The 57,671-nt window shown below is 66.4% G+C and carries 45 protein-coding genes (1 of these 45 running past the window's edge); 19 read left to right on the forward strand and 26 right to left on the reverse strand.

Features of this window, described 5'->3' with window-relative positions; genetic code table 11:
- Positions 1-1,410, forward strand: a 1,410-nt coding sequence (locus KVT32_RS07440; protein ID WP_217617934.1) for an autotransporter outer membrane beta-barrel domain-containing protein, incomplete at its 5' end; no start/stop codon positions are given.
- A 26-nt stretch (positions 1,411-1,436) separates the two neighbouring features.
- Here the strand turns inward: KVT32_RS07440 and KVT32_RS07445 are convergent.
- On the reverse strand, positions 1,437-2,003 hold the full coding sequence (locus tag KVT32_RS07445) for a hypothetical protein (protein WP_152384541.1): 567 nt from the start codon (positions 2,001-2,003) through the stop codon (positions 1,437-1,439).
- 361 nt (positions 2,004-2,364) lie between these two features.
- Between KVT32_RS07445 and KVT32_RS07450 the strand changes: the two genes are divergently transcribed.
- Positions 2,365-3,132 (forward strand): DUF4189 domain-containing protein, encoded by a 768-nt coding sequence (locus tag KVT32_RS07450; RefSeq protein WP_217617935.1) that lies wholly within the window; start codon positions 2,365-2,367, stop codon positions 3,130-3,132.
- A gap of 96 nt (positions 3,133-3,228) precedes the next feature.
- On the opposite strand, the gene KVT32_RS07455 is transcribed toward KVT32_RS07450, so the two are convergent.
- From KVT32_RS07455 to KVT32_RS07470, 4 genes are all read right to left on the reverse strand, one after another.
- Complete coding sequence (locus KVT32_RS07455; protein ID WP_056318536.1) at positions 3,229-4,065, reverse strand: alpha/beta fold hydrolase; 837 nt, start codon at positions 4,063-4,065, stop codon at positions 3,229-3,231.
- A 142-nt stretch (positions 4,066-4,207) separates the two neighbouring features.
- The gene (locus tag KVT32_RS07460; RefSeq protein WP_152384540.1) at positions 4,208-4,591 is read right to left on the reverse strand and encodes a response regulator transcription factor; all 384 of its coding nucleotides are present in this window, start codon (positions 4,589-4,591) and stop codon (positions 4,208-4,210) included.
- A gap of 116 nt (positions 4,592-4,707) precedes the next feature.
- On the reverse strand, positions 4,708-5,358 hold the full coding sequence (locus tag KVT32_RS07465; RefSeq protein ID WP_217617936.1) for a response regulator transcription factor: 651 nt from the start codon (positions 5,356-5,358) through the stop codon (positions 4,708-4,710).
- Positions 5,355-7,319 (reverse strand): ATP-binding protein, encoded by a 1,965-nt coding sequence (locus KVT32_RS07470; protein WP_217617937.1) that lies wholly within the window; start codon positions 7,317-7,319, stop codon positions 5,355-5,357. Before KVT32_RS07470 ends, KVT32_RS07465 begins: the two co-directional genes overlap by 4 nt.
- A gap of 225 nt (positions 7,320-7,544) precedes the next feature.
- Here KVT32_RS07470 and KVT32_RS07475 point away from each other — a divergent pair, with 225 nt between their 5' ends.
- The 4 genes from KVT32_RS07475 to KVT32_RS07490 all read left to right on the forward strand — a co-directional run bounded on the left by KVT32_RS07475 (position 7,545) and on the right by KVT32_RS07490 (position 10,915).
- Positions 7,545-8,063, forward strand: a complete 519-nt coding sequence (locus KVT32_RS07475) for a Dps family protein (protein ID WP_056318539.1) — start codon at positions 7,545-7,547, stop codon at positions 8,061-8,063.
- Between the two features lie 65 nt (positions 8,064-8,128).
- Positions 8,129-8,632 carry a redoxin domain-containing protein gene (locus KVT32_RS07480; protein ID WP_056318540.1) on the forward strand — a complete coding sequence of 168 codons (504 nt, stop codon included), beginning with the start codon at positions 8,129-8,131 and terminating at the stop codon, positions 8,630-8,632.
- A complete protein-coding gene (locus KVT32_RS07485; protein ID WP_152384539.1) occupies positions 8,629-9,168 on the forward strand; it encodes a thioredoxin domain-containing protein in 540 nt (179 codons plus the stop codon). Before KVT32_RS07480 ends, KVT32_RS07485 begins: the two co-directional genes overlap by 4 nt.
- Positions 9,169-9,349: 181 nt before the next feature.
- Positions 9,350-10,915, forward strand: coding sequence for a hypothetical protein (locus KVT32_RS07490; protein ID WP_152384538.1), 1,566 nt, complete (start codon positions 9,350-9,352; stop codon positions 10,913-10,915).
- 20 nt (positions 10,916-10,935) lie between these two features.
- On the opposite strand, the gene KVT32_RS07495 is transcribed toward KVT32_RS07490, so the two are convergent.
- From KVT32_RS07495 to KVT32_RS07515, 5 genes are all read right to left on the reverse strand, one after another.
- Positions 10,936-11,424 (reverse strand): heme-binding protein, encoded by a 489-nt coding sequence (locus KVT32_RS07495; protein ID WP_056318547.1) that lies wholly within the window; start codon positions 11,422-11,424, stop codon positions 10,936-10,938.
- 112 nt (positions 11,425-11,536) lie between these two features.
- Entirely contained in the window at positions 11,537-12,151 is a 615-nt protein-coding gene (locus tag KVT32_RS07500) for a response regulator transcription factor (RefSeq protein WP_152384537.1), read from the reverse strand.
- Complete coding sequence (locus KVT32_RS07505; RefSeq protein ID WP_152384536.1) at positions 12,148-13,587, reverse strand: ATP-binding protein; 1,440 nt, start codon at positions 13,585-13,587, stop codon at positions 12,148-12,150. Before KVT32_RS07505 ends, KVT32_RS07500 begins: the two co-directional genes overlap by 4 nt.
- Positions 13,588-13,643: 56 nt before the next feature.
- Positions 13,644-14,798: an HPP family protein gene (locus KVT32_RS07510; RefSeq protein WP_152384535.1), complete on the reverse strand. Its 1,155-nt coding sequence runs from the start codon at positions 14,796-14,798 to the stop codon at positions 13,644-13,646.
- Between the two features lie 109 nt (positions 14,799-14,907).
- Complete coding sequence (locus tag KVT32_RS07515; RefSeq protein ID WP_142055105.1) at positions 14,908-15,360, reverse strand: MarR family winged helix-turn-helix transcriptional regulator; 453 nt, start codon at positions 15,358-15,360, stop codon at positions 14,908-14,910.
- Between the two features lie 83 nt (positions 15,361-15,443).
- On the opposite strand from KVT32_RS07515, the gene KVT32_RS07520 reads away from it, so the two are divergent.
- Entirely contained in the window at positions 15,444-17,249 is a 1,806-nt protein-coding gene (locus KVT32_RS07520; protein WP_152384534.1) for a chloride channel protein, read from the forward strand.
- Positions 17,250-17,259: 10 nt separating this feature from the next.
- Here the strand turns inward: KVT32_RS07520 and KVT32_RS07525 are convergent, their stop codons facing one another.
- Positions 17,260-18,165 (reverse strand): LysR family transcriptional regulator, encoded by a 906-nt coding sequence (locus KVT32_RS07525; protein ID WP_152384533.1) that lies wholly within the window; start codon positions 18,163-18,165, stop codon positions 17,260-17,262.
- 166 nt (positions 18,166-18,331) lie between these two features.
- Here KVT32_RS07525 and argC point away from each other — a divergent pair, with 166 nt between their 5' ends.
- Positions 18,332-19,264 carry an N-acetyl-gamma-glutamyl-phosphate reductase gene (gene argC / locus KVT32_RS07530; protein WP_152384532.1) on the forward strand — a complete coding sequence of 311 codons (933 nt, stop codon included), beginning with the start codon at positions 18,332-18,334 and terminating at the stop codon, positions 19,262-19,264.
- 49 nt (positions 19,265-19,313) lie between these two features.
- Here argC and KVT32_RS07535 read toward each other — a convergent pair whose 3' ends face one another.
- The 3 genes from KVT32_RS07535 to KVT32_RS07545 form a co-directional block, all read right to left on the reverse strand.
- The gene (locus tag KVT32_RS07535; protein ID WP_152384531.1) at positions 19,314-20,303 is read right to left on the reverse strand and encodes a tripartite tricarboxylate transporter substrate binding protein; all 990 of its coding nucleotides are present in this window, start codon (positions 20,301-20,303) and stop codon (positions 19,314-19,316) included.
- A 78-nt stretch (positions 20,304-20,381) separates the two neighbouring features.
- Positions 20,382-21,434, reverse strand: coding sequence for a hydroxyacid dehydrogenase (locus KVT32_RS07540; RefSeq protein WP_217617938.1), 1,053 nt, complete (start codon positions 21,432-21,434; stop codon positions 20,382-20,384).
- Between the two features lie 129 nt (positions 21,435-21,563).
- Positions 21,564-22,463, reverse strand: a complete 900-nt coding sequence (locus tag KVT32_RS07545; RefSeq protein WP_152384529.1) for a LysR family transcriptional regulator — start codon at positions 22,461-22,463, stop codon at positions 21,564-21,566.
- Positions 22,464-22,627: 164 nt separating this feature from the next.
- Between KVT32_RS07545 and KVT32_RS07550 the strand changes: the two genes are divergently transcribed.
- The gene (locus tag KVT32_RS07550; RefSeq protein ID WP_217617939.1) at positions 22,628-23,809 is read left to right on the forward strand and encodes an alpha-hydroxy acid oxidase; all 1,182 of its coding nucleotides are present in this window, start codon (positions 22,628-22,630) and stop codon (positions 23,807-23,809) included.
- Here KVT32_RS07550 and KVT32_RS07555 read toward each other — a convergent pair.
- The 6 genes from KVT32_RS07555 to KVT32_RS07580 form a co-directional block, all read right to left on the reverse strand.
- Positions 23,783-24,619: a TlpA disulfide reductase family protein gene (locus KVT32_RS07555; protein ID WP_152384527.1), complete on the reverse strand. Its 837-nt coding sequence runs from the start codon at positions 24,617-24,619 to the stop codon at positions 23,783-23,785. The genes KVT32_RS07550 and KVT32_RS07555 overlap by 27 nt on opposite strands.
- A gap of 91 nt (positions 24,620-24,710) precedes the next feature.
- A complete protein-coding gene (locus tag KVT32_RS07560; protein WP_217617940.1) occupies positions 24,711-26,825 on the reverse strand; it encodes an HlyD family efflux transporter periplasmic adaptor subunit in 2,115 nt (704 codons plus the stop codon).
- A gap of 13 nt (positions 26,826-26,838) precedes the next feature.
- On the reverse strand, positions 26,839-28,278 hold the full coding sequence (locus tag KVT32_RS07565; protein ID WP_217617941.1) for an efflux RND transporter periplasmic adaptor subunit: 1,440 nt from the start codon (positions 28,276-28,278) through the stop codon (positions 26,839-26,841).
- Between the two features lie 18 nt (positions 28,279-28,296).
- On the reverse strand, positions 28,297-29,073 hold the full coding sequence (locus KVT32_RS07570) for an efflux RND transporter periplasmic adaptor subunit (protein ID WP_217617942.1): 777 nt from the start codon (positions 29,071-29,073) through the stop codon (positions 28,297-28,299).
- On the reverse strand, positions 29,070-30,707 hold the full coding sequence (locus KVT32_RS07575) for a TolC family protein (protein WP_217617943.1): 1,638 nt from the start codon (positions 30,705-30,707) through the stop codon (positions 29,070-29,072). The genes KVT32_RS07570 and KVT32_RS07575 overlap by 4 nt, the downstream gene beginning before the upstream one ends.
- Positions 30,708-30,742: 35 nt before the next feature.
- Positions 30,743-37,969, reverse strand: a complete 7,227-nt coding sequence (locus KVT32_RS07580; protein ID WP_217617944.1) for a DUF4347 domain-containing protein — start codon at positions 37,967-37,969, stop codon at positions 30,743-30,745.
- A gap of 328 nt (positions 37,970-38,297) precedes the next feature.
- Here KVT32_RS07580 and KVT32_RS07585 point away from each other — a divergent pair, with 328 nt between their 5' ends.
- From KVT32_RS07585 to fetB, 6 genes are all read left to right on the forward strand, one after another.
- Positions 38,298-39,089 carry an amino acid ABC transporter substrate-binding protein gene (locus tag KVT32_RS07585; RefSeq protein WP_056318565.1) on the forward strand — a complete coding sequence of 264 codons (792 nt, stop codon included), beginning with the start codon at positions 38,298-38,300 and terminating at the stop codon, positions 39,087-39,089.
- Between the two features lie 131 nt (positions 39,090-39,220).
- On the forward strand, positions 39,221-39,874 hold the full coding sequence (locus KVT32_RS07590) for an amino acid ABC transporter permease (RefSeq protein WP_056318568.1): 654 nt from the start codon (positions 39,221-39,223) through the stop codon (positions 39,872-39,874).
- A gap of 31 nt (positions 39,875-39,905) precedes the next feature.
- Positions 39,906-40,658, forward strand: a complete 753-nt coding sequence (locus KVT32_RS07595; protein ID WP_056318838.1) for an amino acid ABC transporter ATP-binding protein — start codon at positions 39,906-39,908, stop codon at positions 40,656-40,658.
- A 375-nt stretch (positions 40,659-41,033) separates the two neighbouring features.
- Complete coding sequence (locus KVT32_RS07600; RefSeq protein ID WP_217617945.1) at positions 41,034-43,694, forward strand: T6SS effector BTH_I2691 family protein; 2,661 nt, start codon at positions 41,034-41,036, stop codon at positions 43,692-43,694.
- Positions 43,695-43,915: 221 nt separating this feature from the next.
- Positions 43,916-44,389, forward strand: coding sequence for a hypothetical protein (locus KVT32_RS07605; RefSeq protein ID WP_217617946.1), 474 nt, complete (start codon positions 43,916-43,918; stop codon positions 44,387-44,389).
- Positions 44,390-44,455: 66 nt separating this feature from the next.
- A complete protein-coding gene (gene fetB / locus KVT32_RS07610; RefSeq protein ID WP_152384519.1) occupies positions 44,456-45,256 on the forward strand; it encodes an iron export ABC transporter permease subunit FetB in 801 nt (266 codons plus the stop codon).
- Positions 45,257-45,382: 126 nt separating this feature from the next.
- Here the strand turns inward: fetB and KVT32_RS07615 are convergent, their stop codons facing one another.
- Complete coding sequence (locus KVT32_RS07615; protein ID WP_217617947.1) at positions 45,383-47,611, reverse strand: NADP-dependent isocitrate dehydrogenase; 2,229 nt, start codon at positions 47,609-47,611, stop codon at positions 45,383-45,385.
- 555 nt (positions 47,612-48,166) lie between these two features.
- Here KVT32_RS07615 and ilvA point away from each other — a divergent pair.
- Entirely contained in the window at positions 48,167-49,738 is a 1,572-nt protein-coding gene (gene ilvA / locus KVT32_RS07620) for a threonine ammonia-lyase, biosynthetic (RefSeq protein WP_217617948.1), read from the forward strand.
- A gap of 16 nt (positions 49,739-49,754) precedes the next feature.
- Here ilvA and KVT32_RS07625 read toward each other — a convergent pair whose 3' ends face one another.
- The 5 genes from KVT32_RS07625 to KVT32_RS07645 form a co-directional block, all read right to left on the reverse strand.
- A complete protein-coding gene (locus tag KVT32_RS07625; protein WP_217617949.1) occupies positions 49,755-50,687 on the reverse strand; it encodes a hypothetical protein in 933 nt (310 codons plus the stop codon).
- A 62-nt stretch (positions 50,688-50,749) separates the two neighbouring features.
- The gene (locus KVT32_RS07630; RefSeq protein WP_062839404.1) at positions 50,750-51,532 is read right to left on the reverse strand and encodes an ABC transporter ATP-binding protein; all 783 of its coding nucleotides are present in this window, start codon (positions 51,530-51,532) and stop codon (positions 50,750-50,752) included.
- Between the two features lie 2 nt (positions 51,533-51,534).
- Positions 51,535-51,990, reverse strand: coding sequence for an azurin (azu, locus tag KVT32_RS07635; protein ID WP_175155534.1), 456 nt, complete (start codon positions 51,988-51,990; stop codon positions 51,535-51,537).
- A gap of 29 nt (positions 51,991-52,019) precedes the next feature.
- Positions 52,020-53,102, reverse strand: coding sequence for an iron ABC transporter permease (locus KVT32_RS07640; protein WP_175155533.1), 1,083 nt, complete (start codon positions 53,100-53,102; stop codon positions 52,020-52,022).
- A 6-nt stretch (positions 53,103-53,108) separates the two neighbouring features.
- Entirely contained in the window at positions 53,109-54,236 is a 1,128-nt protein-coding gene (locus tag KVT32_RS07645) for an ABC transporter substrate-binding protein (RefSeq protein ID WP_152384512.1), read from the reverse strand.
- A gap of 209 nt (positions 54,237-54,445) precedes the next feature.
- On the opposite strand from KVT32_RS07645, the gene KVT32_RS07650 reads away from it, so the two are divergent.
- The 3 genes from KVT32_RS07650 to KVT32_RS07660 form a co-directional block, all read left to right on the forward strand.
- Positions 54,446-55,129, forward strand: coding sequence for a response regulator transcription factor (locus KVT32_RS07650; protein ID WP_152384511.1), 684 nt, complete (start codon positions 54,446-54,448; stop codon positions 55,127-55,129).
- On the forward strand, positions 55,122-56,423 hold the full coding sequence (locus KVT32_RS07655; protein ID WP_217617950.1) for a HAMP domain-containing sensor histidine kinase: 1,302 nt from the start codon (positions 55,122-55,124) through the stop codon (positions 56,421-56,423). Before KVT32_RS07650 ends, KVT32_RS07655 begins: the two co-directional genes overlap by 8 nt.
- Before the next feature lie 143 nt (positions 56,424-56,566).
- Positions 56,567-57,671 carry the 5' portion of a DUF1624 domain-containing protein gene (locus KVT32_RS07660; RefSeq protein WP_152384509.1) on the forward strand. It continues 59 nt past the right edge of the window, so the window shows 1,105 of its 1,164 coding nt (coding positions 1-1,105); its start codon is at positions 56,567-56,569; its stop codon lies beyond the right edge, outside the window.

Raw genomic sequence — 57,671 nt, forward strand, 5'->3', positions numbered from 1 at the left:
GCAATCAGCTTCGCTGGCGAGATCAACCTTGCCGGCCGCATCAACTTCATGCCGCCCGGCACGGCCAATGGCCCATCTGGCGGCACCGTGCTGGTCGCCAACAATCTGAACGGCCAGGGCGGTATCGTCCAGCTGCATGTGCAGTCGACGGAAACCGGGTTCACGGATCTCATTCGGCTCGGCGGCGGCGCCGTCGGAACGACGCATCTGGTTCTGCAAATGGGTGAATCCTCCGTTGGGGACGCGCTTACGGGCGACGGCGTGATGGTGGTCCAGGCAAATGGCCCGACCGACAACGCGTTCGTGCAACGGGAGGAAACGCCGGGCGCTAACCGCAGAGGGGCTTTTCTTTATCGGTTGCAACACGGATCAAGTGTCGTCAATGGCGTGCAGGCGTCTCCGCATAATTGGTATGTGCGCACCGAAGCGCGGCCCGAGGTTTCGCTGTATTCCCAACTGGGCAATCAGGCCGCGCGCCATGGCGAACTGACCGTCGGCACGCTGAACGAACGGATGGGATCCACCGAGAGCCTGGCCCGCAAGGTTTACCCCTTTGTGTGGGCGCGCGCCCTGGCCGACACTGGGCGCAATCGCGGCAATAGCACCGGACTGGCCGCGCAGGACATCGCGACGCGCTCCAGCCTGGCGGGCGTCCAGCTTGGAACCGACGTGTATGTGAATTTCCAAGGCTTGTCGCGCCGCAGTGCGGGGGTGTTTGCGTCTGCCAGCACCATGAAGACCGACGTGGACCATTATCTGAACGTCAGCAATGAAACCGTCGATGCGGGGCGTAGCAATCAGTCGGCATACAGCCTGGGTGGCTACTACACGCTGCTGGACGGAAAGGGCGGTTATCTGGATCTGGTCACGCAGGTCAGCCGCTACGACGTCAAGGCGAACTCGGCGGCCGGCGCAGGCCAGTTGAACACCACGGGTTGGGGCGGGTTGATCTCGGCGGAGGCTGGAAAATCGTTCGCCGTTGGCGACGAAGCCAGCAACCTCCGGCTGGAGCCCCAGGCGCAGGTGATCTATCAACGGATCAGGTTCTCGGACAGCCAGGACGTGGCAAGCGCGGTGGCGTTTCCCGGTGTGAACAGCTTGACCGGCCGGCTGGGCATGCGTCTGTCCAAGACATGGGACGACGATTCCGCCAAGGTCAGTACGGCGTGGGCGACGGTCAATCTGCTGACCACCGCCGGCCACTCGTCAAGCCGCTATGCCACCGCCACGCAGGGAGACCTCACCTTCAAGAACAAACTTGGCGGGCCGCGGGTGGGTCTGACGCTGGGGTACGACAGCCTGGTGGGCGGCAACACCTTCCTGAATGTGCAAGCCGGCACCGAGCAAGGCATCGGCAGCCGCAAGTCCAGCAGCTACAACCTTAACGCCGGGATCAAGATCATCTTCTAGCGATTGCAGATCATCCCGCCGGGCGCTCAGTTCACCACGTAGTTCTTGGCCTCGGCCTCGCCGGCCCATTTGCGCAGGGCCGAAATGAATTCCGGGCACACATTGCCGTCCACGCTGGTGTCGACGATGACGCTGTCTTTCATGCGCATCAGCACCTTGCATTCATAGACGCGCGTGCGGTTGGCATAGTGGCCCGTGGTGTTGGTCTGGAAGACCGGCGTGGGCGCCGCGTTTCTGTTGCCGGGGATCATGCCCACGACCTGTTGGCTGCTGCTGTCCACGACCCATTCCGTGTACGGAGCCGACTGGAAGTCGGACCATTCCAGCTCCATGGTGTTGCCGACCGCACGAACCCTGGAAGGCTCGCCCAGCGCCGCGATCGCGTCATCGATGGAGCGGCCTTCCATGTTCTTGGCCACGTTGACGCTGGGCGAGAACGAAAGCCCGGACTTGAACACCTGGCTGAGCGAGGGCAGGGTGGAACTTCCGCCCGTCGGCATCGGTGCGCAGCCGGCCAGCCCCAGCACGGCAACGAGGCCCGCAACCAGGAGAATCGATCCGCGGTTTCGGTTGGAATGCTGAGGCGACTTCATGTGTGTTGTCCAGGTTCCCGAGCCGACCTGCCTATATAGGCCGAAGGACGGACCGCTTGTTTCTATTCGTGACGGAGGGCGGGTAAAGCGACTCCGGTTGCGCAGGGCGACGGAGTAAACGCAACGCTGCGCCGCGTCGTGAAGTGCGACATTTTTACCGAAAAACGGGGCCGGAGTTCGTCAGGCGATGTGTTAATTTTGTTACCTAATATGCCGCAACGTCCATGCATACAGGGACGGAACCGGGGCCGGCTGCGCTAAGATCGTCCCCGCCCAATCCACTGGACTTTGTGACGATCATGCCCGCTCGCTTTCAATTCCTGATCCGTGCCGCATTTGCCGCCCTGGCCTTGGTGCAGGCATGGCCTCGCCCAACGCGCATGCCGAGAAGCTGTACGGCGGCATTGCCACCGACGGCAAGCATTCGCGGATTTACTGGGTGTTGCCCGAAACCGGGGGCAAGTCGGCAGAAGCTGCCGCGCTTGCCGAATGCCGCAAGGCGGGCGGCAAGGACTGCAAGGTGCTGAGCTGGTTTTCCGACAGCTGCATGGTGTACGCCCGCAATTCCGTCCAGGATCTGTTTCCGGGCAACAGCGTGTCGCCGGAGATGGCGGCCAAGAAGGCGATGCGCCGCTGCACGGCCGGCAGCCCCGATGGGAAGTGCCGGTTGATCACCATGCCGCTGTGCGTGGGCCCGGGTTACAGCGCCGCCGACATGCGGGCGCCCCTGCGGGCCTCGAAGGCGGAGCTGGAAAGTCTGTCCGCGAAGTTGAACCAACGAGAATACTGGGGCGCCATCGCCGAAAACGACACCGGCGGACTGGTGTACTCGGATGGCTATCCCAATGAAAAGGACGCCCTGTCCAAACTGCTGGACTGGGAAGACTGCAAGGACTGCCGCAAGGTGCTGACGTACACGGACAGCTGCGTGGGCATGGCCTGGGCCAAGGGGGCCAAGGGCCGCGGCACCAGCTTCACGGCGCTCAACCCCGACCCGAAGGCCGCCCGCGACGAGTCGCGCGCGACGTGCACGGCCAAGACCGGCAGCCCGGCCTGCGTCGCCATGGTGCGTTGCTCGGGCCGCGCGTATATCGATGGCTATGCCGGCCTGGACGAAAAGCCGAACTAGGCGCCGTGGCCAAGGCTGCTCGCGGCCAGGCAGCCCGAAGCGACAGGCGAAAAAAAAGGAAGGCGGCGCCTTCCTTTTTTTGTGTTCACCGGACGATCAGCCCTTGATGAACGCCAGGAGGTCGGCGTTGATCACATCCGCGTGGGTCGTCAGCATGCCGTGCGGAAAGCCGGGATAGACCTTCAGCGTGCCATTCTTGAGCAGCTTGACCGCCAAGCGCGACGAGTCGTCGATGGGCACGATCTGGTCGTCGTCGCCATGCAGTACCAGCGTGGGCACCGTGATGGCCTTCAGGTCTTCGGTCTGGTCGGTCTCGGAGAAGGCCTTGATGCCTTCGTAATGCGCCTTGGCGCCGCCGTTCATGCCTTGGCGCCACCAGTTGTTGATCACGCCCTGCGAGACCTTGGCGCCTTCCCGGTTGAAGCCATAGAACGGGCCGGCGGCCACGTCCAGGAAGAACTGCGCGCGGTTGTCGGCCAGGGCCTTGCGGAAGCCGTCGAACACTTCGATGGGCGTGCCGCCGGGATTGGACTCGGTCTTGACCATGAGCGGGGGGACGGCGCTGACCAGCACGGCCTTGGCGACGCGGCCCTGCGGCTCGCCGTGGCGGGCGACGTAGCGGGCGACTTCGCCGCCGCCGGTGGAGTGCCCGATGTGCACGGCGTTGCGCAGGTCCAGATGCTGGGCGACGGCGGCAGCGTCGGCCGCGTAGTGATCCATGTCGTGGCCATCGCTGACCTGGGCCGAGCGGCCGTGGCCGCGGCGGTCGTGCGCAATGACGCGAAAGCCCTGGGCGAGGAAGAACAGCATCTGGGCGTCCCAATCATCGCCGGACAGCGGCCAGCCATGGTGGAACATGATGGGCTGGGCCGTCTTGGGGCCCCAATCCTTGAAGAAGATTTCAACGCCGTCGGGGGTGGTGATCGTGCTCATGTCGGGTTCTCCGGGGTTAGTTGGACCGCAGGGATAGACTAGGGCCTTATGCGCTGCCGGGAAATCCTACGCTGGGCTTGGCGCGTCATACGAAGGTATAAGCGGGGTTTGGCGCCGGATGTGTCCAAACCGCCACCACCGCCTATCGGGCTGGTTGGCAGCCTTGCAATGCGTGCGCGACGCACCGCGCCATCGCTTCGCCATCAACGGGCTTGTCCAGGTAGGCACACGCGCCCAGCGCGAGCAGCCGCTGCTTGGCCGCCTCGGTGGGAAAGGCGGTCATGAAGATCAACGGGAACCGGCGCCCGGCCGCGATGAGCTCGGCCTGGAGCTGATCGCCCGTCATGGGCGACATCTGGACATCGGTGATCATGCAATCCGGCTCTTGGGCATGCGCGTCGTTCAGGAATTCGGGGCCCGACCCGTAGGCCCGAACCTCGTAACCGAGCGAGCGCAGCAGGCTGGAGAGCGCGATCCTGACCCCATCGTCGTCGTCGACAACCGCGATAGTGGGAATGTGGTTCATATCAGAAAATCCTTCGGGCCGGTCGGGTCACGATACGCATCCGATGTCCGGCATGTTCCGTTATGAACCTTTGCGCCTGCCGCGGAAATCATACAGAGGTTTGTCCCAAGCGCGGGTCAGGGCGCGGAAATGCCCAGCGCCTCGGCGTGGCGGACCAGGTCGGCCAGCGACCGGACCCCCATTTTGCGCATGACGCGGCCACGGTGAATCTTGACCGTGATCTCACTCAGGCCGATCAGGCCCGCCACCTGTTTGTTCATCAGCCCGGACACCACATGCGCCATCACCTCGCGCTCGCGCGGGGTCAGCGTCTCGTAGCGGGCGCGCAGGCCGTCCATGGCCGCATCGCGCGAACGGCGCTGCGTGTCGCGTTCGATGGCGGCGGAGACGGCGTCCAGCATGTCCTGTTCGCGAAAGGGCTTGGACAGAAAGTCCACCGCGCCCGCCTTCATGGCGCGCACGGTCATGGGGATGTCGCCGTGCCCGGTGATGAACACGATGGGCAGATCGATACCTTGGCGCACCAGCTGATCCTGGAAATCCAGGCCGCTGATGCCGGGCAGGCGCACGTCCAGGACGATGCAGCCGGGCGCGTCGGGAATCTGGGTCTGCAGCAGTTCGGCGGGCGAGGCGCACAGGGTGGTGCGCAGGCCGATCGAGCGGAACAGGCTGTCGAGCGAGGCGCGGACGCTGGCCTCGTCGTCGACGACGATGACTTGCGACTGCGGGGCGGCGCTTGCGGCGCCGCTGGCGGTGCGGGTGTTCATGCGGAAGGTTCCCCCTGGGTGGCGGCGAGTGTCAGCGTGAATGCGGCACCCGCGCCGGGCGTGTTGTCGACGGTAAGGCTGCCGCCATGGGCCTGCGCCGTGGTGCGGCAGATCGGCAGGCCCATGCCCATGCCTTGCGGTTTGGTGGTGAAAAATGGATCGAACAGGCGCTCCAGGTCGGCGGGCGCGATGCCGGGGCCGGTGTCGCGCACCGTGACCGCGACGCGCCCGTCCTCGTGGCGGCGCGCGCCGACGGATAGCTGGCGGGCCTGAAACTGGCCGGCCATGGCCTGGCTGGCGTTGACCATCAGATTGACCAGCACCTGCTGAAGCTGGATCCGGTCGCCCAGGACGGGCGGCAGGCCCGGTTCGATGTCGACGTTCAGCGCCACGCGCTCGCGGCTGAGCTCGTGCGCGACCAGGCGCGTGGCTTCCTCGATGACGGCGCCGATGTCCAGCGCGGCCTGCTGCACCGGCGCCTTGCTGAGGAACGCGCGGATGCGCTTGACGATTTCGCTGGCGCGCCGGCCTTCGGAGATGATGCGCTCCATGGCCAGCTCGACCTCGTGCAAGTCGGGCTGCGGACGGCGCAGCCATCGCATGCCCGCGTCGCCGCTGGTGACCACCGCCATCAGCGGCTGGTTGACCTCGTGCGCGATCGATGCGGTGAGCTCGCCCAGGGTGGCAACGCGCGCGGCGTGCGCAAGTTCAGTCTGCGCCAACAGCAGCGCGTCCTGCGCCTGCCGGCGTTCCGTGATGTCCACCACGAAAACCAGCACGGCGCCGTTGACGTCGTCGGCGGGCGGAAACGTGATGGTGAACAGCACCGGCACGCGCGCGCCGTCCGCATGCACGACTTCGGTTTCGCCTTCGTGAAAGGCGTCGCCCTGGGCAAACGCCGTCAGCGACCGCGCGAACATGCGGTCGTCCTCGCAGAGAATGTCGTCGACCGAGTACGGTCCGGGCTCGCCGGCCGGGCGGCCCGCCATCGCCAGGAAGGCGGGATTCATGTCATCCACCTTGGTCAGCTTGCGGACCTGGCCGATGAATTCGGGATGGCGCGCCAGATGGGTGGTGAGGGCGGGGCCATCCATGAGGCCCAAGGCGGTCAGTTCGGCGCGCACGGCGCGCCAGTCTTCCTGGATGACGCCAATGCGGCTGGCGTCGAACATGCGGCGGTAGCGCCGTTCGCTGCTGACCAGCGCGGTGTAGGCGGCCTTGCGGTCGGTGGCGTCGCGGTGCGTTTCCATGACGCCCGTGATGCGCCCATGATGATCGCGCTGAAGGACCCAGCGGCTTTCCAGCACCAGCGTGGCGCCAGCCTGCGTCTTCTGTTCAAGCGTGCCGTCCCAGCTGCCGGTGGCAAGCAGTTCGGCCTCGACGGCTTCGCGCCGGTCCGGATAACGCGTCTGCAGCAGCGCATCGGCGACGCGGCCCAGGGCCATGCTGGCGGGCCAGCCGTAGGTGTCTTCGGCGGTGCGGTTCCAGAAGGTGATCACACCCTGGTGATCGCGCACGAAGATCATGTCGTGCGACAGGTTGAGCAGCCGCGCCTGCGAGGCAAGCCTGCGGGTGGCGCTTTGGTTCTGCAGCGCCAGCAGCGCGGTGATGCCGACGGCGGCCAGGCTGACCAGCGCACGGGCAGTGGGCGAGCCCACGTGGTTCAGGCCATGGGAATTCAGATAGGCCGCGATGGTGAGCAGGATGCCGCCCGTGCCCGCCACGATGATGTCCAGGCGCCGCGAGGTGCGCGCGGCAAGCAGCACGACCACCACATAAAGCACGGCCACGGCGCCGTCAAAGTCGGTGAAGGTATCCACCAGCGCAATGGCCAGCGCCAGCAGCAGGGCGGCGGCACGGAACAGGAACTGCATGCGGCGCATGCCCGTGGTCTGCGGCGCGCCGGGACGCACCGGTTGCGGCGGCTGGCCTGACGCGCTGCCGAGTGTCGACGTGAGCAAGATCCACCTCTGGGTAGGGGCGCGCGGGTCGGGCAGAAATCCAGGGGCGCGCAATGAGACCCGCACATTATCAGCCATGTTTGAAAGAAAACACCCGTATTTCCTGGGTAAACCTTCGTATGACTGGAGAAAACGATGAGCCGATTTTGCCGGCGCGTCGCCGTGGCTATTCTGGTTTCCATCGGGAATCGATACCCGATTCGTGAAGCCAACCCGGAGAATTCCATGAACGATCTTTCGCTTCAAACCCGCATCACCGCTCCCCTGCGCACGCCCACCGATCTGGGCGCCGAGGCCAGGGTCGACATCGCCGCCGCCCTGACGGGCCTGCTGGCAGACATGTTCGCGTTGTATCTGAAGACCAAGAACTTTCACTGGCATATGTCGGGCCCTCACTTTCGCGACTATCACCTGATGCTCGACGAGCAGGGCGACGAGATCTACGCCACGACGGACGTCATTGCCGAACGCGCCCGCAAGGTGGGCGGCACCACGCTGCGTTCGATCGGCCACATCCAGCGCCTGCAGCGTCTTGCCGACAACGACGCCGACTACGTGACCCCCGAGGACATGCTGGCTGAGCTGGCCGACGACAACCGCCGCCTGACGGGCTTTCTGCGCGCGACGCACGCCGTGTGCGAGGCCCACAATGACGTCGCATCGACCAGCCTGATCGAGAACTGGATCGACGAGGCCGAGCGCCGCACGTGGTTCTTGTACGAGTCGACGCGCGCTCAACGCTGATCCCCAGCCGGTCGGCTGCCGTCCAGACCCTTGCGCCGCGCGCGGCGCGTCCAGGAGACGTTTCCATGTCACACGACTACCCCGCGGCCGCCTTGCCAGCCGGCACGGCCGCCCCGTCCTTCGCCTTGCCGGCCACGCCGGACCAGACGGTTGCGCTGGAAGAACTGCGCGGCCGGCCGTTGATCCTGGCGTTCTATCCCGCGGACTGGAGCCCGGTCTGCGGCGACCAGATGGCGCTTTACAACCAGATCCTTCCCGAATTCCACAAGGCGGGCGCGCAGCTCGTCGGCATCTCGGTGGACGGCGTCTGGTGCCACGCTGCGTTCGCGGCCGATCGCAAGCTGCATTTCCCGCTGCTGGCCGATTTCGAACCGAAAGGCGAGGTTGCCCGGCGCTACGGGGTCTACCGCGAACCGGAGGGCATCGCCGAGCGCGCGCTCTTTGTGATCGATGCAGAAGGCGTCATCCGTTGGAGCTACGTGTCGCCGCTGGGCATCAACCCGGGCGCCGACGGGATCCTGGACGCGCTCGACAAACTGGCCCCCGCCTTGCAAGGAGTGCAATCATGAGCCGCTTGTTCATTCCCGTGAATGCGCAGGACCACATCCAGGGGCCGGAAAGCGCGCCCGTGACGCTGGTGGAGTATGGCGATTACGAATGCCCGTATTGCGGCGAAGCCTATCCGGTCTTGAAGGCCGTGCAGCGCGCGCTGGGGGACCAGATGCGCTTCGTGTTCCGCAATTTCCCGATTTCGGAATTGCATCCGGACGCCGTCGCGGCCGCTGAGTTTGCCGAGGCGGCCGCGCAGGCGGGCAAGTTCTGGCAGGCGCACGACCTGCTGTACGAGCGCCAGCATGCCCTGACGCAAAACGACCTGTTCGCCTACGGTGCGGAAATAGGCCTGTCGGCCCAGTTGCTTTACCGCGCCTTCGGCGGCGCGTTCGATTCCAAGATCGAGGTGGACTTCAGCGGCGGCGTGCGCAGCGGCGTGAACGGCACGCCGACCCTGTTCGTCAACGGCGTGCGGTATGACGGGGCAAGGGATGCCGACACGCTGGTCGCCGCGCTGACCGCGGCCGCGCGAGAGGCTGCGGTCCACGCGTGAATGAGGCAAGGCCCCGCATCCGGCGGTCTCGTTGCCCGCCCGGGGCTGCCCGCCCGGGGCTGCCCGCCCGGGGCTGCCCGCCCGGGGCTTAAGTCTGGCGTTTCCGTGCCGTTACATTTCTCAAGGAAACCCCGGCCAGGCGGGCGAACATGCCGCGCGGCCGCCAAGAGGAAGACACGCCATGACATCCGTTGCCTCCGTAGGCGCCGTGACCACGATCGGCCTGACGCCGCCTGCCACGGGCGTGACCCGTGCGGGCGATCCGCCCGAGGTCGCCGCGGCGCCCGCCTCCACGACGGTGACGCTGGGGCAGGGCTCGGCCCCCGCGCTGACCTACACGCCGCAGCCCGCTGCGACGGGCGTCGTCTGGGAGCACGAGGCGTCGGACAAGGTGTCCGCCGTCATGGCCGAAACACTCTCGGCCCGCACGCTGGCTGGCCGGCTTGAGGGCGTGGCCTCGGCGCTGCTGGAGCGTTTCACGACCGATGGCGGCAATTACTTGCAATCGGCGCGGATGCTGCCGGGCGCCGGACAGGTAGGCGCCCTGGGCGCCGTGCAGACCGGTTCGGCCGGTCAACCCGAAGACGCGTACACGCTGCGCATCACCACCGCCAGTGGCGTGAAGGTGGAGGTGGGCCTGCGCAACAGTGCGGACGGTCTGGAAGTGCAGATCGACGTGGCCGAGGGCGAGCTCTCGGAAACCGAGCGCAAGGCGATTGCGGGTCTGTCCAAGGCGTTCCAGGACGCGGTGGATGGCCTGGCCTCGGTGCCGCCGCGCATGGCGTGGTCCGGCCTGGCCAAGTTCGACACTGCCGTGCTGTCGTCGGTGTCGCTGCAAGCCACGACCACGGCCAATGGCGTCATCTCGCAATCCGTCGAGTTTTCCGCCGACAGCAAGCAGCGCTCGCTGGCCATCAAGAGCGTCGACGGCGTGGTGAAGGTCGATGTCGACGTGAGCAAGTCCGCGCTCTTTGGCAACGCCCAGCAGCGCGACGCGGCCGTCAGCGACTACCTGCAGCAGTTCGACGCCGCGCGCACGCGTGGCCGGGGCAACGAGGCAATGATGTCGCTGTTCAAGGACGCCTTCGCCGAACTGCACCAGAGCTACGAAGCGGGCGCGGCGCCGTCCAGCCAGGCGCCGCGCATCGCCGCGGCCGGCTACACGTACCGCAGCCTGCTGTCGGGCGTGGCGGACTTCTCGGCCTCGATCTCGCAGAATGGCGACGCGAGCAATCCGTACAAGACCAGCGAAGTCGACCAGTTCACGTATCGGGTCTCGCAAAGCAGCAGCGTGAGCGGCCGGCCGTTGTTCGATCTGGGCGTCAGCCAGGAGCAGCGCGCCAATCTGTCCGCCAGTTATCACACCGCGCTGGCGCCGCAGCAGACGCTGGACCTGACGCGCGACAAGGATTCGCAGAACTACCGATTCTTCCAGATCCGGGACGAGGTCAGGAGCCAGACCAGCATCCGCTACGAAGCGGGCATGCTGGCCGAGGCGAACCTGACGCACACGCGCAATCTGTCGATCCGCATGCAGGCCTACGTGAAGGGCGAGCTGATCGAAGACACCCTGACGCCGGTGCTTGAGACCACCACGCGCGATCTGATGTCGCTGGTGCGCGCCGCGGAGCTGGAGCCGTCGGAAAGCGAGCGGCTGCAACGCCGCGATCCGGCCGCCGCGGACGCGTTGCTGCTGAGCAAGCACCTGGCGCTGGCGCGTGCCGTGGCCAGGGACCGGCAGCTTTAATCCAGGACGCAGACGCCCGCTTACTTGAACAGCGCGGCGTTTTCTTCCAGGACGGCATCGGCGCATTGCGCGTCCAGATTGCCGCCGGGCGCCCCGGCCACGCCAATGGCGCCGATCACACTGTTGCCGGCCTTGATCGGCACGCCGCCACCCAGCAGCAGGAAGCCGGGAATGTCGGTCAGGTTGGCGGCGCCGGGATTCTTCTGCGCATTTTCCATCATGGTGAGCGTGGGCGTCTTGGCCGACACGGCCGTGAAGGCCTTGGCGCGGCTGGCTTCGATGGTGTGCGGGCCAGCGTTGTCGGCACGCGCGAACGCCTTGAGCAGGCCCGCGCGGTCCACGACGGCGGCGCTGACGTTGTAGCCCTTGGCCTGGCAGGCGGCGACAGTGGCAGTCGCCAGCTTCTGTGCGTCGGCCATCGACAGGTTGCTCTCGCTCAGCACGGCGGCATGGGCGGCGCCGGCAAAAGCCAGCGTGGAAATCAGGGCGGCAAGCGAAAGCTTCTTCATGGTCTGCATCCTTTGTGAGGTGTTGCGGTAGGAGCAGACAGTGTGGCCAAAAGGCCGAAAACCCGGTATACGCCCGACTACGCGCGCGCCTCCGTAGCGCTACGGAGGCGCATCAGTCGAGCAGGGTCGCGTACTGGCGGATCAGCTGCGCGAGGGATTCGGCTTCCAGCTTCGCAAAGACGTTGGCGCGGTAGGTTTCGACCGTGCGCGGCGACAGGTCGAACTCGCGCGCGATTTCCTTGTTGCTCATGCCGCGCACGATGCGCGCCAGGACCTCGTGTTCGCGCGCCGATAGACGCGCCAGGCGGTCCGCCGCCGCCTGCGTGACGGCCAGGCGTTCACGGCTGGCGATGTGCGTGCGCACGGCCGCCTGCACCGCATCCAGAAAGACATCGTCGTCGACCGGCTTTTGCAGGAATTCCATGGCGCCGCCCTTGAATGCACGGCGGCACAGGTCCACATTGGCGTGGCCGGTCAGCATGACCACGGGCAGGTCGGACCGGTCGGCAAGCTGGGCAAGCACGTCCAGGCCGCTGATGCCGGGCATGCGGATGTCCAGCACCACGCAGCCGATCACGGGCTGCGCCAGGGCATCCAGAAACGCCGTTGGGTCGGCGTAGCCCGCGCTGCGCAAGCCGACGCTGCGCAGCAGCAGTCCAAGGCCATCGCGCACCGCATCGTCGTCATCCACCAGATACACGAGCGGGGAATGGTCGTTGGGATTCATGCGGCGGCTCCGGCTTGCGGCAGGCTGACGGTGAAGCAGGCGCCCGCGGGACTGAGGTTGCGCGCGGCGATGCGGCCGTCCATCGACCCGGCCAAGGTATCGCACAGGGCAAGACCCAGGCCCATGCCCTGGTCGCGGGTGGTGTAGAACGGCGCGAACAGGCGCGGCATTGCATCCGCGGCGATGCCGGGGCCGGTGTCGCTGACGCTGAACTGGTATTGGCCGTCCACCACGCGGCCTTCAAGCGCGATCTTGCGCGCGCCGGTGGCGCCATCCAGCGCGTCCGCCGCGTTCTGCACCAGATTGTGCAGGATCTGTTCGAGGGCCACGCGGTCACCCAGCGGGCGCGCGCCGGGGCTGGCGTTGGTCCAGGTCAGCCGGATGCCTTGTTTAGCCAGCTCCGGTTCGCGCAGGAAGCGCAGCGACGCGATCATCGCCTCCGGATCGATGGCTTCGCGCCGCGCGGGGGAACTGGGCTGCACCAGCGCGCGCATGCGGCTGATGATGTCGGCGGCGCGCTTGGCTTGTTCGGCGCTGGCCAGCAGCGCATGGCGCACGGCGGGGCGCTCGTCTTCGTCATCGAGCAGACGCTGGGCGGCACGGGTTTGCGCCAGGATGGCGGTCAGCGGCTGATTGAGTTCATGGGCGATGCCGGCGGCCATTTCACCCAGCGTGCTCAGGCGCGCCATGGCCGACAGCCGCACTTGCTCCTGCTGCCGGCGCGCTTCGGCGCGCGAGCGATGCCACGCGGCGGCGCCGGCCACCAGCAGGCCGCTGGCCGCGGCCCACCCGAACCAGACGGCCCAGGGCCAGGATGCGGGCGTCAGCGTGCGCGTGCTGCGCATCTGGAAGGGCTGGCTGGCCGCGCCCAGCGGCTTTTGCAGCGCCAGCGTCCAGCCGGCTAGCGACGCGTCGGGTTGCTTGTCCAGAAGGGCTAGCGGCTTGCGATCCACCGTGAGGGTCAGATTGCCCAGGCCGGAAGGAAAGTCAGCGGCCGGCACGAGGTGGCGCGCATCGATCAGCAGGCTCCACCCCGACGGGGACACCAGCCAGTAGCGCGCGTCGTCCACGGCGATGGTGACGGGCCGGTCCAGTTGGCGCGCGCGTTGCACCGCGGCGGTCAGGCCGGCGGGCTCGGGCAGGCTGCCCGACCACACACCGCCCGGCAGATAGCCCAGGCCCAGAAGCTGGGGCATGGCGGGCTGCAGGCTGGGAAAAAGGCGCTCGGGAGCGGGCGGATGCGACAGCGCGGCCAGCGTGGCGAGGACGGCTTCGTGCTGCACCGTCTTCTGGCTCAGCATGCGCTGGGCGATGCTGGTGCTTTGGAAGAAGCGCTCGTACTGATCCGCGTACTCCTGGCGCGCGATCCAGATTGCGCCCAGACAGAAGAGGACCAGCCAGCAGAGAAAGGCGCGCGCGCGGGATAGGGGATTCACGCCGGCCATTATGCCTTGCGGCAAACCCGCGCCGGAATCCGTAGGGCTACGGAGGCTCAGGCGGCCAGCTTGTGCGTGCCGGCGGGTTGGGAGTTGGCCGAAACGGCCATCTGATACAGCGCGGCCACCAGGTCGGACTGCGTCACCAGCCCCTGCAGATGGCGGCCCTCGTCCAAGACGGGCACGCAATGCAGGCTGTCCGACATCGGGCGCGCCAGCTCGATCACGGGCAGGCCGGGCGTGGCGAAAGGCACTTCGCTGCGCATGCAGTCGGCCACCAGCAGATCGGACGCGAAGGCGGCATCCGTGGCGACGGGCGCCGGGCGGCTCTTGCGCGCCAGCACATCGCCTTGGGCAATCATGCCCGCGTAGCGGCCCGCCGAATCCAGCACCGGCAGCGCCTGCAAACGGTGCTTGTCAAAGAGCCGCACCGCGTAGTCCAGCGGGTCCTTTTCCAAGACGGTCACCACGTCGCGCGACATGATGTCGGCGCATCGCACGTCGCCAAAGCGGCGCACGCTGGCGCGCAGTTCGGCGGCGAGCACGATGTCTTCCAGATCTTCCTTGCTGATGTCCAGCAGCTCGCCGCGCTGGCTCAGCGCTTCGTCAAGGTCGGCGCGCGAAAAGCCCAGCCGCGCGCTGGGGATGGGGTCGCGCGTATGGTGTCCGGCGGCCGGCTCGGCGTGGCGGCGTGGGTAGTTGCGTTTGAGCGCGCCGTTGAAGACCACGGCGATGGCAAGCAGAATGACCGAATTCAGCGCCACGGGCCACAGCGCGAAACCGTAGCCGAGCTTGGCGACGGCCGGCCCTCCCAGCACGGCGGTCAGCGCGACGGCGCCGCTGGGCGGATGCAGGCAGCGCAGGGAAAACATGGCGCCGATGGCCAGGGCCACGGCGACGGCGGCGGCAACGCCGGGCAGGGGAATGAACTGCGCGCAGAACACCCCGATCAGGGCCGACACGAGGTTGCCGGCCATCAACGACCAGGGCTGGGCGAGCGGACTGGCAGGCGCGGCGAACAGCAGCACCGCCGATGCGCCCATCGGCGCGATGAACCACGGATTGTCCGCGCCCAGCGCGTGACGTCCCACCCACTCGGTGCAGAACAGGCCGAGCAGGGCGCCGACCGCGCCGTACAGTTTTTCGCGTCCGTTGACGCCCACGGGCGCTGGCGCGAACGAGCCCAGCCAGCGCTTGATTGCAACACCCAAGACAATCTCTCCTCGCGACGCATTGATATGTCGCGGGGCGACAATTTATCACGAGGCGCATTACCTGACGGCATGAGCTTATGCCGGACAGGCGTAAAGGAGAGCGGGATCAGTCCTTGCCGTTGTCGGCGCCCATGCGCGCCAGCAATCGCGTCAGAAGCGGGCGCATGGCGTGCAGTTCTTCGAGATGCGAGGCAGAGAGGTTTTCCAGCATGCGCTCGCCCTTGGCGGTGAGCACGACCTCGACGCGGCGTCCGTCTTCGGGGTCGGCTTCGCGGCTGACCAGGTCCAGCCGCGCCAGACGGCCCACCAGTTCGGCCGCGGTATGCGGGCGGATCAGCAGGCGGTCGGCGATTTCGCCAACGTAGAGGCCCCGGCGTCCGGGAGCGCCTTTGCGCGTGCCCTTGATGGCCAGCAACGCCTGATGCTGCTGCGGCATCAGGTCCAGGCCCGCGGCCGCGCTTTCACTGAAGGCCGCGAATTTTCGCAACGCATAGCGAAAGTCCGCGAGCAGTTCGTAGTCTGCGGGAGACAGGCGAGAGGGTGTCTTGGAGGCGTTCACCGCGCGATTCTAATATATGTCGTGCTACGATATATATGACTTTTCTCAAATTCCGTGCGAATACTTCCCAAGTTGCTTTGATCATGCCTCCCATTTCCTCTTCCGCCCGGCCCGGACTGCGGCTCGGCGACTTCACCACGGACCGGCGCGTCGTCCTGCTGATGGGTCTTGCCATTCCCGTCGGCCTGGCCAGCGTCGCGGCCGCCTGGATCCTTTTGCGCCTGATCGCACTTTGCACGAACCTGGCCTATCACGGCCTGTTTTCCTTTGCCGACCTGCCCTTCACCACTGGCCGTCTCGGGTGGGGATCGGTGGCCATCCCGATGATCGGCTGCCTCATCATCGGCCTCATGGCGCGCTACGGCTCAGAAAAGATCCGCGGCCACGGCATCCCCGAAGCCATGGAAGCCATCCTGATCGGCAAGAGCCGCATCCAGCCGAAGGTGGCGGTGCTCAAGCCCGTGTCGTCGGCGGTGTCCATCGGCACCGGCGGCCCGTTCGGCGCCGAAGGACCCATCATCATGACGGGCGGCGCGATCGGGTCGCTGCTGGCGCAGACCATCCACCTGGACGACGGCGAACGCAAGACGCTCCTGGTCGCCGGCGCGGCGGCCGGCATGACGGCCATCTTTGGAACGCCCCTGGCCGCGGTGTTGCTGGCGGTTGAACTGCTGCTCTTCGAATGGAAGCCGCGCAGTTTCCTGCCCGTGGCCGTGGCCGCGCTGGTGGCGGCGGCAACGCGCGCCTTCGTCATGGAGCCCGGCCCGATCTTTGCGTATGCCGGCACGTTTGCCTTCACGCCGTGGCATCTGGTGGCGTGCGCCGCGGTCGGCGTGCTGGCGGGCCTTGGGTCCGGCGTGCTTACGTCGCTGGTGTATGCGGCCGAAGACCTGTTCGAGAAGCTGCCCATCCACTGGATGTGGTGGCCCGCCATCGGCGGACTGGCCATCGGCATCGGCGGCCTGATCGAACCCGCCGCGCTGGGCGTGGGCTACGACAACATCCGCCACATGCTGGCGGGCGATCTGGCGTTCCAGGCGGTGCTGGTGCTGCTGGTGGTCAAGGTTGCGATCTGGTCGATTGCGCTGGGGTCGGGCACGTCCGGCGGCGTGCTGGCCCCGCTGCTGATCTTTGGCGGCGCGCTGGGCGCGCTGGCGTCGCCCGTGCTGCCGCAGGCAGACCCGGGGTTCTGGGCCCTGGTGGGCATGGCGGCGATGATGGGCGGCACGATGCGCGCGCCGCTGACGGCAACGCTTTTTGCCGTGGAGCTGACCGGCAACCTGCAGGCGCTCTTGCCGGTGCTGTCGGCGTGCGTGTTTGCCTATGGCGTGACCGTGCTGCTGCTCAAGCGGTCGATCCTGACCGAGAAGATCGCACGCCGCGGCCACCATATCAGCCGCGAATATCGCGTGGATCCCTTTGACCTCTTGCGTGTCGCCGACGTGATGACAAGCCCGGTGCAGACGCTGCCCGACACGATGACGGTGGCGCAGGCCGTGACGCATTTCAGCACCGCGCAGCCCGTCCACACGAGCTATCCGGTGCTGGACGCGCAAGGTGCCGTGGTGGGCGAGGTGACGCGCGCCGACACGCTGGCGTGGGCATTGCAAGGCGAGCCGGACGACCGGACGCTGGCGCAGGCGCTGGACGGGCGCGAACTGGTGTTCGGCCATCCCGATGAACTGGCCAGCCAGATCGCCGACCGCATGGCGTTGTCCGGGGCGGGGCGCGTTCCGATCATCGACCGCGATTCCGGCCGGTTGCTGGGCATCGTGGGCCGTAAGGACCTGTTCCGCTCGCGCGCGCGCCGGTTGCGCGAGGAAAGCCAGCGGGCGGCGTTTTTCCGCCGGGCGGCGTCTGCGCCGGGCGCGCTGCGCAAGACGGGCTGAGGCGGTTCGATTACGCCGCCGCGGCCTTGCCGCCCGATGCGCGCAATTCCCACAACACGTCCAGCACGTGCTGCGTGGCCGCTTCCACTTGCCCGGCGCGATGCGCGATGCCCAGCGGCCGCCATAAGGCCGGCCGCACCGGCCGCATGATGACGCGCGGATCGGGTTGCGGCGCGGTCGCCTCATGCGGCAACAAGGTCGCGCCATAACCGGCAGCCACCAGGCTCTTGATGGCGTCGTTGTAGTTCAACTGGATGCGCGCGCGGGGGTTCAGGCCGGCGGCCATGAACCATTCGCCCGTCAGCCGCGACAGGCGCGTGCTGGCGTCGTTCAGGATCAGCGGCCGCTCGGCCAGCCACGCGGGCGTGAGGCGCGCGGGCGCTTTCCAGGACGCGGGCAGAAAGGCCATCACCGGATCGCGGCGCCACGGTCGCAGCACGAGTCCCGTCATGGGCGGCTGTGGCAGCGCGACCAGTCCCACGTCCAGTGTCCCTTCGGCCAGCCTCAGCAGCGTCTCCTGCGAGGTCAGCACCGCCACCTGAACGTCGATGCCGGGATGATCGCGGCCCAGCGTCTCCAGCGCTTGCGGCAGCAGATGCGCGATGGCCCCGGTCGAGGCCCCGAGCCTCACGCGGCCCGCCAGCCCTTGCACCTGCCGCTGCACGTCGTCCAGCGCCTGGTCCGCCTCCGCCAGCAGGCGGCGCGCCCGTTCCAGCAACGTTTCGCCGATGGGCGTGGGCCTGACCTGACCGCGTTTGCGCGTCAGCAGCGGCGCGCCGACACGGGCTTCCAGGTCTGACACGTGCAGGCTCACGGTGGGCGGCGCCAGATGCAGCGCACGCGCGGCGTCGGCAAACGACCCGAGGTCGGCGATGGCGACGAGGGTGCGCAGACGGTCCAGGCTGATTTCGCGCATGAGGGATTCCGGGATGGGTTTCGGTGTTGGCGGCGCCGTGCCTACATCGTTCAGGAAACCTGAATCAAACGATAATGATATTCGACTTTTCTTATCTGGCGGCGGGATCGAAGATGACGTTCATTCCTGAAGAGATCAGGCAACGCCGAACCATCCGGACCGCATCATGACCCAACCTCTAGTTTTCATCGACGGCGACCAGGGCACGACAGGCCTGCAGATCCACGAGCGGCTGCACGGCCGCACCGACCTGCGGCTGCTGACGCTGCCCGAGACCGACCGCAAGAACCCGCAGCGCCGCGCCGAGGCGATCAACGCCAGCGACATCGCGATTCTCTGCCTGCCCGACGAACCGGCGCGGCAGGCCGCCGCCTCGGTCGTCAATCCCAAGGTCCGCATCATCGATGCCAGTTCCGCGCACCGCACGGACGCGGGTTGGGTCTATGGTTTTCCGGAAATGCGCGCGGGTCAGGCCGAGCGGATTGCGCACGCGCTGCGGGTCAGCAACCCGGGCTGCTATCCCACCGGCGCCATCGCGCTGCTGGGGCCGCTGGTGCAGGCCGGGCTGGTGCCCGCCGACTATGCGGCGGTCATCAACGCCGTGTCCGGCTACTCGGGAGGCGGGCGCGCCAGCGTCGATGCCTACGAAGGCGCGGAAGGCGCGCGCGGACTCGCGTTTCAGGTGTACGGCCTGGGTCTGGCTCACAAGCACACGCCCGAGATCGAGCGGCATGCGGGCCTCACGCAGCGTCCGGTGTTCGTGCCGTCTTACGGCGCTTTCCGCCAGGGCATCGTCCTGACCGTGCCGCTGCACCTGCGCCTGCTGCCCGCAGGCGTGGACGCCGCGGCGCTGCACGATTGTCTGCAACAGCACTACGCGGGCGCCGCCCATGTTCAAGTCGTGCCGCGCGACGAGGCCGCCACGCACGCGAACCTGGATCCCCAGGCGCTGAACGGCACGAACGACCTGCGGCTGGGCGTGTATGGCAATGCTGAGCACGGTCAGGTGCTGCTGACCGCCGTGTTCGACAACCTGGGCAAGGGCGCATCGGGCGCGGCAGTGCAGAATCTGGATCTGATGCTGGCCGCGATGCGGTGATGGGGCTTGTGCAAGCCGGGCAAGGCCATACGGCCTTTGCCCGGCCGGATTACTTGTCGAGCCAGGGCGCTTCCTTCCAGAGCTGGCGGAATTGCGCTTCACCCGCCGAAAGTTCCTTGGCGTATTCCGCGGGCGGCAGGTAGCGCAGCGGTGCAAACATCTCGCGGGCCTTGGCCTGGAATTGGGGATCTTCCACCGTGCGCTGGACGGCCGAAACCAGCTTCGTGCGGACCTCGTCGGGCAAGCCCTTGGGTGCGGCCAGGCCGCGCAGCGAAGCCAGTTCGAAGTCGAACCCCTGTTCCTTGAAGGTGGGCACGTCGGGCAGCGCGGCAGAGCGGGTATTGCCCATCTGTCCCAAAAAGCGCAGCGGCGTGCCCCCTTTCCGGTACTGAAGCGCCTCGCCCACGTTGATGGCGCCGATCGTGATCTCGCCGCTTGCCAACGCGCCGCGCACCTCTCCGGCGCCCTTGTACGGGATGTGGCTCAGTTTGGTGCCTGACGTGCGTTCGAAACGGAGCATGGCCAGGTGGTCGTCCGAGCCGGTGCCCGTGGTGCCGACGGTGACCTTGCCGGGATTCTGCTTTGCATAGGCAGCCAATTCCGCCAGATTCTTGATCGGATTGTCGTTCAGCACCGAGAACGCGCCCGGATCATCGATCAGGTTGCCGAGCAGATCGTAGCTTTGCCACGTGAAGTCCGTCTTGCGCTCGATGGGAATCGTCAGCAGATTCGGCGTGTTGATGAAGCCGATGGTGTAACCGTCCGGCTGAGCGCGCGCCAGTTCCGCAAAGCCGATGGCGCCGCCCGCGCCCGGCCGGTTCAGCACCACGATGCGCGCGTCGCCGCCCAGGTACTTTTGCAGGAAGGGCGCCATCATCCGGGCGACCAGGTCGGTGCCGCCGCCCGGTCCGTAAGACACGATCAGGTTGATCGGCCGTTCGGGATAGCCGGCCGCCTGCGCGGCGCCGGAAAACAGGGCGGCGCCTGCGAGCAGGGTAGCCAGGGTGCGCAGCGTGCGGCGCTTGGTCTGTTGTTGCATGGTTGTCTCCTTTGGATGTTTTTGCGGTCACGGCCTGTCGCGTGCCTTGCGGCGCGGGCAGGCACGAATGCCGCGTTGTTATGTCAGGCTGGCAATGCGCTCGGCGGCCCGGGGCCAGACCTCCGGGTTGACGAGTTGCGGCGGCCGCTCGCCGCGCAGCATGGCGGCAAGCTGCGTTGCCGAGGAACGGGCGACGCTACGGCGCGCTTCGTGCGTGACGCCCGCGGTGTGGAAGGTGGCGACGACGTTGTTCAATGCCAGCAGCGGGGCCGACCGGTCGGGCGGTTCCTGCTCCCATACGTCCAGCCCGGCGCCTCGCAGGTGTCCGCCCCGCAACGCGTCATGCAGCGCGCTTTCGTCATGAATGCCGCCGCGGGCCGTCGAAATGAACACCGCGCCGGGTTTCATCGCCGCAAAGGCGCGCGCGCCGAACAGGCCGCGCGTGGAGGCGTCCAGCGGGCAATGCAGCGAGACGATATCGGACTGCGACAGCAGTTCGTCCAGCCCGACCGGTTCAGCGCCGCGCGCGCGGATGGTCGCGGCGTTCAGCAGCGGATCGTGGGCGATGACGCGCAGACCAAAGCCTTGGGCAATGCGGGCCACGCAGGTGCCGATCTTGCCAATGCCCACCAAGCCGATGACCGCGCCGTGGATCTCGTGGCCCATCAGGTCTTCGCGCGAAAAGCCGGTGTCATGGCGCAGGCGGTTATGCGATTCGACGATCCGGCGTTGCACGGCCAGCAGCAGCGCGTAGGTGTGTTCGGCCACGGACTCGGCGTTACCGCCGGCCTGGTTCACGACGGCGATGCCGGCGGCCGTGCAGGCTGGCACATCGATGGTGTCGTAGCCCGCGCCGCCCGACGAGACGCACACGAGGTTCGGGCACTGCGCGATCAATGAGTCGCCGACAAACCACTGGCGCGGCAGCTCGTCCTTGGCCGCGGACACATGGTAGGCATGAGCGGATTTCAATCCGGCAAGCGTGCGGGCGTCGTCGCCCTTCGCGGGAAGCACCGACAGCGCGATGCCGGGCGTGGCGCCGATGATTTCGTCAAATACGGGGTTCAGCCACAGGTCCAGGCGGACAAGCCGGGCGGGGCGGTCGTGCGGGGTGAATCCGGAATCCGGCATGGGGCCTTATCTCCAAGTCAGTCCGACTGGACTCTACGCCCGCCAAAAGGGGAGATAAAGCGAATAATTTTCTGCTCAATAGAACGCTTTTGTGAAACTGTCGAGATCTTCTTCGAGAGGCACTTGCGCTCACACCATCCCCGAGGGCGCATGAAAATCCAGGCAGGCCTCGGCGTGCGCGCGCAGCGTTTCCAACATGGGCCGCGTGTCGTCGCGGCGCCATTGGAAGGTGTAGGTAAGCGGGCGCAGGGGCGCGAATCCGGGCAGGGGGTGCAAGTCGCCCCGGTCGATCAGGATGCGTGCCCAGGCCGATGGCAGGAAGCCCAGCCCCAGGCCTTGGCGGAGCATGGCCGCGATGCCGCCCCAACCGTTGCAGCACTGGTTGCGGCCCGGCGACACGCGTTGCTCGGTCAGCCAGTCGTCCAGGACGCGGATGGCGCCCGAGCTTTGCGGCAGGGTGATGAGCGTCAGGCCGGGCAGGTCGGCGGGGGTGAGCGTCTGGGGATTGGGGACGGCGCCGGCCGCGGCCACCCATTCGAAGTGGGCGCTGCCGATGACGCGCGACGCGATCGACGGCCGGGAAGAGGGGCCCGCGATGACGGCAAAGTCGAGTTCGCCTTCTTCCAGGCCGCGCTCGACCAGTTCGCCCACGCCCACGAAGGGTTCGACCAGCAGATCGGGGTGGTCGAGTTGAATCACTTCAATCAGGCGGGCCATCCAGGTCAGTGAGGTCAGCTCGCCCGCGCCAAACCGGCAGCGGCCCGAATAGCTGAGGTTGTTGCTGGCCTGCTGCATGAACTGGTCGGCGTTGCGCAGCAGATCCTTGGCGTGCGGCACCAGTTGTTCGCCCAGCGCGGTCAACGTGGCGCTGCGGGCGCTGCGGCTGAAGAGTTCAGCCCCGATGGACGATTCCAGTTCGCCGATCCGCTTGGACAACGACGAAACCGAAATATTCAGCCGGTTCGCGGCGATGGCGAAGTTCTTGCAGGTGGCGGCCCAGTAGAAGGCTTCGAGTTGCTTGAGCGTCATGAGAGGATGCAATCCGGCGGCGCAGGATGGTGAGGGCGAATAAAAGTGTAGGGAACAAGATCAATAAAGTCACTTTATTCAAACTGCCGTCGCGCCTATAGTCCCCGCCAATACCGACAACGACAGGACGGCCGCTCGTCGCGCGAGCGCCCCGAGGAGCCCACATGCCCGATCCGCTGCGCCGCATGCTCAGTCTGCACGACTTCGAAGCCGCCGCCAGAAAGCGGCTGCCCAAACCCATCTATGCGTACGTGTCAGGCGCGGTCGAGGACGGCCATTCGGAACGCGGCAACCGCGACGCGTTCGCCGAATATGGTTTTCTGCCCAAGGTGCTGGTGAACGTGTCCGCGCGAAGCACCCGGTGCACGGTGCTGGGCCGGGAGTTCGCCGCGCCTGTGGGTGTGGCGCCCATGGGCATTTCGGCGATATCCGGTTACCGCGGCGATATCGTGATGGCCAAGGCGGCCGCGGATGCCGGCGTGCCCTGCATCATGAGCGGTTCGTCGCTGATCCGGCTGGAAACCGTGATGGAGCAGGCGCCGGGCACCTGGTTTCAGGCCTATCTGCCCGGCGACGACGCCCAGATCGCCGCGCTCATCGATCGCGTGGCGGCGGCCGGCGTCGGCACGCTCGTCCTGACGGTCGACACGCCGGTGGCCGCGAATCGCGAGAACAACGTGCGCGCCGGGTTCTCGACGCCGCTGCGGCCAAGCCTGGGCCTGGCGTGGCAGGGGCTGACGCATCCCCGGTGGCTGTTTGGCACGTTCCTGCGCACGTTGTTGCGTCACGGCATGCCGCACTTCGAGAACAACTATGCGACCCGGGGCGCGCCCATCCTGTCGGCCAGCGTGCTGCGCGACTTCTCCGACCGCGGCCACCTGAACTGGGAACACGTGGCCGCCATCCGCCGGCGCTGGCGGGGCCAGATGGTGCTCAAGGGCGTCTTGCATCCCGACGACGCGCGGACGGCGCTCGCGCAGGGCATGGACGGCATCATCGTGTCCAACCACGGTGGCCGGCAGCTGGACGGCAGCGTGCCGCCGCTGCACGCCTTGCCCGCCATCGTGGACGCGGTGGGCGGCCGCATGGAGGTGATGCTGGACAGCGGCGTGCGCCGCGGAACGGACGTGATCAAGGCGTTGGCGCTGGGCGCGCGCTGCGTGTTCGTGGGGCGCCCGTTCAACTATGCGGCGACGGTCGCGGGGCAGCGCGGCGTGGCGCACGCAATCGCGCTGATCGCCGAGGAAGTCAAGCGCGACATGGGCCTGCTGGGCGTCGTGGATGTCAGGGAATTGAACACCGAATTCCTGCAACGCGCTTCACGGCTTGCTGGACGCGGCGCGTAAGGCATCCAGACGCTGGGCCAGCGTGGCGGCCGACAATTCGCCCACGCGCAGGTCCACCATCCGTCCACTGGCATCCAGGAATAGCGTTGCCGGCAGGCCACGGTTGCTGAGCTGGCGTGACGCGTCGCTAGCCGGGTCCATCAGCACGTTTTGAAGCGCCGGCGCGTGCTGACGCAGGTATTGCGTGATCTCGGGCGGGGCTTCGCCCTGGTTCAGGAACACGAAGTGCACGTCCGGGTGAGCAGCTTGCGCCGCTTCGAAGGCAGGCATCTCGCGCCGGCACGGCGGGCACCAGCTTGCCCACAGATTGACGACAGTGGGCTTGCCTTGATAGGCGGATAGCGCCACGGGGACGGCGTTCAGGTCCTGCAGGCGAAGCTGCGCGAGCGCCGGCGGCGGTTGATCCGGCGGCGCCAGCAGGCGGCCCCCAGCAAGCCAGGTGGCCGTGGCCAACGCCAGGGCGCCGATGACGGCCGGCCTTGGCACGCCGCGGCGCAGCATGGCCGCCACGGCATAGATCCAGGCGGCCGCCAGACCCCATGTGCCGGCCCAACCGCCGTCGCGCACGTCCAACACGGCCAAGGGGTTCTGTACGAACGGATCCCGGTATTGCCAGACAAAGCCCAGCCGTGCGGCCAGCAGACCCACGATCAGGGCGCCCCACAGCACGCCGGAGACGTCGGCGCGGCGGCCATCCCGGCCGGTGCGGTTCAGCAGGTGCGCCGCGAGCAGTCCAACAAGGGCGGCGGCGGCCAGGACGGCGAGTTCGGCGGGGAAAACAAGCGGGCCAAGACGGATGGCGGGCGGCATGCAGGTTCCTGATGGGAGAAGGCCGCCAGCCTAGCACGGCGCGGCCAGCCGGCAGGCTGGCGCGATCCGGCCCAGACCGGCATGGATTCCGTCAGAAGCCAATTTCCCGTTGCAGCGTCGCGACCGCAAGGCGGATGCCCGCGCCGATGAAGCTCTGGCGCCCCGCGCCCAGTTGCGCGGTGCCGTTCAGCTCGCGGTCCATGCCAGGTGCCCCGTCGCAGTCCGCAAAGCGTACCTGCCAGGTTGCGCGCAAAGGCACCAGCCCATGCGTCTTTGCGTCCCGCTCCGCCGGAATCGGACCGCCGTACGTGCTGGCAACGCTGAGCTCATCCAGCGTGGATACGTTGACGGGGTCGATGGCCTGGACGCGGCAGGTGCGGGCGGCCATTTCGGGCAGGCTCGCGACGAACACGGCGGATTGCCCCGGCGCCAGCCGCGCAACCGCTTCTTCTCCCACGTAAGCATTGCCCTTCACGCCATCCGGCGCGACCAGGTCGTACAGCCGTTCTCCGCGTGGCAGCCAAGTGCCTGGCGCCTGTCCTTCACCGTCGGCCTGCACGATGCCGTCGAAAGGGGCGCGCACGCTCAGCTGCGCGATCTGCGCTTGCAGACCCGCCACGGTTTCGCGCGCGGCGGACCATCGGCTTGTCAGCGCCGTGCCTTGCTGGCGCAGGCGGTCGTCGAAGGGTTGCTGTTCGACTTGCCACCGCAACTGCTTTTCTTCGGCCGTGGCGGCCGCGAGCGTGGCCTGCAGGTCGGGAGACACCAGCACGGCCAGGACATCGCCGGCCTGGACGCGCTGGCCGTCGCGAGCGGGCGGCGGGGTGTCGGCCAGATAGCCAGCCGCCACCGTGTACAGCCCTTGCGCCCGCTGCGGTCCCAGCACGGCCGGCGCGCTGACGCCGGCATGCCAGGGCACGACAAAGAATGCCACGACCGCCGCGCCCAGCAGCGCACTGCGCACCGTCTGGAAATTCCAGTGCAGGTCCTCACGACGCGAACCGATCGCCTTGACCTCGTTCCACACGGGGCGCAGGATGAACCACCACAACTCGACGCAGAACAACAGCATGCCGAGGACTTTGAAAAAGGCGTGATAAACGATCAGCGCAATCGCCATGAACACCATCAGGCGATATAGCCAGGTGGCGAACGAAAAGGCGACCAGGAAGCGTCGTCGCTGCGTGCTGCACGGTTCGGGCTGCGGATCGCCCAGTCCGAACAGCCGCTCGCGCAGCCACCAGCGGCCCATGGCAAAAGCGCGGTCATGCAGGTTTGGCATCTCCAGCCAATCCGACAGCAGGAAGTAGCCGTCAAAGCGCATGAACGGGCTGGCGTTGATCGCCAACGTGGCTACCCACGTCGTGGTGGCAAGCAGGAAAGCGCCGGACCGTAGCGGGCCGTCCGGCAGCAGGCTCCACGCCAGCGTGGCGAAGGCGGCGAGCGCCAGTTCGCTAAGCATGCCGGCCGCACCGATCTGAAGGCGTTCGCGTCGGCCCTGTACCTTCCACGCCTCGGTCGTGTCGGTGTACAGCATCGGAAACATCACCAGCAACGCCACGCCCATCGTCGGGACCCGGCATCCGTGCCGTTGCGCCGTATAGGCATGCGCCAGTTCGTGCAGGATCTTGGCAAATCCGAGGGCGACGCCCACGCCGATCAGGCCGCGCCAGTCGGCGTAACCCTGGAATGTGTGCAGGAATTCGTCCCAGCGCCGCGAGGCCAGGACCAGGCCGACGAGCGCAACGGCCGCGACCAGCCACCAGAACGCCGGGCGGAAGGCGAACGACACGTGGCGCGCGGTAGCGCGCAGGAAACCCATCGGATGCCATAGCGGAATCCGGATCATCAGGTAGTGCTTGAGCAGCCACATCGCTCGCGAAGTCTGCTGCGCGGCCTCGTGCTGTTGCAGCCGCTCGGTATCGGCGCTGGTTTCGGACACCAGCAGGTTCTGCTGGCGCAGCATGCGCGCCAGCGCCTCCAGGTCGTCCAGCGTGACGGTCAGCGTGGTGTCGCGGTTGACGGCGTTCACAATGGCCTGCGCATCGTCCAGGGGCCAGCGCGACAGGATTTCGAACGCGGGCCAGCCGATCTGGAAAAAGCGGTTAGCGGCGGGGTCATGCAGCATCCAGGTCGGTGCGCCGTCGGGCGTGGCGGCGCCCGGCGTCAGCGTCAGTTCCTGGCGGAGTTGGGGAAGGCGGGCCATGGTGACAGTGGCGCTACCAACCCAGCCACTGGCGGGCCTGGGTCAGCGGGCGGCGCAGCACGTAATAAATGGCCGGTACCCAAGAGCCCTGGATGCGGGCCGTCCCCATGGAGCCCAGCGGCGGCTGCGTGCCGTCGGCATGCAGGCTGGCGCGCACCCGATACGCCAACACCCCATCGGGCGTGGGTTCGGCGCGCCAGGCCACCGATTCGATTCGCGCGTCGTAGCTCGACAGCGGTGAACTCTTGGGATAGAACGTCAGCGGCGTGCCGGGCTGCACGTCGATGTTGTCGGCCACCGGCAGCCAGGCGGTCACCTGCACGCGTGCGGGATCAGCCAGCAGCAGAATCTTCTCGCCCACCGCCACGGCCTTGCCGGTCCATTCGTTGGGGTCGCTGAAGATCGCCACGCCGGCGCGCGGCGCATTGACATTCACACGCGCCAACTGCCGCGCGGTGTAGTCCAGCTCGACGCGGCTTTGGTCGAGCTTGCCCTGGCGTTCCACCATGTCCAGACGGGTACGGTCGTCGGTGACGGCGAGCTGGGCCGTCTGCCGGTACTCCTCTTGCGCGGTGGCGAAATTCTTGTCGGCCAGCGCATGGCGCGAACGCAGCGTGGTGGCGTCCAGGCTCAGCAGCGGGGTTCCGCTATCGACGGCCTGGTTCGGCTTGATGTGCAGCTGGTCGATGACGCCGTCCAGCGGCGAACGAACCACGTAGGCGTCTTGCGGGGTGACGTCCGCCGGGGCTAGCACCGTCAGCCGCACGGGGATCAGGCACAAGCCTGCAAGGGCGAGCAGCACCCGCCGTTGCGTACGGCCGGGACGCAGCGCGCTGCGGGCGCGGGCGCGCCAGGTGGCGCGCGGCGCGAAGGCTTCGAAGCCATGCGCCCAGACCTGTCCCAGTTCGGCCAGCAGCACCGAATCCACCGGGGACCAGGCCTGCTCGCGCGCGAACACCACGCCACCCAGGGGCCGGCCCGTGCGGTCGGCTAGCGGCAGCCATGCGGCGTGCGCCGGCCACCAGGCACTCCATTCGTCGGCCAGGTGCGGCGCATCGGCGCGCAGGTCTTCGGCGGTGAACGTGCGCACCTGCGGGCGGCGGGGCAGGACGGGGGCCGGCTGGCCTTGCACCTTGGCGGTGTCCGGCGGCGTGGACCGAGGTCCACGGGCCAACACCTTGCACACCGCGCTCAGCCACTGCACGTAGGGAGCGTTGGGATCGCTTTGCGGCAGGCCCGAGACCGCCGCAATATGACCCGGCGCGTCGCCGCGCCACCAGGCGGCCTGCCGATACGGCACGAGCCCCAGGGTTTCATTGACCAGGGTGAAGCCCAGCATCTTCTCACTGGCGGCCGCGCGTGCGCGGGACGATAGCTGCCATAGCAGCGCGAACTGCCTGCCGTCCAGCCGGACCTGTTGCGTGGCGTCGTTCGCCGTCTGTGATGCGGTCATGCCGTTACCGTGTTGCCGTCAGCGTGCGAAGGTCGTCCAGCCGCTCATGCCGGGCAAGAGCTCGGCCGCGCCCGTCGTCAAGGCAGCCGTCACGTCAACGGTCTGCGTGACCGGATCGACCCGGGCGCCGATGCGCGCCACCTTGGCGGGATAGGCTTTGCCGGACTCGTCGACCTGCACGCTCAGCGCATGGCCGGGCTTCAGCCAGACCAGCCACTTGGACGGCACGATCATCTTCAGTTCCAGATGGCTGGTGTCGACGATCGTGAGCAGGGGCTTGCCCGGCTCGGCAAATTGCTGCGGCGACGCGCTGCGCTTGGAGACCCGGCCATCGAAGGGCGCGGCGATGGCACACTTGCGCACGGTCGCCTGCATGTAGGCCACGTCTGCGGAACTGGAATTGTGCTTGGCCTGAGCCTGCTGCACCTCCAGGTCGCCGATCGAGTTCGTGGCGCGCAGCTTGCGGTTCACGGCGAGCAGTTCGCCTGCGCCCGCGGCGTCGGCCTGGGCCTTGCGCAGTTGGGCGTTGAACAGCGAGCAATCCAGGGTGACCAGCATGTCGCCGGCACGGAACATGTCGCCGTCGCGGTAGGGCAGCGATGCGATCTTGGCCGAGATTTCGCTCGAGACCTCGACCTGGTCGCGGGCCACCAGCTGGACGCGGATCTTCGAGCCCGGTTCGTCGGCCGCCGGTGCCGCGGCGGGCGCCACGGCATCCGGCGCTGCCAGCGCCAGTCGCGTGGCAAGCAGCAACGCGGCCGCGCAAACCGCCCGGCCGTGAAAAAAGTGCGTCATTTCTGAAGGGTCCCGGGCATCGAGGTGGCAGGCGCCGCGGCGGCCAGCGCGGACTTTTGCGCAGCGGCCGCCGTATCGGCGCCGGGGGCATGCGCGCCGCGCGCATCCGCGCCGCTCGCCAGCGCGCCCCATCGCTTCTGTTCCTGGGCGATCGATGCTTCCACCGCTGCCAGATCGTTGCTCGCCAGCTTCTCGCCCAACGGGTCCAGGCCAAGCGTGGCCAGCATCTGGCCGTAAGCGCTTTCCAGCTCGCCATAGCTTTGGTACACGCGCAGCTCGGACATCATTGCCGCCGTGGCCGCGCGAATCTCGTCCAGTTTGCCCTGCGCCGTGGCGACGGTGGCATTGTGGGTGTGCGTGAGAAGCTGCTGATCGACGTCGTTGGCCTGCTTGTACAGATCGAACTGGCGGGTCTTGGCGGCAAGCTGGCTGCGCGACAGGTGCACCTGCGACAGCACGGCCATGCTCAGCGCCATGCGCTGCGCCTGGGCCACATCCAGTTGGGCCTGCGCCGCGCCGCGGATATTGCCCGCGTTCAGCGCGTTCAACAGGTTCCAGCTGATGCTGACGCCGGCGGACTGCCAGGTGTTGTAAACCAGGAAGCTGTTGCTGTCGTAATGCGTTCCCAGGCTCAGCTCGATGCCAGGCAGCAGCTTGGCAATGGCCTTGTGCGTCTCATTGACGCTGATGCGTTCGTTGTAGCTGGCCTCGACCAGCTCGGGACGGCGCTGCAGCGCCATGTCTTCCATCTTGTCCATCGGCATGTCGAATGCCGGCACCTGGAAGGTGTCGCTGCCGGCCAGTGTGAAGTCCGAGCTGGGGTCCAGGTTCATCAGCGCGGCCAGGCGCGGCTTGGCTTCTTCCAGCTGGGTGCGTACCACTTCCAGCTGGCGCATCAGGTCCAGCAGGATGCGCTGGTAGGTCAGCGTGGTGATCGGCGAGCGCAGACCCTGCGCCTGCTCGCGGCGCGAGTCTTCCAACGCCACGCGTGCCTGCTCCAGCAACGGGCCGACGCGGTCGCGCAGGCGTTGTGCGCCCAAGGTCTGCCAGTAGCTTTCACGCACCTGCTGCATGAGAAGCTGCACGACCTTGCGGCGGCGCTGTTCCAGCACCAGCACGTGGTCGGCTTGCTGCTTGGCCTCGAAGTAGCTGACGCCGAAGTCCAGAAGGTTCCACGACAGGTTCAGGTCGGCAGTGCGGCTGTTCTGATCGGTCGAAAAGGACGGGATCAGCGACTCTTCGCCGGTATACAGGCCTTCCGAACCGGAGGCCAGCGGGTGGTTGCGGTGGTTGTAGCCCGCCTGCGCGGTCAGCTTGGGAAGCAGGTTGAAGTTGGACAGGTCAAGTTGCCGCTGCGACAGGGCCTCTTCCATCATCTTCAGGCGATGGTCCAGGTTATAGCGGACCGCGCGCGCCATGGCCTGGTCCAGCGTGATGGGACCGCTGACGGGCTCTTGCTGGTCGAACAGTTTGGCGCGCTCGGCGCTGGCCGTGGCGGCGCGATCGATCTCCGTGAACGGCTGGGGCTTGATCGCGCAGCCGGTCAGCCAGACCAGGGCGAGGGCGGCGGCGATCAGGGCGGGGCGCGGCACGCGTCCCTGGGGCGTCTTCTTGTTCACGTCGGCGTTTCTCATCGGAGTAAATGCGGGGGTAAGGGCGAAACCTTGGGTCATGACCGGTGCTCGGTTGCAGTGTGGGGGGCCGCAGACGGCGCCGCGTCGTTGTGCGAAATGTGCAAGGCAGCCATCGCGTTGGCGAATTGCGCGGCCAGCGAGTCCTTGGCGGCGGGCAACGCGGCGCGGGGCTCGCTGATGCCGGGGCGGGCCGGGGCGGCCGGCTGGTTGTCCCGGGCCTCGAAGTGCAGGACGAACTCTCGGCTGAAGCCGCCGGCCTGAAGCACGATGCGCAGCTGGTCTACACCAGCCGGGGGCGTGCCTGTCAGCTCGCCGGAATCGGCGTCGTAGTGCAGCCAGGCCGGTAGCGGGGCGCCGCCGGGCAATCTTGCGGTGGTGATGGAGTGAAGGTCGGCGCGCATCGCCTGCGCATCCATCACGAACGGCATCTTCACGACCACCGAGAACGCAACGCCAGCGACATATCGCTGTGGGATGTCGACGGAAGGCAACGCCTGGACGCGCGAGGTGAAGTCGAGCTCCGGCGGGATGTAACGGAAATCGCCGGTGACGCGCTCGATCTTGGGGACGCCCACCGGGCTCGGCGCCATGCCTGGGTTACGGCCTTCTTGCGCAACGAGCGTGTAGAAGGGCGTGCTTGCGTCTCCCACGCGCCCGGTGGGCAATTCATACACGCCCGTCTCGATGGCCGGCGCCTGGGCGGGATTCAGATAGCGCTCGGACGTATCGCCGTTGTCATCCCGAAGCGCCGTGTCCACATTCTGCTGCGGCTGCGGCAGGATGGGAACGCCAACCTGGCTGGACGCGGACACGCCTTCGATGTGGAGCGTGCGCTGCAGGGCTGCGCTCGATTTGTCGCCATTGGCCACGCTAAACAACAGCGTGCGCGTGCCGTCGGTGGATTCGGCCTGCGAGTCGCGGTAGGTGACCGCGGCCAGTGCGGCCTGCCACTGCGCTACCGTCGCCGCGCCATTGACCGAGCGCAGCGTCAGCACGCCCGATGCGGGATCGTAGCTGGCCACGATGTCGCCGGTTTGCGCGGTTGCCGCGAAGCCCAGCACATCGCGTTGCGGATCGAACGTACCGCTGAAGGACACGGTGGCCGTGGTGGGCGGCGTGGCATTGCGGTCGGTCAGCGTAATGCCGGTGCCCACCGCGACCGGGCTGGCATCCTGGCTGGCGGTGTAGACGGGCGATGCGCCGTCGTCGCTCAGGTGCGGCGTCTGCCGCACTGCGGTGATGGCGACATCGCGCGAGAAGACCGCGCTGGTCTGGGCGCCGTCGTTGACCGCAATGCCGATGCTGCGGGTGACGGCATCGGGCGTGATGGCGGTGTTGGTGTAGGTGATGGCGCGCAGCGCGGCCTGCCATTGCGCCAGGGTGGCGGAGCCGCCGGCCGAGGTCAGCGTGAGCGTGCCGTGGGCCGCATCGTAGGTGGCGGCGATGTTGCCCATCGTCAGGCCGTCGTTGATGAAGCCAAGCAGGTCCTCGCTGGCAACGAATCCCGCGCCGATCTGGACGGTGGCCGAGGTCAGCGTTGCGTTGTCAGCGTCGGACAGCGCAATGCCGGTGTCGATGGCCACCGGCGTCGAGGCCATGTTGTCGCCCGAGATGAATGGCGCCGCGCCAGTGCTGCCGGACGAAATCACCGGCGTTTGACCGGTGGCGGTGACGGTGACGTCGCGCGTGTGGATGGCGCTGGCCTTGGCGCCGTCGCTGACCGCAAAGCCGATGCTACGGTTTGCGGTATCGGGCGTGATGGCCGTGTTGAGGTAGGTGACGGCGCGCAGCGCGGCCTGCCACTGTGCAAGCGTGGCGGTGCCGCCCGCCGAGTTCAGCATCAGCGTGCCATGAGCCGCATCGTACGTGGCGGCGATGTTGCCCATCGTCAGGCCGTCATTGGCAAAGCCGAGCACGTCCTGGCCGGCATGAAAGCCGGCGCCGATCTGCACGGTGGCCGAGGCCAGCGTCGCGTTGTCCAGGTCGGACAGCGCGATGCCGCCGTCCACGGTCACGGGCGTCGAGACCGTGTTGTTGCCCGAGACGAAGGACGCGGCACCGGTGCTGCCGGAGGAAATCACCGGCGTCTGATCGGTGGCGGTGACGGTGACGTCGCGCGTGAGCGTGGTGCTGCGCTTGATGCCGTCGTTGACCGCAAAGCCGATGCTGCGGGTGACGGTATCTGGCGTAACGGCCGTGTTGCGATAGGTGACGGCGCGCAGCGCAGCCTGCCATTGCGCCAGCGTGGCGGTGCCGCCGGCCGAGGTCAGCGTCAGCGTGCCGTTGACCGCGTCGTAGGCTGCGACGATATTACCCATCGTCACGCCATCGTTGGCGAACGCAAGCACGTCCTGGCCGGCACGGAAGCCGGCGCCGATCTGCACGGTGGCCGAGGCCAGCGTCGCGTTATCGAGGTCGGACAGCGCAATGCCGCTGTCCACGGTCACGGGCGTCGAAGCCGTGTTGTCACCTGCCACGAAAGATGCCGCACCGGTGCTGCCGGACGAGATCAACGGCGTCTGGTCAGTGGCCGTCACCGTGATGGCGCGCGTCAGGACGTTGCTGAACTGCGGGCCGGCATTGACGGAAAAACTGATCGTGCGCGTCGCCGTATTGGGCGAGACCCGGGTGTCGGCGTAGGTGATCGAGCGCAACGCGGCCTGCCATTGCGCCAGCGTCGCGGTGCCGCTCGCCGAGTTCAGGGTAAGCACGCCGGTCAGCACGTTGTAACTGCCGGTGATGTCGCCCATGGTCAAGCCGTTGTTGACGAACGACAGAACGTCTTCGGCTGAATGCAGATTTCCCGTGATGGCGACGACGGCCGAGTCGACGACGTTGCCCAGCGGGGAGGCAAGGAGCAGGCCGCCATCGATGACGACCGGGCTGGACGACGTATTGTCACCCGCCACGAACGAGACGGAGCCCGTGCTGGGGCTGGACAATGCGGGCGCCGAACTGATGACGTCAACGGTGTAGGACAGCGGCGCGCTGGTCTTGACGCCGTCGCTGATGGTGAACTCGACTGTGCGCGCACCCAGCGGCGCGCTGGCCGCGGCCGAGAAGTGGATGTTGGCCAGCAGCGATTGCCACTGCGCGAGCGTGCCGCCGGTGGATGCGATGGTCAGCTTGCCCAGGGCGGCATCATAGGTAACGGTCATCCCATTCGTCAGCGTCGATGGCGGCAGGTCGAAGTTCAGGATGTCGCCCTGCTGCAGGCCCGACGTAATCCGCGCTTCCAGTGTCAGCGCCACGAGCGAAGCTCCCGCGACATTGCGGTCCGTCAGCGTCAGGCCGCTGTCGATGATCTTGCCGCTTTGGCCCGGCAGGTAGGTCACGCTGTCGCCCGAGCTGCCCAGCACGGGCGTCTGATGAGTGGCGATGACGATGATGGCCTTGTCGGAGATGCCGCTGGACTTGGCGCCGTCGTTGACCGAGAAGGAAATGGTGCGGTTGAAGGTCTGCGGTACGGCCGACGTGGCGGCATAAGTGACCGAGCGCAGCGCGGCCTGCCATTGCGCGGTGGTGGAGCCGCCGGCCGAGGTCAGCGTCAACGTGCCCGTTGCGGCATCGAACGTCGCCTGGATGTCGCCAAACGATCCGCTGCCCATCGCCAGCACGTCCTCGCCCATCTGGTAATTGCCCGTGATCCTTACCGTGGCCGAGACCATGGTCGGCGTGTCCGGATCGCTTAGCGTCAGCGACGCATCGATCATGACGGGCGTGGACGGCGCGTTGTCGGCCGATGTGAAGGTTGAGCTGCCGCCGCTGTTCGTCAGCACTGGCGACTGATCAACCCGCTGGACATCGATCATGCGCTGGATACTGGCGCTGACCTTGAAGCCGTCGGTGATGACGAAGTTGATGGTGCGCTGCGTCGTGCTCGGCACCGCCGCAATGTCCGTGAACCGGATGGAACGCAGCGCGGATTGCCATTGCGCCAGCGTGGCCGAGCCGTTGCTGGAAGTCAGCACAAGCACGCCGGACGAATAGGACCCGGTAATGTTGCCCATCGTCGCGCCGTCGTTGGTAAACAGCAGCGTGTCGCCGTTGCTGTCATAACCGCTGGCGATCACGACGTTGGCCTGCGTCAGGGTGGCGCTGTCGAGGTCACTGACCATGATGCCAGCATCGATCACGATGGCGCTACCGGGCGCGTTGTCGCCTTGTGTGAAAGTAACGCTGCCGGCCGAGCCGGAAAGGATAGGGGTTTGCGTGGAGGCCGTAACCGTTATCGCTGTCTGGGCGGCCGCGCTGATCTTTGTGCCGTCGCTGACACTGAAATTGACGGTACGCGTGGCGGTGCTCGGCACGACCGCGGTCGAGGTGAACGTGACTGCCTGGAGCGCGTTTTGCCACTGGGCAAGCGTTGCCGTTCTGCCGCTTGAAGTCAACGTCAACACGCCGTTGACGTAGGTGGCAAAGATGTTGCCGTACAGCGCTGCATTGTTGTTGATGTAACGCAGCTCGTCGGTCTGCTGGTAGTTGCCGGAAATGGTGACAACAGCCTGCTGCAGCGGGCCGCCGTCCGCATCGCTGACGGTAATGGCGCTGTTGACGACAACGGGCGTGGAGGCCGAGTTGTCGCCGGATACAAAATGGGCGGTGTTGCCGCTGTTGCCCAGCAATGGGGTCTGGTCGGTCGCGGTCACAGTGACCGAGCGCGCGGCGACGGCGCTGGTCTGCGTGCCATCGCTGATCTGGAAGCTGACCGTGCGCGTGGCGCTGCTGGGCACGACCAGATCATTGGTGAAGCGGATGGATCGCAGGGCGGTCTGCCATTGCGCCAGCGAGGCGCCGCCCGCGGAGGTCAGCGTCAGGACGCCCGTGCCACTGTCGTAGACGCCGGAAATATCGCCCGACGTCGCCGGATTGCCGATAAAGACGAGTTCGTCGTGATTCACCTGGAAATTGCCGGTGATCGCGACGGTCGCGCTGGCCAGTGTGGCGCTGTTGCCGCCGCTGAGCGTGAGGCCCGCGTCGACGGCGACGGGCGTGGAGATCGTGTTGTCGCCGCTGGTGAACGACGCGGAGCCGGCACCAGGGGTGACCGCCAGAGGCGTTTCAACCTGGACGCTGTGATGCAGCGGCGCGCTGGTGCTGGCGCTGTCCCGCACCGAGAATGTGATGTCGCGCAGGCCGGCGGATGTCGAGGCGCCAGCCGAGAACGTCACGGCCCGCAGTGCGTTCTGCCACTGGGCTACGGTGGCGTTGTCGGACACGGAAGTCAAGGACAAGGTTCTCGTCGCCGAGTCGTAACTCCCGATGATGTCGCCGTACAGGGACACACTGGAGTTATTGAACGACAGGGTATCGCCCGCGATGTAGCCGGCAGAAATCGTCACGGTCCCGGCCGGCAGCTTCAGGCTGTCCGCGTCGCTGACGCTGATGGTGCTATTGACGACGATGCCTGCAGAGCCCGCCACGTAGTTGGTGTTGGCGGGCGAGGCGTCGCTGACGAGGGGCGTCTGGGGCGTTTCCGTGATCGTGATATTGCGGGTGGCAACATCGCTGTCGTTCTGTCCGTCACTGAACGAAAAAGCGATCGACCGAGTTGTGTCCGAGAGGCTGGGCGAGGTCATCGTGCTGGAAAACGTGACTGACCGCAGCGCGGCTTGCCATTGCGCGAGGCTTGCGGTGCCGGTCAGCCGGAGCTCGCCGACGCTTGCGTTGTAGCTGCCTGAGATGCCGTTTTGCGCCGTGAATCCCAGTTGATCGCCGACGACAAAATTGGTGATCCGTACCGTCGCCGAGATAGCAGTGGACGTTCCGCTCAGCGTCAGGCCCGGATCGATGGCGACCGCTGTGCCGCCTACGCCGTTATTGGCCGATGACCACGCCGCATTGCCGGGGCTGGTGGTGACGAACGCGCCCACTTCGGTATAAGCCAGGTTGTCCAGTGAGGGTTGGAAGGCGCCGGTATCGTTCTGGTCGATCAGTGAAAACGAGACGATGTTGTCGAACGCCGAACCCAGCTGGTTCTGGTTCGATACCGTACCCACGAATCCGCCTACCGTAGCCGTCGCCAACTGGATCAGTGCGCTGTGCGATCCATCCTTGTAGTTAGCCTGGATGTACAGGTCACCATTGAAAGAACTGAGATCGAAGCCTTGCAGCGAAAATGTGTGGCCGTTGGCTAGCGAGATCGTCACGCTTCTCATGACTGAGGTGCCGTCGGCATTGAGCAGCAGCACGCCGTCGGTCGGGCCGTCGGTAATATCGGTCGGCCCGAACGGGCTATTGCTGTCGTTGTATGCGTAGGAATTGGCCGCCCGGTCAAATGTGTACGTAATGCCATTCAGCGTAAATTGCGACTGGCCAACGGCAGAAAAATTGTTGGAGGCGGCGGTATCGTAGGTTTCGGTCGTGACCGCAAGCAGGCCGCCGTACTGCGCCAGCGCGATCGGCGAAGCGTTCAACGTGGATTGAACGTCGCCCGCGTGATACTCGAGTGTCCAGTCCCCGCCCCGCGTCGCGGCGCCCGTGGCGTCGGTGGAGGCCGCGACGTCCAGGTGCGAGAGGTCGGCGATCTGGCGCACCAACGCCTGCCCATCGGCCTGCTGTGCGATGTCGCATCCGTAGATCAGGAAATCGCCACCCGGGTTCATCGCCGCGCCGATCCGCGCCAGGTCGGCGCTGTGCGCCGCCAGCGAGGAGGCGGTCAGCCAGGTCGAGCCGGCCTGGATCGCGCCGTTGGAGCCGTGCGAAATCAGGCTGATCGCGTCCACGCCGGGATGCGATTGGAGATATTGCGCAATCTGGGCAAAGCCGTCGGATCGGGCATCCAGCACGACATACTGCGTGCCAGGAGCCAGCCCGTCGATCAGGGTCTGATACTTTTCGACACTGGGATCGATGAACACCACCTGCGATTGCAGGCTCGACACCGCGATGCCGTCGGCGGCCGCCTGCTGGTCTTGTTGCTGCCTGTCGGCGGTCTGGGTTCCGTCCTGCGCAGTCTGGCGGCCCGCCGACTGGGCCTGGGCGGCGGCGGGCGGGGGCGTATCCGAGGCTCGAGGCTGACCGGCCGAAACGGCTGGCGGCGTGGCGTTAGCTTGGGAAGGGGCGTCGGCCTGAGGTTCGCCGGCGCGATGGATCTCCGGCGCGGGATCGGCCTGGTGGGGTTGCGCGGAGAGCGCCGCCACCGAGGCGTCATAGACAATGCGAGGCTCCAGCGCCATCAGCAGGGGAGACGCCGCCACGGCGGGGCGGGGGCGGTTGGCGCCGTTCAGGCTGCCCGCCAACCATTGTTTGACCTTCTTCATGACCTGCTTCTCCATGCCGCCAGCGGCTGTCGCCGTAAACGAGCCTGGAGACCCAGGGTGTCGAAGTCCGCAATATTCGGGGCGTTGTATCGCGATCTTACAACTTAATGTGTCAATAGTGACGAGTATTAACATTATTTTTCTCGTCCGTAACTTAGCCGCCTCAGAAGCGCGAAGGCATTCGTCGAGGGCTCGAAACGCAACCACCGCAGAAACGTCGGCGACCGCCCGCCGGCGCTTCCCGCCAGGAACGCTAAAATACCGCCTCGCGGCTTTTTGGCCAGCCTTTCCGGTATCCCCCTACCTGCGCCTGGCGCACCCCACAACGATGAAAAAACTGACAGCTGTACTTCTTGTGTCCGCAACCTCGCTGCTCACGGCCTGCGGTCCTGGCGACAACGCGCCCGCCGCGAGCGCCCAGGCGCCGGCCGCGCCCAAGAAGGTTGTCGTGGGCCTGGACGACAATTTCCCGCCCATGGGATTTCGCGACGCCAGCAACCAGATTGTCGGTTTTGACATCGACATGGCCAAGGAAGCCAGCAAGCGCCTGGGCATCGAAGTGGAGTTCAAGCCCATCGACTGGAGCGCCAAGGAAGCCGAGCTGAACGGCAAGCGCGTCGACGTGCTGTGGAACGGCCTGACCATCACGGAAGAGCGCAAGAAGAACATCAGCTTCACCGCGCCCTACATGGCCAACCACCAGATCATCATCGTGGGCAACACCTCGCCCGTGAAGGTCAAGAATGACCTGGCCGGCAAGGTCGTCGGCGCGCAGGACGGCAGCAGCGCCACCGACGCCATCGCCAAGGATCCGGTTGCCGCGCAGATCAAGGAAGTGAAGAAGTTCGGCGACAACGTCACCGCGCTGATGGACCTGGCCGCGGGCCGTCTGGACGCCATCGTCGTCGACGAAGTCGTGGGCCGCTACCTCATCAGCAAGCGCGCGGGCGAATACCGCGTGCTGGAAGAGAACTTCGGCACGGAAGACTACGGCGTCGGCGTGCGCAAGGACGACACCGAACTCCTGGCCAAGCTGGACAAGACGCTGGACTCGATGAAGCAGGACGGCACCGCCGGCCGCATCGCCACGCAGTGGTTCGGCGCCAACATCATCAAGTAAACGAGAAAAGCGCCCGCGGCCCAACCGGCCGCGGCGCCTTTGCCGTTGCAGTTCGCAGCCCGCCGCGGCACCGCAAGGCCAGGCGGGCTCGCCCATGATTCTCTCTTGCCCGCGCGGCGCGAACCCACTGCATGGACTACGTACTTTCCCTTCTGGGGCCCATGGCGCAAGGCGCGAAAGTGACCTTGACGCTGTTTTTCATCACGCTGGCGCTTGCCGTGCCGCTGGGCCTTGTGCTGGCCTTGGCGCGCATCTCGAAGTGGCCGCTGCTGAGCCGCGCCGTCAATGGCTATATCTGGCTGATGCGCGGCACGCCGCTGATGCTCCAGATGCTGTTCATCTATTTCGCGCTGCCGTTCGTGCCGGTGATCGGCATCCGGCTGCCCGACTTTCCGGCGGCCGTCGTGGCGTTTGCCCTGAACTACGCCGCATATTTCGCCGAGATCTTCCGCGCCGGCATCCAGTCGGTGGACCGTGGCCAGTACGAAGGCAGCAAGGTGCTGGGCATGACCTACCTGCAGACGCTGCGCCGCATCGTCCTGCCGCAGATGGTGCAGCGCGTGTTGCCCCCCATGAGCAACGAGACCATCACGCTGGTCAAGGACACCTCGCTCATCTACGTGCTGGCCCTCAATGACATCCTGCGCACCGCGCGCGGCATCGTGCAGCGCGACTTCACGACCACGCCGTTCCTGGTCGCCGCGGCTTTCTACCTGTTGATGACGCTGCTCCTGACGTGGTTCTTCCAGCACATGGAAAAGCGCTATGCCAAATATGACCAGTAATTCCCCGGCCGGGCTGAACATGCGCCCGGTCATGATCGAAGCCCGCCACATCGTCAAATCCTTCGGCGCGAACCGGGTGCTGGACGACGTTTCGTTGACCCTGGAGCAGGGCGAGGTGGTCGCGGTGATCGGCCCGTCGGGCTCTGGCAAGAGCACGTTCCTGCGCTGCCTGAATCACCTTGAGACCATCGACGAAGGCAGTATCGTGGTGGAAGGCGAAACCATGGCGGCCGCCGTCACCGGCGCGCGCAGCCAATACGCCAGCGACGCCGACGTGCGCCGCATCTGCCGCAAGATGGGCATGGTGTTCCAGTCGTTCAACCTGTTTCCGCACATGACGGTGCTGCAGAACATCATCGAGGCGCCCATCACCGTCAAGGGCATGACCCGCGCCCAGATCGTGCCCAAGGCCGAAGAACTGCTGCGCAAGGTCGGCCTTCTGAACAAGCGCGACAACTATCCCACCCGCCTGTCCGGCGGCCAGAAGCAGCGCGTCGCCATTGCCCGCGCGCTGGCCATGGAGCCCGACATCATGCTGTTCGACGAGCCCACCTCGGCGCTGGACCCGGAACTGACCGGCGAAGTGCTGCGCACCATGAAGCAGTTGGCCGACGAACGCATGACCATGCTGGTCGTGACCCACGAAATGGGCTTCGCGCGCGAAGTGGCGCATCGCGTCATCTTCATGGACGACGGCCGCATCGTCGAGGAAGCGCCTTCCGCCGCGTTCTTTGCCGCGCCCCGGCATGCGCGCAGCCGGGAGTTCCTGGCGCATATGCTTTGAGTAAGCGGCCTGGGTGGGGCGTTGCGCCAGAGAACCCGAGCGTATCCTCCGTGTGCCATGCACAAGGTTGGGACGACGGGCATATTTAAGAAGCTTTTGATGTACACGTTTCAGATGCGCGAGCACGATCACGGCGATCGTCCTCGGGTGCATCAGGTGGGAAGCTAGGGCGCTTCCGGTCAGGGTACGCGGCGGACGCCCACCCCATAGCGGCTGCCTCAGCAATAACGTCTTTCGAGCCGGGCCGCAGCCACCGGAGCGCCGCGTGCCCGCCCAATCTCGTCCGATTTTCCTGTTTATCGTTGGCGCCAATGATGGGGAAGCCAGCGCACTTCAGCACGGCATTTCACCATCACGGCGTCCTGGACCGCGGTCATGAACCAGGTGTCATTGGAAGAGCTGCTATCGCAGGCAGTCGACGTCGCGCGCAGTACTCGACGGGACGAAGCGCCCAGCCCGTGCGTCGACTGCAAGTCCGAAGTTGCCATTCTTCCGCTGCGCTATGCCGTGGTGACCAGCGAAGATCCGGAAGCGCTTGCCGCGCTGGCGCCGGATCTGCCTCGCAATCTCGGCCTGGGGTTGCCCGCGTTGCACGCCAAAGGCGTCCGCTACGCCGTGCGCGCCATGCGCCAGGGTTACCTGTACGCGTTCATCAAGCGCTTCGGAAAATGGAATTGCGAAAGCGCGTGGCGAGCGACAGGGACAGGGGTGTTCTCCCCATTCTGGCCTTACTCGCCAGATTCGCAGTACGCGCCCGAACCGCGCCGCCTGCTCGGATATGGCGGCTGGACCATCCTGTTCAAGGCCCCGGAAGACATCCAGGAAGCGCGCCTGCTGTTCACTCCGGACGTGCTTACCGAGCGCATGCTCGACAAGTTGCGCGATACCGATTCGTTGCGCAACAAGCTGCAGGCATTCGACATCAAGGAAATCGCCAACATCTGCTCGTTTGCTCCCGACGTGCTCGACATGTCTTCCACGGACAATGGCATTGCCGAGAGCATCGCCGCGGCCCATACCCGCTTGGCGCCCACGCTTGCCAATCAGCTCCATTCCGACCCGGATTATCACCACGCCCCGCAATTGGTCGCGTCGGATTTGAGGCCGACGGTCACCCGAGCCCGCGGCGCCGCTATCGTGCTGCGCGACCCCATCGGCATTACTCAGCAACTCAACGCCTGGCGAAACGAGGCCGTCGAGACGCTGAAGGACTACTTGAACAGGGGTGGGGCCAACAACGGCATCAGCAACGAACGCAAGATTCTGGTGGCGCAGGCGTTCGGCGATGTTCGGAATCAGTTTGAAGAGAGGTCCGCTGCCTTGGAGGCGCAGCATTACATCGAGATCGAACGGGACAAGGTGTTCAATCCCGAGATGGCGCGGGGGCGCAACTGGATCCTCGACGAGGCGCAGCAGAAACGCTGGGAAGCGGCAGCCCAGGAGCACGTGCGCAACTATGAAGCCACGATAAGGGCGCGGGTGCAAGCCAAACTGGACAGCGGCGAATACCGCACCCGCTTCGAAAGCAAGTACGTAACTCCGCCGGACCCGAAAGCGGCGTTGCAGATCTACGCCATGAAACAGGCGCTCGCGGGTTTCGAGACCCAGTGTCGAATTGCGGAACAGGAAGCGGCGCGTCGGGCACTGCCATACGAAGTCTGGTTGCAGAGCGAGCAATTACTGGATGGGTTGGACGTCTATGACGATGCCGATCTTGCCAGCGGCTGGCGGTTTGCGGGTCAGACAGGACTGTGCGTCTTTGGTGCGGAAGGATGCGAAAGCAGTGCCAACTTCATCCAGCAGTGGTGGCAGGGTGGGGCGCAAGACCGCAAGAACCTCGCGCTGCGAAGCTTTGGACTAAATCAGGATGCCATCCTGGCGGAAATGGACCGCATCCGCGAATCCGCGAAATCCGAGCCGGCGCTCGCTGCCGGCGACACCATTTACCAGTACACGCGGACGGGCCTCGAAATGGCAAAGACGCTAGGGCAGCTCTTTGACAAGGCCAATAGCGTGTACGAAGCGATGGACAAATCGAGCAATGCGGGACTGTCAGGCGGAGTCCTGGCCTGGTACGCCAGCCTGGGCCGTCAGACCTTGCGCCACGCCTCGCGAGGCAACGAATGGTTCGTCCACTGGGCCACCCGCAGCTGGCTCGCCGCCAGCATCGGCGAGCGCGCCGTCAACCTCAGGCTAGAGGACCTGCAGGCCATCGGCCACAGCGCGGACCGGACGGTCATGCGAGGCCAGATCAAGCAGAACGTCCAATTCGCCTTCGCGACGGAGCTGGTGGATGCGCACTCCAGCGAGTTCTACAAGGTAAGGGCCAGCGGGTGGCTGCTGTTGCTTGAGGCCGGCCTGCTCGGATTAAGAATGCACAGCCTGCCTCAGAACGACAGGCAGAGAGCCGAGCTGGCGGCCGCCGTGCTGACCGCCGGCGCGGCGGGGATCGAAATGCTGGCCTGCGGGACGGAGCTGGTGTTGAGGCACTTCAATCCCGGAAGCACGACCGGGGTGGGGGCCACGGTGTTCTTGGGGAGGCTGCGGCTGTGGGGTGGGGCGTTGGCGATCATGGGAGGTGCGATCGCCGCTACGTATGATCTGATTGATATGCAGAACGCGGCGAAAGAGAAAAAAACATCGCTATCCCGAGCATTTCGGATCCGGTTTGTCACGACTCTCTTGATGGCGACAGGGCAAGCAAGCTTAACCTTGGGAGCGGCTGCACCGATGCTACGCATTGTTGCAGAGCGGGCTGTGCTCTCACGCTGGAGCGTCTCGTTGGGCATGATGGCAGACATTTCAGCCTTCTTTGCCAAGGAGGCAGTGGCGCTATTTTTGCGCCGCCTGCTACTCCGTGGGACGGGAATTTTGGTCGTAGCCAGTGTGGCAATTGCAATTTTCGATGATGACGCTCTGCAAAAATGGTGCAAGCGTACATCGTATCGCGGACCAAAGTTTCAGAACGAGAAGCCGTTTGAAGACACAGCGCAAGAATTGGCGAGCGTCTATGGCGCCCTGAATGAGGTGGCTTGATGTACGCGACCGAGTGGATGATGTGGTTGGGCTGCTTGAAATCGGATGAGGAATTAGGGAGCCATTCCGGAGGCGCACGGCCCTCGCCACGAGCTGTGTCTTACGTAGAAGATGTTGCGCAAGAGCGAGCGGCCCAACAGGCAAAACGTTGCGATCGCGCTGTCAGTCGCGGCCCAGTGTACGCCGCTAACGATATATATATGGAGATGCGTTGCGGGGGAATGGAAGACAAGCGGGGGCTTATCACGCTCGCCACTGCAATTTTTGTAGGCATGATTTTATATGCGTGGGCCGTTAGTTCGGGACCAATTCTCTTTGCAGTGCTGCTCGGCTCGATGAAGTGGTATGACAGTTCAATCGGGTGGCAGCAGTACTTTGATTTGGCGTTCGACGTCATTATTTTTGGCGTGCCGCTTTGGCTCTACTTCAGGCACGCATTCCGCTTCAGTCGTCTAGAGGTGTTGACGTCCCGTCACTTGCTGGTTCGGTTTAATCGGATTACTCGTCAAGTCTATCTTCATCGACCTTCGCATTGTGGCGGTGTCCTTGTCTTGCCCTGGAACGGCACAACCTCGATGGAGATGGCGGGTCAGCGCCTTATGCTCGGATGGTTTCCAGACGATACGCCGTTGCCGTTTCCGAACTTTGGCGCGGTTTCTGACTCGCGGTGGCGGCATCCTGATCGTCACGCATAGCGCCGAGCAGGCCGGTCGTCTGGCGCGCCGAAGCTGGCGGATGACGCAGGGCCGCATGGAGCCCCTATGGACGTGATCCAACTGCAGGCGCTGGATCTGGTGATCGCGTCGCTGCTGGTGCTGCTAAGCGCCGGCATTTCCTTTGCGCTGCGCCTGAACCTGCACAGGCAGGTGCTGTGGGCGGCGGTGCGGACGGTGGTGCAACTGCTCCTGGTCGGCCAGATCCTTCGCATCGTGTTCGCCCACGCCGCGCCATGGCTGACGGCGCTGGTGGTGGCCGTGATGATGGCGCTGGCCGCGCGCGAGGTGGCCGCCCGGCCCAAGGCGCGCCTGACCGGACACGGCAACGGCTGGGTCGGCACGCTGGCGGTGGCCAGCACCACGCTGATCACGGCGCTGTTCATCCTGAGCACGGCGTTGCGTCCAGACCCCTGGTACGACCCGCGCTACACGATTGCACTGGTGGGCATTGTGCTGGGCAGCGTGCTCAATGCCGCCAGCCTGGCGCTGGACGGCATGCTGTCAGGCGTGCGCCGCGAACGGCTGGGCATCGAGGCACGTTTGGCACTGGGGGCCACGGTCCACCAGGCGTTCTCATCGCTGCTGCGCGAATCCGTGCGGCGCGGCATCGTGCCAAGCATCAACCAGATGTCCGCCGCGGGCATCATCACCTTGCCCGGCATCATGACCGGCCAGATCATCGCGGGCATGGACCCGGTGGACGCGGCCAAATACCAGATCCTGCTGATGTTCCTGCTGTGCGGCGCAAGCGGCATGGCAGCGATGGGCGCAGCCTACGGCGCCATGCGCCGATTGACCGATGAGCGTGGAAGGCTGCGGCTGGACAGGTTGATGCCGGGGCGGTAGGGCGCGTGTCGCCTTGCCCACGAATGCAGCCATCCGGCGCGTCCAAAGAAAAACCGGCAGCCCCAACGGGACTGCCGGTTTCTTGTCTGTCAGCCAGCTTGCGCCAGCTGGCAAAGCAGGGGACGCTTAGCCGATGGAGGCCAGCACCTTGTTCAGCGTGGCGCTGGGGCGCATGGCCTGGCTGGCCTTGGCTTCGTTCGGCTGGTAGTAGCCGCCGATGTCCACGGGCTTGCCTTGGGCTGCCTTGAGCTCGTCCAGGATCTTGTTCTCGCCTTCCGAGAACGCGGTCGCGGCGGGCGCGAACTGGGCGGCCAGGGCGCGGTCTTCGGTCTGGGCGGCCAGGGCTTGGGCCCAGTACATCGCCAGGTAGAAGTGGCTGCCGCGGTTGTCCAGGCCGCCGACCTTGCGCTCGGGCGACTTGTTTTCGTCCAGGAACTTGGCCGTGGCCTGATCCAGCGTCTTGGCCAGGATCTGGGCGGTCGGGTTCTTGTACGTGCGGCCCAGGTGGTCCAGCGACTCGGCCAGCGCCATGAATTCGCCCAGAGAATCCCAGCGCAGGAAGCCTTCTTCCAGGAACTGCTGCACGTGCTTGGGCGCCGAACCGCCCGCGCCGGTTTCAAACAGGCCGCCGCCAGCGACCAGCGGCACGATCGACAGCATCTTGGCGCTGGTGCCCAGTTCCATGATGGGGAACAGGTCGGTCAGGTAGTCGCGCAGCACGTTGCCGGTGACCGAGATGGTGTCCAGGCCTTCGCGGATGCGCTTGACCGAGAACTTGGTGGCTTCGACGGGGTCGAGGATGCGCAGGTCCAGGCCGCTGGTGTCGTGGTCCTTCAGGTACTGCTTGACCTTGGCGATAACCTGGGCGTCGTGGGCGCGCTTTTCGTCCAGCCAGAAGACGGCGGGCGTCTTGGTGGCGCGGGCGCGCGTGACGGCCAGCTTGACCCAGTCCTGGATCGCGGCGTCCTTGGTCTGGCACATGCGCCAGAGGTCGCCGGCCTCGACGGCCTGCTCCAGCAGCACGGCGCCGGAGGCGTCGGTGACGCGCACGGTGCCGGCGGCCGGGATGACGAAGGTCTTGTTGTGCGAACCGTATTCTTCGGCAGCCTGGGCCATCAGGCCGACGTTGGGCACGCTGCCCATCGTGACCGGATTGAACGCGCCATTGCGCTTGCAGTCGTCGATGACGGCCTGGTAGACGCCAGCGTAGCTGCGGTCGGGGATGACGGCCTTGGTGTCCTGCAGCTTGCCTTCGGCGTTCCACATCTTGCCCGAGTCGCGGATCATGGCGGGCATGGACGCGTCGACGATGACGTCGCTGGGCACGTGCAGGTTGGTGATGCCCTTGTCGGAGTTCACCATGGCCAGTTGCGGCAGCGTCTTGTAGGCGGCGTCGATGTCGGCGGTGATGGCGGCCTGCTGGTCGGCGGGCAGCGACTGGATCTTGGCGTACAGGTCGCCAATGCCGTTGTTGGGGTCAAAGCCGGCCTGCTTGAGGACGTCGGCGTGCTTGGCCAGGACGTCCTTGTAGAACACGGAGACCACGTGGCCGAAGATGACGGGGTCCGAGACCTTCATCATGGTGGCCTTCAGGTGGACCGAGAACAGCACGCCGTTGGCGCGCGCGTCGTCGATCTGCGCCTGCAGGAAGGACTTCAGCTTGGCGGTCGACAGCACGGCGGCGTCGATGATCTCGCCTGCCTTGACCGGGGTCTTTTCCTTCAGGACGGTCTTGGTGCCGTCGGCAGCCGTCAATTCGATCTTGACGTCGCCGGCTTCGGCGATGAGGGCCGACTTTTCGGTGCCGTAGAAGTCGCCTTCGCTCATGTGCGCGACGTGCGACTTGGAGTCGGACGACCAGACGCCCATCTTGTGCGGGTGCTTGCGGGCGTAGTTCTTGACCGACAGCGGGGCGCGGCGGTCGGAGTTGCCTTCGCGCAGGACCGGGTTGACGGCGCTGCCCTTGACCTTGTCGTAGCGCGCCTTGACGTCACGCTCGGTGTCGTTGGCGGGGGCGTCCGGGTAATCCGGCAGCTTGTAGCCCTGGTCCTGCAGTTCCTTGATGGCCGCCTTCAGTTGGGGCATCGAGGCGCTGATGTTGGGCAGCTTGATGATATTGGCTTCGGGCTTGACCGCGAGGGCGCCCAGCTCAGCCAGGGCGTCGGACAGCTTCTGGCCGTCTTCGAGGTAATCCGGGAACAGGGCGATGATGCGGCCTGCCAGCGAAATGTCGCGGGTCTCAACCGTGATGCCTGCGGGTTTGGCGAATGCCTGGACGATGGGCAGCAACGAACGGGTTGCAAGTGCCGGAGCTTCGTCGGTGAGGGTATAGATAATCTTCGGAGTAAGAGACATGATCCTTGAATCTGTTCGGCTCAGGCGATTAACGCGCAAACCCGAACATGCTATGCGGCGTACGCCGGTAGATGTTGTCGAGAGTGGGTTCGTATGGAGGGACGCGCAGGCAAGCCGTCCACCCAACATGACCGCCGCCCGTCCTATTGTCTGACTGGACCGGCCGGCCCAATTGAAAGGGCCGTATCCGGGTCCGCCTTGGAAGGTGCGACCGCCACGAACTTTCCATTGTAATACCGTGCTACGCATTGCGCCGGGAAATGGTTCCATTTCATGATGGCGACGCAATATGCATATGCCCAAGGTTTCAGGGACGGATCGCGCGCGGCGGCCAATGCGATGCAAATCGAGCCCAACTATCACGTTTGACAAAGCGCCGCGATGAGAGGAAAGTAGCGCCCATGAATTTCCGCGCCGTCCGCATTTCGCTGATTATTACCATCATTCCTGGAATGGTGGGTTAGCGCGCGACCGCAACAGTCACAGCCACCCGCCCCACGAGGCGGGTTTTTTGTGGCCGCCTCTGCCGGGCAAGCCTACCCAAGCAGAGAAACCATGTCCGCTACCCCCCCCAACGCACCCTCGGAATTCCAGGCTGGCGCTGCCACGCCCATGGAGTACCTGCGGCAGATCCTGACCGCCCGGGTCTATGACATTGCCCGGGAAACCGAACTGGACCTGGCGCGCGGCCTGTCCGCCCGGCTCGGCAACACTGTCCACTACAAGCGCGAAGACAACCAGCCGGTTTTTTCGTTCAAGGTGCGCGGCGCCTATAACAAGATGCGCAACACGCCGCGGGCGGCGCTGGAGCGCGGCGTGATCACCGCGTCGGCCGGCAACCATGCGCAGGGCGTCGCCATTTCGGCGGCCAAGCTGGGCGTGCGGGCCATCATCGTGGTGCCGCAGACCGCACCGCAAGTGAAGGTGGACGCCGTGCGCGCCCACGGCGGTCCGACCGTCACCGTGGTGCAGGCCGGCGATTCGTATAGCGACGCCTACGCCCATGCCCAGATGCTGGCGCAGGAACAGGGACTGACGTTCGTCCCCGCGTTCGACGATCCGTATGTGATCGCCGGTCAGGGCACGGTGGGAATGGAGATCCTGCGCCAGCACCCCGAACCGCTGCACGCCATCTTCGTGCCGATCGGCGGCGGCAGCCTGGCAGCGGGCGTATCGACCTACGTGAAGGCGGTGCATCCCGGCGTGAAGGTCATCGGCGTCCAGACAGAGGACTCTTGCGCGATGGCGCAGTCGCTGCGCGTGGGCGAACGCGTCATCCTGGCCGACGTGGGCCTGTTTTCGGATGGCACGGCCGTCAAGCTGGTGGGCGAAGAGACGTTCCGCCTGTGCCGCGAGCATCTGGACGAGGTGATCCTGGTCGACACCGATTCGGTATGCGCGGCCATCAAGGACGTTTTCCTGGACACGCGCAGCGTGCTGGAGCCAGCGGGTGCGCTGGCGGTGGCGGGGCTGAAAAAATACGTCGAGCGCGAAGGCGCTCGCGGGCAATCGCTGGTGGCGATTACTTCAGGCGCCAACATGAACTTTGACCGCATGCGGTTCGTGGCGGACCGCGCCGAGGTGGGCGAGGCGCGCGAGGCGGTGTTCGCGGTGACCATCCCCGAGGAACGCGGCAGTTTCCGGCGCTTTTGCAAGGTGATCGGGCAACGTAGCGTGACCGAATTCAACTACCGCATCGCCGACGCGCGCACCGCGCACATCTTCGTCAGCGTGCAGATCGCGCGCCGCGGTGATTCGGCCGACATTCTGGCGGCGTTGCAAGCCGAGGGCTTCTCGGCCACCGACCTGACGAACAACGAAGTCTCCAAGCAGCACATCCGCTACATGGTTGGCGGACGCTCGCCGCTGGCAGGCGGCGAACGGCTGTTCCGCTTTGAATTTCCCGAGCGCCCGGGCGCGCTGATGAAGTTTCTGTCGGCGATGGCGCCCAACTGGAACATCAGCCTGTTCCATTACCGCAACCAGGGCACGGACTTCAGCTCGGCGCTGGTGGGCATCCAGGCACCGGTGGCCGACGATGCGGCGCTGGATGCGTTCCTGCGGCAACTGGGTTATGCGCACGCCGAGGAAACGGGGAACGAGGCCTACCGCCAGTTCCTGATCTGAGTGAGCGGCCGGGCGTTTAGCTAGCGTTGCAACCGGCCTTGCGCGGCAATGCCACGCCCGGCTTCAAACGCAGCGTCGCGCGGCCCTGCGCCTGGGTCAGTTCCAGCGCGTTTGCGCGCCATGCGGGCACGTCGTCGAATGCGATGACCGGCGACGAGCCGGAAGCGGCCTTCGCGCCGGGCCGTTCGAATTGCAGCGCAGGCAGGCCCACGCACGTGTCCTTGAAATCCAGGCGGGCCAGCTCACGCCCGTCGCTCAGGCGCACCGCGCGAAACGCCAGGGGCGTATCCACGAACTTGCTGACTTCCGGCACGTATTGCAGGTAACCGTGGGCGTCCTTGACGTGCGTGGCCGGTTGCAGCACGACGACGTCGCGGCCCGGAGGGATAGCCAGGTAGGCCACATCGCCCGCCACATCCAGCAGCTTGCCCGGGCCGAGGTTCTTGGCCTTGAGCGGCGCGTGCCGGATCATCACGGTTTCGTTCCAGGCGGAATTCACGCGCGTCCATCCGAGCAGGCGGGAGTCCTCGAACCGCGTGCCGTGGATCCGGTCGCGGTCTGGCTTGCCGGAGATGGGTAGACGCTGCACGCGCAGCGCGCCGTTGACCACTTGCAGATGCGCGAGCACGGTGCTGGCGCTGGAACTGGTGAAGAATGCCAGCACCGCGTCGGTTTCCAGAATGGCGACGGGACCGGGGCAGAAGAACGCGCGGGCTTGCGGCGCATTGCTACCCGGAAAGAGCAGGGCGCCGACGTCCGCGCCGCACAGGCTTTTGCCCTGGAACGTGATGGTGGTGGCGCGCGTCGTCTGGCCCTGACCGGTATTCCAGTCGCTGCGGCTGCCGGTTGCCACGTCGACGACAAGGCCGTGATTGTCATAGACCACCGCGGCGCCCGAGGGCGCGGCCAGCAGGCTGAGCAGAAACACGAGGGCGCGGCGGCTCGTCATGGGCGGACTCAGAGGATGGCGGGAGGGGTGAATATATACCGCTGAAGCCGCGCCGGTCCGGTTCAGCGTTCGGCCAGCCCGTCGACATGGATCTGCGCCTGTCCCTGCGGACAATGCTCCACGCGTGCCCGCACCCGGTATACGCGGCGCAGCGTGTCGGGCGTTACCACATCGCCTGGCAGCCCTTCGGCCTCGATCGCGCCCGCGTGCAGCAGCAACGCATGGTCCGCGTGGCGCAGCGCGATGTTCAGGTCGTGCAGCACCACCAGCGTAATGAGACGGTGCAGGCGCGTCTGGCGGCGCAGCACGTCCATCACGTGGAACTGATAATTCAGATCCAGCGCGGACAGCGGTTCGTCGAGCAGCAAGAGGCGCGGGCGCCGCACCAGCGCCTGGGCCAGCGAGGCAAGCTGCTTCTGTCCGCCTGACAGTTCGTCCAGATGGCGGCTGGCCAGGTGCGCAATGCCCAGCTCGGTGATGACCGCCATGGCGTCCTCCATCAGCGCGTGCCCGGGTTGCCCGTGCCTTCCGGAACGCGCCGCCACCAGCACCGATTCGAAGACGGTCATGTGCACCCCCTTGGGCAGGGCCTGCGGCATGTACATCGCGCATTCGGCGCGGCGGGCGGCGCTGGCCTGCGCCAGGTCCTCGCCGCCCAGCAAGAGGGCACCGTCCATCACCGGATGCAGGCCCGCCAGCGTCTTGAGAAGCGTGGACTTGCCGCTGCCGTTGGGGCCCAACAGCGCGGTGACGGCGCCTTCGGCCATGGGGCCGGCGCTGGCGTGGCGTAGCACCGGCCGCCCGCCGTAGCCCGCGGACAGCGCCTGGAGGCGTAGCTGCGTCATCGTCAGGGTTGCAGCACCAGCGTGCCGCGCATGTGCTGCGCGTGCGCCGGGAACGAGCAGTAGTAGGTGTATGACTGGCCGGCGCGCAGGCGGCTGACGGGGAAGGTGACGGTGGCCGTCTCGCCGCCGCCCAGCATCGGCGTCTTGGCCAGGATGCGGGCGTCTCCCGGCTTCAGGAAGTCGTTGTTCGCGCCCGCCTGGATGCCGTCCGCCATGACGGCGTCGATGTCCCCGGTCTTGGTCAGCACCCAGTTGTGGCCGGCCTTTTCCTTGCTGTTCTTGCCCGTGTGAATGAGCCGCACGGTGAATTCCTGGCAGCTTGCCGGCACGACGATGTGGTCAGGGCCGAACTGCTTGCCGGGCCGGCCTTCGACGTCGATGCTGCACTCGGCGGGCGCGGCATGGGCCGTGCCGGCGATCATCAGGGCCGCGAGGGTCAGCGTCAGGCGGAATTTCATCGGGGTGTCTCCTTGTGCGATGGGTGCCGTCAGGCGCGCTTGAGCGCCCGCACGACGATGGTGAGAAAGAAGGGAATGCCGACCAGCGACGTGACGATGCCCACGGGAATGAGCGCGCCGGGCAGCACGGTCTTGGAGGCGACGGACGCAAGCGACAGGATCAGCGCGCCGGCCAGGGCGCTGCCCGGCAGGTAATAGCGATGGTCTTCGCCCAGCAGCAGCCGCGCGATGTGCGGCGCAACCAGGCCGACGAAGCCGATCGTGCCCACGAACGACACGGCCAGCGCCGCCAGCGCGCTGACGCGCAGCAGGCTGACCAGGCGCAGGCGCTTGACGTCGATGCCGAAGCTGGCCGCGCGTTCCTCGCCCAGGCGCACCGCGGTGAGCTTCCAGGCGTCGCGCATCGAAAACGGGATGGCGAGCGACAGGGCCGCCGCCATGACGCCGACCGTTGTCCAGTTGGCGCGCGCAAGGCTGCCCATGGTCCAGAACACGATGCCTTGCAAGGCCTCTTCGCTGGCGACGAACTGCAGCAGCATCACCAGCGCCTGAAACGAATACACCAGCGCGATGCCAAAGAGCACCACGCCCAGTGTCGATCCGCCACGCCAGCGCGCCACGCGCTCCAGCACCAGCACCGAGAGCAGCGTGCAGGCGAAGGCCGATACGGACACCGTCATGCCGGCCGGCAGCGCCGGCAGATGCCAATCCAGCGTGATGGCAAGCGACGCGCCGAACGCTGCCGCGGCCGAGACGCCCAGCGTGTAGGGGCTGGCGAGCGGGTTGTCCAGCATGGTCTGCATCTCGGCGCCGCCCAGGCCCAACGCAACGCCGACCAGCAGCGCCATCAGCGCATAGGGCAACCGGAACTGCCAGACGATGACGCGCGTGCCGGTGTCCGACACATCGGGGTGCAGCAGCGTGCGTAGCAACTCAGGCAGGGACAGCGATGCGGGTCCGCTCGCGATGTCGGCCAGCAGGCTGGCCACGATGGCCAGCACCAGCGCGGCGGTCAACAAGAGGCGCTTGCGCACCGCGCGCCGATACGTGGCGATGGGGTCGCCGGGGACGGAAGCCGTGCGTAGTGGCGTCGCTGTGACAATATCGGTCATGTCGGTCTACTTCGCAGGCGCGGCCGGGGTCGTCCAGAAGGCGCCCGTGCTGTCCAGGTCCAGGAACTGGCCGTAAAGCGTGTCCAGCGTGCCTTGCGGATCCAGCGCCGCCGCGCGCTCGGGGTAGAGCCACTTGGCCATCGCCTCGATGGCGGCGATGTTGTAGGGCGAGTTGTAGAAGGCGTGCCAGATGCCAAAGGCGCGATGTTGCGTAACAGCATCCAGGTCGCGGATGCCGTCGCGGGCCAGCAGCGTGGACAGGCTGCCGGCAGAGACCTTGGGATCTGCGCCGGGCCCGGCCAAGAGGCCTGGACGGCCCGGCTCCGACCGGCTGCCCGTGGCGATGTAGACGTCGGGCTTGGCGTCGATGACAAATTCCAGGCTGACGTCGCCGATGGCGCCGGGCAGCACGGGCGCGGCCACATTGACGCCACCGGCTGCTTCCAGCAGGTCGCCAAAGCTGCCGTTGCCGGTGGTGTGGCAGCACGCGGGCCACACGCCCGCCAGCATTTCCACGAAGACGCGCGGCCGCTGCGCCTGCGGCACCGCGTCCACCACCTTGCGCACGCGGGCCAGGCGATCTTCGTAGAACGCGATGTAGGCCTCGGCCTGCGCTTGCCGGTCGAGGGCTTGGCCCAGGATGCGCAGGCTGGGCACCGTGTTGCGTACCGGGTGCTGGCGGAAATCGATGAACACGATCGGGATGCCGGCTTCCTGCAGCGCGGGAATCATGGGATTGTTGCGGCCCGGACCGTGGCCGCTGACGCTGAAGATCGCCACGTCGGGCCGCAGCGAAACGATTTTCTCCGGGCTGACGCTGGCTTCCGACGTCTTGCCGATCAAGGGAACCTGGGCCGCTTGCGGGAAGCGCTTGACGAGCTGGTTCCAGGAATAGGGATCCTGCTGCTTGAGCTCGCCTTGCCAGCCGACCACGCGCGCGACGGGATCGTGCCGGTCCAGCAGCGCCATCGCGAAGACAAAGCGGCCTTCACCCAGCAGAATGCGCCGCGGGTGGTCGGGCACCGTCACGACGCGGCCGGCCAGGTCGGTGACCTCGCGTGCATGGGAGGCGGGCAGGGCGCAGAACAGGGCGGCGGCGGTCACGGCCGCACGGAAGAGGGCAATCGGGCGCATGGCGAATCCTTATGGGGCATTGGCCGCGCGTTGCGGGTAACGCGAACCATTCTTATCGCCGGGCAGTGTCCGACAACCTGTCTCAAGAATTCGTTAAGACGCGCCGAGCCTGTGGTGCAGGCGCTGCACACCCGGCATCCGATGCCCGGCATCCCACGCCTCGGCCTCTACAATGTGAGATTGATTGTTGTTCTCCGAGCTGTCTCGCCATGCGCGTTCTCGTCATCGAAGACGACCCCGACATTCTTGCCAATATCACGCATCACCTGACGCGCCGCGGCTACATCGTGGATTGCGCCGAGGATGGCCAGCGCGGCTATGCGATGGCGGCCACGGGCGAATTCGACCTGATCGTGCTGGACCTGATGCTGCCGCGGCTGGACGGTTACGCGCTTTGCCGCCGGTTGCGCACCGAGGCGGCGTGCAACACGCCCGTCATCATGGTCACCGCGCGCGACACGCTGGACAACCGCCTGACGGGATTCGACGCGGGTGCCGACGATTACCTCGTCAAGCCATTCGCGCTGGCCGAACTGGCGGCACGGGTCAAGGCGCTGCTGCATCGCGCCAGCGGGGCGGGCGCGTCCCGAATCCTGCGCGTGGGCGACCTGACGCTGGATACCGGCACCCTGGCGCTGGCGCGCGCGGGTCAGGCGCTGCGCCTGCCTCCGTCGCCGCTGCAATTGCTGACCTTGCTGATGCGCGCCAGTCCGGCGGTGGTCCATCGCACCCGGCTCGAAGAGGCGCTGTGGCGCGACTCCCCGCCCGACAGCGACAGCCTGCGCACCCACATCCACCAGATCCGCCACGTGGTCGACAAGCCCTACGACACGCCGCTGCTGCACACCGTGCATGGCATCGGCTACCAGTTGCGGCCCCCCAGCGATGGCTAGCCGCGGCGCACGCCCGGTGCGGCGCGGGCTGGCCCGCCACCTCGTGCTGACTTACCTTGCGCTGGCGCTGCTGGTGGCGGGACTGTTGACCTGGCTGTCGGTCTGGAGCGTGGGCAAGCTGGAGGCCCACCTGCAACGCATCGACATGGGCATGGCGGTGGAGCGCGTGCGGGGCGATTTCCTGGCCGGCATCGACCCGGGCCGGCCGAACCGGTTCTTTTATGGCGATCCAGGCGGTGCGGCGTTTCCCGACTGGCTGCGTCCGCTGGCGCCGGGCTTTCACAAGATCGCGCGCAATGGCCGCGTGTGGCACGTGATGGTCGACGACCTGGACGGACAGCGCTATATGCTGCTGCGCGACTACACCGAGTACGAGCAGAACCAGTCGGCCTCGCACCTGACCGCGGTGACGGGGCTGGCGGCCAGTCTGGCGCTGGCGTTCGTGCTGGGCATCGTGGCCACCCGCCGCCTGCTGCGCCCGCTTGCGCGGCTGGCCGCGCAGGTCAACACACGCGGCGCGCAGCCGCCGCAGACCCGGCTGGCCGAAGACTATCCGCCGGACGAGATCGGCCAGCTCGCGGCCGCGTTCGACTCGACCTATAACCAGCTTGAGCAGGCGCTGCGGCGCGAGCAGCTCTTTACCGCCGATGTGGGGCATGAGTTGCGCACGCCGCTGATGGTGATTTCCAGTTCGTGCGAACTGCTGCGCGAAGAACATGGTCTGGACGCGGCGGGCCGGGCGCGGCTGGCGCGCATCGAAGCGGCCGCCGCCGACATGGGTGAACGGCTGGACACGTATCTGATGCTGGCGCGCGGGGGAGATGCCGCCGGCCTGTTTCCGCGCGAAAGCGCCGCGGATACTGCGCGCGGCCAATTGGCAGCCTGGTCGCCCGTGGCGCAGCGGCGCGGCATGCAGTTGACGCTGGAGACCGCCGGCGGCGACGAGCCCGCCTTGCTGTTTCCGGCGCCGCTCTTGCGCGCCGTGCTGTCCAATCTGATCCGCAATTCGCTGCAATATGCCGGGCCGCAGGCACGCGTCGCCATCACGGCGGGGCCTGATTTCGTGCAAGTCAAGGACGACGGTCCGGGAATTCCCGTGGAACGGCAGGCGTCGCTCTTCCAGCCATTCGTGCGCGGCGGACAGCCTGACGATGGCAACCTGGGGCTGGGGTTGTCGCTCGTCCAACGCATCTGCGAGCACCAGGGCTGGCGCGTGTCGCTGCATTCGCGGCCCGGGCAAGGTAGCCAGTTCCGCGTGGACTTGGCAGGACCCGCACCCACCCCGGCCCGCTAAACGGCGGCGCCGGCCTGCGCGAGGGAGCGGGCAACACGCCAGCGCGTCAAACAGGGACAAAAAGTCTTGGAATAGTAATGTTATTACATTACTATTCTGGCTTTTTTCGCCCGCCGCGCGTTGCCGCGAGTTCCGCATTCCCCATGACTTCTTTCATTTCCCAACCCGCGGCCGCCCGGCTGCGCTCCATCGACGCGCTACGCGGCCTGGTCATCGTCATCATGCTGCTCGACCACGTGCGCGAGACCTTCTTCCTGCACCACCAGGTCGGCGACCCGATGGATGTATCGGCCACGCCGCCCGACCTGTTCTTCTCGCGCCTGCTTGCGCATCTGTGCGCGCCGGTGTTCGTCTTTCTGACGGGCCTGTCGGCCTGGCTGTATGGCGCCAAGGCCGGCAACCGAAGCGCCACCGCGGCGTTTCTGGCCAAGCGGGGCGCGTTTCTCATTGCGCTCGAAGTCATCGTCGTGAACTTCGCGTGGACCTTTCAGTTTCCGCCCGCCGTTGTGTACCTGCAGGTGATCTGGGTGATCGGCCTGTCCATGTTGTCGCTGGCGGCCTTGCTGTGGCTGCCGCGCTGGGCGCTGGTGTTGACCGGCGTGGCGCTGGTTGCCGGCCATAACGCGCTCGATGCCGTTCACTTCGCGGCAGGTCACGCCCTGCACGTGCCGTGGGCGGTGCTGCATGACCGCGGCTGGATCGAGGTAAGCGACACGCTGCGCCTGCGCACGTCGTACCCGTTGCTGCCGTGGATCGGCGTGATTGCGCTGGGCTATGCCGCGGGACCGTGGTTCCAGCCGGGCGCCGATGCGGCCGTTCGTCAGCGCCGTTTGTGGGCGGCGGGGCTGGCGGCCGTGGCGGGTTTCGTGGTCCTGCGGGCAATCAACGGGTATGGGCAGTCGCAGAAATGGTCGATGCAGGACGACGCGCTGCATACCGCCATGAGCTTCCTGAACATCACCAAGTACCCGCCGTCGCTGATGTTCCTGCTGCTGACGCTGGGCCTGGGACTGTGCCTGCTGGTGCTGATCGAGCGCGCGCAGTCGGCGGCGTGGGTCCGCGCGCTTTGCGTCTTCGGCGCCGCGCCCATGTTCTTCTATCTGCTGCACCTGTATGTGCTCAAGGCGCTGTATCTGGGCGGCGAAGCCATCTGGGGCCTGAACCAGGGCAAGTACTTTGGCGTGGACGGCGTGGGCGCGGTGTGGCTGATCTCGATCCTGCTGGCGGTGGCGCTGTTCTGGCCCGTGC

The organism is Achromobacter sp. GbtcB20 (genome assembly GCF_019091095.1).
GTDB lineage: Bacteria > Pseudomonadota > Gammaproteobacteria > Burkholderiales > Burkholderiaceae_B > Achromobacter > Achromobacter mucicolens.

Excerpts from the sequence above, each read along its gene's own strand:
- KVT32_RS07445 (WP_152384541.1), bottom strand. The coding sequence starts at position 2,003 with ATGAAGTCGCCTCAGCATTCCAACCGAAACCGCGGATCGATTCTCCTG.
- KVT32_RS07540 (WP_217617938.1), bottom strand. The coding sequence starts at position 21,434 with ATGCCGGATTCCGGATTCACCCCGCACGACCGCCCCGCCCGGCTTGTC.
- KVT32_RS07655 (WP_217617950.1), top strand. The coding sequence starts at position 55,122 with ATGGCTAGCCGCGGCGCACGCCCGGTGCGGCGCGGGCTGGCCCGCCAC.
- KVT32_RS07490 (WP_152384538.1), top strand. The coding sequence starts at position 9,350 with ATGACATCCGTTGCCTCCGTAGGCGCCGTGACCACGATCGGCCTGACG.
- ilvA (WP_217617948.1), top strand. The coding sequence starts at position 48,167 with ATGTCCGCTACCCCCCCCAACGCACCCTCGGAATTCCAGGCTGGCGCT.
- KVT32_RS07535 (WP_152384531.1), bottom strand. The coding sequence starts at position 20,303 with ATGCAACAACAGACCAAGCGCCGCACGCTGCGCACCCTGGCTACCCTG.
- KVT32_RS07480 (WP_056318540.1), top strand. The coding sequence starts at position 8,129 with ATGTCACACGACTACCCCGCGGCCGCCTTGCCAGCCGGCACGGCCGCC.
- KVT32_RS07630 (WP_062839404.1), bottom strand. The coding sequence starts at position 51,532 with ATGACGCAGCTACGCCTCCAGGCGCTGTCCGCGGGCTACGGCGGGCGG.
- KVT32_RS07625 (WP_217617949.1), bottom strand. The coding sequence starts at position 50,687 with ATGACGAGCCGCCGCGCCCTCGTGTTTCTGCTCAGCCTGCTGGCCGCG.
- KVT32_RS07465 (WP_217617936.1), bottom strand. The coding sequence starts at position 5,358 with ATGAACACCCGCACCGCCAGCGGCGCCGCAAGCGCCGCCCCGCAGTCG.
- KVT32_RS07450 (WP_217617935.1), top strand. The coding sequence starts at position 2,365 with ATGGCCTCGCCCAACGCGCATGCCGAGAAGCTGTACGGCGGCATTGCC.
- KVT32_RS07545 (WP_152384529.1), bottom strand. The coding sequence starts at position 22,463 with ATGACGCTCAAGCAACTCGAAGCCTTCTACTGGGCCGCCACCTGCAAG.
- KVT32_RS07640 (WP_175155533.1), bottom strand. The coding sequence starts at position 53,102 with ATGACCGATATTGTCACAGCGACGCCACTACGCACGGCTTCCGTCCCC.
- KVT32_RS07645 (WP_152384512.1), bottom strand. The coding sequence starts at position 54,236 with ATGCGCCCGATTGCCCTCTTCCGTGCGGCCGTGACCGCCGCCGCCCTG.
- KVT32_RS07520 (WP_152384534.1), top strand. The coding sequence starts at position 15,444 with ATGCCTCCCATTTCCTCTTCCGCCCGGCCCGGACTGCGGCTCGGCGAC.
- argC (WP_152384532.1), top strand. The coding sequence starts at position 18,332 with ATGACCCAACCTCTAGTTTTCATCGACGGCGACCAGGGCACGACAGGC.
- KVT32_RS07555 (WP_152384527.1), bottom strand. The coding sequence starts at position 24,619 with ATGCCGCCCGCCATCCGTCTTGGCCCGCTTGTTTTCCCCGCCGAACTC.
- KVT32_RS07495 (WP_056318547.1), bottom strand. The coding sequence starts at position 11,424 with ATGAAGAAGCTTTCGCTTGCCGCCCTGATTTCCACGCTGGCTTTTGCC.
- azu (WP_175155534.1), bottom strand. The coding sequence starts at position 51,990 with ATGAAATTCCGCCTGACGCTGACCCTCGCGGCCCTGATGATCGCCGGC.
- KVT32_RS07585 (WP_056318565.1), top strand. The coding sequence starts at position 38,298 with ATGAAAAAACTGACAGCTGTACTTCTTGTGTCCGCAACCTCGCTGCTC.
- KVT32_RS07475 (WP_056318539.1), top strand. The coding sequence starts at position 7,545 with ATGAACGATCTTTCGCTTCAAACCCGCATCACCGCTCCCCTGCGCACG.
- KVT32_RS07455 (WP_056318536.1), bottom strand. The coding sequence starts at position 4,065 with ATGAGCACGATCACCACCCCCGACGGCGTTGAAATCTTCTTCAAGGAT.
- KVT32_RS07565 (WP_217617941.1), bottom strand. The coding sequence starts at position 28,278 with ATGACCGCATCACAGACGGCGAACGACGCCACGCAACAGGTCCGGCTG.
- KVT32_RS07500 (WP_152384537.1), bottom strand. The coding sequence starts at position 12,151 with ATGAATCCCAACGACCATTCCCCGCTCGTGTATCTGGTGGATGACGAC.
- KVT32_RS07575 (WP_217617943.1), bottom strand. The coding sequence starts at position 30,707 with ATGAGAAACGCCGACGTGAACAAGAAGACGCCCCAGGGACGCGTGCCG.
- KVT32_RS07460 (WP_152384540.1), bottom strand. The coding sequence starts at position 4,591 with ATGAACCACATTCCCACTATCGCGGTTGTCGACGACGACGATGGGGTC.
- KVT32_RS07550 (WP_217617939.1), top strand. The coding sequence starts at position 22,628 with ATGCCCGATCCGCTGCGCCGCATGCTCAGTCTGCACGACTTCGAAGCC.
- KVT32_RS07650 (WP_152384511.1), top strand. The coding sequence starts at position 54,446 with ATGCGCGTTCTCGTCATCGAAGACGACCCCGACATTCTTGCCAATATC.
- KVT32_RS07615 (WP_217617947.1), bottom strand. The coding sequence starts at position 47,611 with ATGTCTCTTACTCCGAAGATTATCTATACCCTCACCGACGAAGCTCCG.
- KVT32_RS07605 (WP_217617946.1), top strand. The coding sequence starts at position 43,916 with ATGGAAGACAAGCGGGGGCTTATCACGCTCGCCACTGCAATTTTTGTA.
- KVT32_RS07525 (WP_152384533.1), bottom strand. The coding sequence starts at position 18,165 with ATGCGCGAAATCAGCCTGGACCGTCTGCGCACCCTCGTCGCCATCGCC.
- KVT32_RS07560 (WP_217617940.1), bottom strand. The coding sequence starts at position 26,825 with ATGGCCCGCCTTCCCCAACTCCGCCAGGAACTGACGCTGACGCCGGGC.
- KVT32_RS07570 (WP_217617942.1), bottom strand. The coding sequence starts at position 29,073 with ATGACGCACTTTTTTCACGGCCGGGCGGTTTGCGCGGCCGCGTTGCTG.
- fetB (WP_152384519.1), top strand. The coding sequence starts at position 44,456 with ATGGACGTGATCCAACTGCAGGCGCTGGATCTGGTGATCGCGTCGCTG.
- KVT32_RS07580 (WP_217617944.1), bottom strand. The coding sequence starts at position 37,969 with ATGAAGAAGGTCAAACAATGGTTGGCGGGCAGCCTGAACGGCGCCAAC.
- KVT32_RS07590 (WP_056318568.1), top strand. The coding sequence starts at position 39,221 with ATGGACTACGTACTTTCCCTTCTGGGGCCCATGGCGCAAGGCGCGAAA.
- KVT32_RS07485 (WP_152384539.1), top strand. The coding sequence starts at position 8,629 with ATGAGCCGCTTGTTCATTCCCGTGAATGCGCAGGACCACATCCAGGGG.
- KVT32_RS07600 (WP_217617945.1), top strand. The coding sequence starts at position 41,034 with ATGAACCAGGTGTCATTGGAAGAGCTGCTATCGCAGGCAGTCGACGTC.
- KVT32_RS07595 (WP_056318838.1), top strand. The coding sequence starts at position 39,906 with ATGATCGAAGCCCGCCACATCGTCAAATCCTTCGGCGCGAACCGGGTG.